The following is a 45256-nucleotide window of genomic DNA, read 5'->3' as shown; positions in this document are numbered from 1 at the left end:
AAATTGCAAAGAAAATAATTTGGGGATTTTGATACATATCACGAATGGGATTTGCTGCGCACAGCCCATAGAGCTCCGCTCTGAAAATGGAAAAAGGACAAAAAGAAAGTTGAGTAAACTCAATTCTTTTTATCCTTTTTTTCATTTATTCGTGACCCTGAAGGGATTCAAACCCCCAACCGCTGGAGCCGAAATCCAGTGCTCTATTCAGTTGAGCTACAGAGCCAATTTAATTTATGATAATTTGTCTTTTACAATAGTAGAAATTGTTTTCCCATCGGCTTTACCTGCCAATTGACCACTAACCATGCCCATCACTTTGCCCATATCCTTCATGCCTTCAGCACCTGTCTTAGCAATAACATCTTCAACCACTTTTGCAATCGCCTCTTCACTCATAGCTTCTGGTAAAAATTGCGCTATAACTTCGGCTTCTGCTAGTTCTGGAGATGCTAAATCTTCACGACCTTGCTCTAAAAATATAGCAGCACTATCTTTACGTTGCTTTACTTGCTTTTGAAGAATTTTAAGCTCCTGCTCTTCTGTTAACTCTTCCTTAGAACCTGTTTCTGTTTGAGCTAATAATATAGCAGATTTCACAGCTCTTAAAGCTGTTAAGGCTGTTTGATCTTTAGACCTCATAGCGTCTTTAAGCGCCGTCATTATTTTAGTTGTTAAGCTCATGATTCTCTAATTTATTAGCTGCGAAGATAAAAATAAAATATAAGTTAATCCACATATGTGTCCTATTACTACACGCTTTTTTAGACTATTTTTTATAATAAAAAACCCGAAAGTTAAAACTTTCGGGTTTTCCAATTAAAAAAAGGCACTCTTACTATCAATCAAAACATTGATTAATCTACATTATCATGCAGAAAGGAATTATTACTTCTTAATTGAATATCGTCGTTATCATCAACACCTAAGCTTGTTCTAGACACATTAGAATCAGAAGAGTGCTGTGCATCTTCTAAATCTAAACCTTGACGCTTATATGCTGGTGTTTTTTCAATTTCGTCAATTTTTGAGGCGTTAAATTTATAATTAAAGCTTTTCATTTTACGTCTTCTCTCATCAGCTCTTTCCTTTAAAATATCTGAAATAGAACTATTCATTGGATCTAAATCTTCATCCGTTTCCTGAGGTACTATTTCTTTAACTACCTTTTTCTCGAATTCAATTTCAGCATCATACTCTTTTTCGATTTCTGGCTTCTTCTTCGGATTATTCATAGCCGAATCAATTTCCTCATAATCGTCCAAAGCGTAACGCTTAACTCCAGTACGGGTATTTTCACTAACAGGAATAATCTCTACAGGCTCCTTAACCTCTAGGTCTTTTATTTCACTATCTAATTGGTGCACTATAGGCTTCTTAAACTCTGAAGCTTTAGGCTCTGGATTTTGAATTCTAGGTTCTTGTTCTCGATATGATTCTTGCTTCGTATTTAACGTGCGCTCCTCAACCTTATCCTCTATAGACTCTTCAGTTAAAGGCATATCGAATGTTAAAGTAATCTGTTGTTTATTATGAACAGGCTCTTCCTGCACAACGTCATTTTTCTCTGATGATGGTGTGATTACAAAATCATCTTCTGTATCAAAATCTGCGACAACCTCGTCATAAACAACATTAATATTTTTTATCACTTCCGTTGTAGGAACAATCCCTAAGTCGGCCATTGTTAACGGCTTTTTAGGTTTTTCTATGGGCTCCTCTTTCGGTTGAGCTTGTTGTTCTTGTTTCGGCTGTTGAGCTTGTTGTTGCACTTGTTTCGATGCGTGTCCTTTTTCAAATTGAGCTAAAGGATCTACATTTTCATCTAAGTCTAGGGTATGCTTAACTACTGGAGCAGGTTCTGGTTTAGCCTCAACTACTGGTTTTGATGGTATATTCTGAACTGGCTGAACAGGTTTCTTTGCCTCATCTTCTAGAGTATGGATTACGCGCTTTGTTTCTGTATTAGAAATCTCATCTTGTTGTTCCACATTAAATCCAGTAGCAATAATAGTTACAGCAATAGATTCGTCTAAACTATCATCTTCACCAACCCCCATAATAATATTCGCACCGTGACCCGCTTCGGCTTGAATATGGTCGTTGATTTCACCTATCTCATCAATAGTTATTTCTTGGTTTCCTGAAACGATAAGCAACAATACGTTTTTGGCACCTGTAATTTTATTGTCGTTTAATAACGGAGAATCTAAAGCTTTACGGATAGCATCTTGAGCACGATTTTGTCCGGAAGCGGTAGAAGACCCCATTATTGCCGTACCACTATTACTTAATACTGTTTTAGCATCACGTAAATCAATATTTTGTGTGTAGTGATGAGTTATTACTTCGGCGATTCCTCTAGAGGCAGTCGCTAAAACCTCATCAGCTTTAGAAAAACCAGCTTTAAAACCAAGGTTTCCGTAGACTTCACGAAGTTTATTATTATTAATCACAATTAAAGAATCGACTTGAGCTCTCAAGTTTTCAATTCCTTTTTGCGCCTGTTCGTTCCTCATTTTTCCTTCGAACTGGAAAGGCATAGTAACAATTCCTACCGTTAAAATATCTAAATCTTTAGCCATTTTAGCGATAATTGGCGCCGCACCAGTACCGGTACCTCCACCCATTCCTGCAGTTATAAAAACCATTTTGGTATTGGTTCCTAACATGCGCTGGATCTCGTCTATACTCTCTACTGCCGACTGCTCTCCAACTTCTGGATTCGCTCCCGCACCTAAACCTTCTGTTAGGTGAACACCTAATTGTATTTTATTTGGTACGCCACTATTTTGAAGGGCCTGTGCATCTGTATTACAAATTACAAAGTCTACCCCTTTTATACCTTGTAAGAACATGTGGTTAATAGCGTTACTACCGCCACCACCAACACCAATAACTTTTATAACATTCGATTGGTTTTTTGGTAAATCAAATGCGATGCTTTCGAATTCTTTGTTGCTCATAAATTCTGTTTTACTGGATCAATTAATCTATTTATATACGCCATTTACGACGTAATTGTATTATTATTTTTGTTATTCTGCGTTGTCCAAAAAATCCTTTACTCTTTCTGTTAAGGAGTCTAAAAACGAACGCTTTGGCTTTTTTGGCGGTTCTATTTCTTCTTGTTCCGCTTCATCTTTAGCCGCTTCTTCTTCTATTTTTTCTTGAATTTCTTCTTCAATCTTCTCCTCTACTTTTCTTCGCTCTTGACGCTTTAACCCGTCCATAACCAGTCCGACAGCTGTTGCAAATAACGGACTGGTGATTGCGTCATCGCTATCCCCTGCCAAATGCTCGTTAGGGTAGCCAATACGCGTATCCATACCCGTAATATATTCTACTAATTGCTTAAGGTGTTTAAGTTGACTCCCTCCACCTGTTAGTACAATACCTGCAATTAATTTCTTTTTCTGCTCTTCGTGACCGTAATTCTTAATTTCTACATAGACTTGTTCTACGATTTCCACTACACGAGCGTGAATAATTTTAGATAAGTTTTTAAGCGTAATTTCTTTAGGCTCACGACCTCTTAGTCCTGGAATAGAAACAATTTCATTATCCTTATTTTCTCCTGGCCATGCCGATCCAAACTTTATTTTTAATAACTCGGCTTGCTTTTCTATAATCGAGCAGCCTTCTTTAATATCCTCGGTAATCACACCTCCTCCAAAAGGAATTACTGCGGTATGACGGATTATACCATCTTTAAAAACGGCTAGATCGGTAGTCCCTCCACCAATATCAAGTAAGGCTACTCCAGCCTCTTTCTCTTCTTGACTTAATACAGCATGTGCAGAAGCTAAAGGCTCTAAGGTAATGCCTTCAAGCTCCAAACCTGCGCTTTTAATACAGCGACCCACGTTTCTAATAGAAGACACTTGCCCAACGACCACATGAAATGTCGCTTCCAAACGACCACCATACATTCCGATTGGTTCTTTAATTTCTGCCTGACCGTCAATTTTAAATTCTTGAGGTAAAACATGAATAATCTCTTCACCCGGAAGCATAACCAATTTGTGAACTTGGTTAATTAATCGATCGATATCCTCCTCATCGATTACGGTTTCTGAATCCTCTCTTGTGATATAATCACTATGCTGAAGACTGCGAATATGCTGTCCCGCGATACCCACTGTGACGCTTTCAATTTTAACAGATGCCGCTGCCTCAGCCTCTTGAATGGCTAATTGTATCGATTGAATTGTTTGGGTAATATTATTTACCACACCACGATGCACCCCTAAGCTTTTAGATTTACCTATTCCTAAAATCTCAACTTTTCCATACTCATTCTTACGACCAATCATAGCCACAATTTTTGTGGTTCCTATGTCTAATCCAACTGCTATATTATGCTCCATAACTTATACTTTGGTACATACAACTTGGTTATCAAATTGCAAATTTACTTTGCTATATTTATTTACCGCTTTATCTTTAATTATTTTTTTATAAAACGCTCTTAAATTATTTACTTTTTTATCGAGGTGATTCAATGTTCCTAATTGCACAACGAAATCCGATTGTCTTAATTTTAATTCAATAGTTTTATCGCTCTTTTGATGGATTTGTATCACATTTTTTTTTAGGAACTCATCATTATAAACTTTATTCGCAATTATAAAAACATTTTCCAACTCATTTTTATTGATTGCTCCCGTTACTAAAGGCACACGCTCTGTATAATTGTTTGATAGAGGCATAACACCTCCATGACTATCAATATAAAAAGACTGCCCAGTGCTCACTCTTGCAATCGGTTTTTTTTGTTTAATTTTTGCTGTAAACTCACCGTTTACACTCACATAAACTTCGGCGGAATCAATCATAGGATTAGCCAACAAGCGCTTCTCCAAACCATTCAAATCTAAAGCTTCTTTTGTGATATTTAAACCCCCTAACTGATTTTGTATTAACAACTTACTAACATCATCATGCGTAATAAATAAGTTTTGTTCTCCTACAAATTCAATCTTAGGCTCGGTAATTTTTCTCGCACCATTTCTTACCGAAGAAAAAGCATATAAGAACACTACTATCACTAATAGAAACACAATTTTTATGTTATTCCAATTAATTCTCACGGCTCAATGCATTTTTAATTTTTGATACTTCGGCTCCTATATCTCCTGCTCCTATGGTTAACACCACGCGCGATTTACGCGCTTTAATTTTTTCTACTAAACTCGCTTTACTTACGAGCTGCTTATTAGAATGACTAACCATATCTAATAACCATTGCGAATTCACACCATCTATTGGCAATTCTCGTGCTGGGTAAATATCTAATAACAATAACTCATCAAACTGCGACAAACTCTCTGCAAACTCCTTTCCAAAATCGCGAGTTCTTGAAAATAAATGAGGTTGAAATACCGCCATCACTTTATCGTTAGGGTACATTTCCCTAACCGCCTGATGCACCGCATTAATTTCGGCTGGGTGATGTGCATAATCATCTACAAACACACAGTCTTCCGACTGTATGTGATAGGTAAATCGGCGTTTCACACCTTTATAAGTCGCTAGAGCCTCTACTAGGTCATGCACAGGAAGACCAAATTCGATAGCCATCGCCATGGCAACAACTGCATTCGCCAAGTTGTGACGTCCAGGTAAATTAAATCTTACCTTCTCCACTAGGGTTTCTGGTGTTTTAAAATCAAAGACATAAGCGCCATTTTCAACCCTAACCTGTTGTGCTGAATAATCCGCATCGTCTTCGACACCATAAGTTATTCCTTTTAAAGGCAATCCGTTTTTTACTAACAGCTTACCCTCCGGCTTAAGTTTTCCTACAAAAGCTTCAAATGATTTTATTAACTCGGTAGCATCACCATAAATATCCAAATGATCGGCATCCATAGATGTAATACATGCGATATTTGGCGCCAAGGTTAAAAACGAACGATCAAACTCATCGGCCTCTATAACACTTACCTCATTACCATTTTCTATTAAATTAGAATTATAGTTTTCACTAATCCCGCCTAAAAAAGCCGTTAACTTCACATCACATTGATACATGATATGCCCTAAGATACTCGTGGTAGTTGTTTTGCCATGAGTTCCTGCCACAGCCAAGCAAAAACTATGTTTAGTTATCAAGCCCAACACTTCAGAGCGCTTTAAAACATCATAGCGATTATGCTTAAAATAAGCCAATTCACGATGATCTTTAGGCACTGCCGGTGTATACACCACTAAGGTTGTAGAGGTGTTATAAAACGCCTGATCGACATTAGAAATAGAATCCTCATAATGCACTTTTATCCCCAAATCGACCAAAGTTTTAGTCAATTCAGTTTCGGTTTTATCATATCCAGCAACATGTTTCCCGCTACTTTTAAAATAGCGTGCCAATGCACTCATACCGATACCACCGATACCTATAAAATAAACGTTATGTATTCTCTCTAAATCCATAGTCTCGCCCTAAAAAGGACTTGTATTTTTTTTATTTTTTATTCTGCTTTAACAAGCTTTCAACTTCATCTACTATTTCTTTGGTTGCATTTACCAAAGCCAATTTTTTAATATTCTCACTCAGCTGTTTTTGACGTTCTGGTGAGGCTATTAATTGCGAGAATTTATTCTTAAAATCGACTTCTAAATCTTCTTGAGCGATTAATAAAGCTGCATTTTCTTTCACTATAGCCATTGCATTTTTGGTCTGATGATCTTCAGCCACATATGGTGAAGGCACAAAAACCACTGGCTTACCAACGATACACAACTCTGAAACCGATCCTGCTCCAGACCTAGAAATAATAAAATCGGCTGCCGAATATGCGTAATCCATACGATTGATATACGCGTGAATTTGCACATTTTTAGTATGTCCGTTAAGCTTATACTGCTCGTAATACAACTTACCACATTGCCATATAATTTGCAGGTTTTGTGTTTGTAAAAAATCCAATTCTTTCTTGAGCAGCTCGTTTATCGCACGCGCCCCTAAACTTCCACCGAGAACCAACAATGTTTTTTTATCTTCAACCAAATTAAAAAAGCGCATCGCTTCTGTTTTTTTAGTTGCTATATCCAACAAATCTTGTCGTACAGGGTTCCCTGTTTTTATAATTTTATTAGCCGGAAAAAAACGTTCTAAACCATCGTAAGCGACACAAATTTTTTGCACTTTTTTAGCCAACAGTTTATTGGTAATTCCAGGATAAGAATTTTGCTCTTGAATAATACTCGGAATACCCTTAGAAGACGCTACATGTAATAGCGGCCCACTAGCAAATCCTCCAGTACCGATAGCTATATCTGGCTTAAATTGATTTACAATTTTTCGCGCTTTATACAAGCTATTGATTAGCTTGAAAGGAAAAAGCATATTCTTTAAGGTTAGTTTGCGTTCGATACCTGTAATCCATAAGCCTTTAATATCATACCCCGCATTAGGCACTTTTTCCATCTCCATTCTATCTTCTGCACCAACAAACAAAAATTGAGCGTCTGGATAGCGTAACTTTATCTCGTTAGCAATAGCAATAGCCGGATAGATATGTCCACCTGTACCACCCCCAGATAATATAATTTTATATGTATTTGTTTTTTGACTCACTTAATTATGATAACGTCTTGTTTATATCTAAATAGCTTCCGAAAGAATTTCTAACGGATTATCTTCTCTAACTTCTTGTTCTTTTATCTCTTCTCTTTTAGCACTTACACTCAAAATGATTCCTATAGCAAGGCATGTCATCCAAATCGATGTCCCTCCACTACTAATTAATGGAAGTGTCTGCCCGGTAACCGGAAACAATTCTACTGCAACCGCCATATTAATCATGGCTTGAAACACTATAGGCAAGCCCACGCCAAGCACTAACAGCTTACCAAAAATGGTATCTGCTTTTTGGGCTACAATTACAATTCTAAACAGCAACCACATATACATTATAATCAAGAAAAAACCACCTATCAACCCATACTCCTCAACGATAATCGCGAAAATAAAATCGGATGACGATTGTGGTAAAAAGTTTTTCTGCATACTTTTCCCTGGCCCTAGGCCCTTAATTCCTCCTGAAGCAATGGCTATTTTTGCTTTTTCAATTTGGTAATCGGCTTCCGTATCCTCTCCATTTGAGAAATTCTCTACACGACTCATCCAAGTATCTACACGGTTAGGCATAGCATCAGGAAAGGCTTTAGCCACCAAAACAAACATTACTAATCCTACAACACCTAGCCCCAACATTGCTATGAGATAACGAATAGGGTACCCTCCCAAAAACACCAACATAGCCACCATAACAAACAAAATTGCTGTTGTCGAAAAATTGGATGGCAAAATTAAGGCTAATAGTAGAAATACCGGCAACCAAAGTGGTAAAATTGATTCTTTAAATGAAATTACTTTGTCTTTCATTTTAGACATGTAACGCGCAACGTATACCATAAGCACTACAGATGCGAAAGTAGACGTTTGAAACGACATCCCCACAAAGGGAATACGAATCCACCGACTAGCATTTGCGCCTTCAATAGTGGTACCTTGCATGATAGTAACAACCAGCAACACAAAAGCCAAAGGCATCATAACCATAGATAGCCCTCTAAAATAACGATAGGGCACTTTATGCATTAGATACATTAAAGAAAACCCTAAAAACAAATGCATAAAATGCTTCACCAAGAAACTAAACGTATTGGTGTTACCACCAACATACGCTAAATTACTCGCCGCACTATATACAGGAAGAAATGAAAATATAGCCAATAGTGCCGCTATCGCCCATATTAACCGATCTCCCTTAAGGTTCGAAAAAAACCTTTTTAAGTTTATATTACTAGTGTTTTCTTTCACTGATTACCCCTTTGGTTTTATTATAATTTTCTTACTGCATCTTTAAACTGACGCCCTCTATCTTCATAACTTTCAAACAAATCGAAACTCGCACAGGCAGGAGACAATAACACACTATCACCTGGTTCTGCTAATTTATACGCCATCTTAACCGCTTCACTCATAGACTGGGTTTCGGTAATAACATCAACCATATTACCAAAGTTCTCAAGTAACTTAGCATTATCCACACCCAAGCAAATAATAGCTTTCACTTTTTCGTTTATAAACTGAAACAACTCTTTATATTCATTTCCTTTATCGGTACCTCCAACAATCCAAACCGTTGGCGTTTCCATACTTTCAAGAGCGTAATACGTCGCATTAACGTTTGTCGCTTTAGAATCGTTTATATACTGTACTTTATTAATTTTTAAAACGTGCTCTAAGCGGTGCTCTACACCCTGAAAGTTCTCTAAACTTTCGCGAATGGTTTGCTTTCTAATTTTTAATAAATGCGCTACAGTAGAAGCAGCCATAGCATTTTTTAAGTTGTGTTTCCCCTCTAATGTTAATTTATTTGATGGCATAATTATTTTATCGTTATCTATTGTTATTACTATATTTTCGTTTTCCAAGTACGCACCGTTTTCTATTCTTTTCGTTAGAGAAAATGGCAATAATTGCGATTCAATGGTATTGTTTGCTAACCAATTTACTATAACCTCATCGTCGGCATCATAAATTAAATAATCCGTTTTTGTTTGATTTAATACAATTCTAAATTTAGAATCGATGTACTTTTCAAACTGGTATTCATAGCGATCCAAGTGATCGGGTGTAATATTGGTTAATACTGCTATTTCGGGTTTAAAATCTACAATTCCATCCAACTGAAAACTGCTAATTTCCAGAACGTAATTTTCGTAATCATACTCTAAAACTTGTTTAGCAAAGCTATCTCCTATATTACCAGCTAAGCCTACATTAAGAGCTTGTTTTAAAATATGATGTGTTAAAACAGCCGTGGTTGTTTTTCCATTACTTCCAGTTACCCCTACTAGCGTTGCATTAGTAAACTTTGACGCAAATTCGATTTCTGAAACAACAGGAACACCTTCTTTTTTTAACAATTTCACCAAAGGCACACTATCTGGAATCCCAGGACTTTTCATCACAAGGTCTGCTTGTAAGATTCTAACTTCGGAGTGCTTTTCCTCTTCCCAATCGACACCTTTATTTATAAGAACGTTTTTATACTTTTCTTTAATTTTTCCTTTATCAGAAACAAACACATCATAACCCTTAGCTTGGGCTAGCAATGCGGTTCCTACACCACTCTCTCCTCCTCCTAGTATGACTATTTTAGTTTTCTGACTCATTGCTCCCGTGGTGATAACTGCTTATCTTAATTTTAAAGTCACTATTGATAGTACCGCCAAGAAAATCCCTACAATCCAAAATCGGGTAACAATTTTACTTTCGTGATAGCCTTTTTTCTGATAGTGATGATGCAAAGGCGACATTAAAAAAATGCGTCGTCCTTCTCCATATTTTTTCTTCGTGTATTTAAACCAGGTAACCTGTAGGATTACAGACAGTGATTCGGCAAAAAAGATTCCACACAATACAGGAATCAACAACTCTTTTCTTACAGCGATGGCAATAACCGCAATAATCCCACCTATGGTTAAACTCCCCGTATCCCCCATAAACACTTGTGCCGGGTAGGTGTTATACCATAAAAACCCAATTAAAGCACCAGCAAATGCGGCTATAAACACTACGAGCTCACCGAGTCGTGGAATAAACATGACATTTAAATAATCTGAAAAGAAGATGTTACCAGACACGAATGCAAAGACAGCCAAAGCAAAGACTATAATGGCCGAGCTTCCAGCCGCGAGTCCGTCAATACCATCGGTTAAATTAGCCCCATTAGACACTGCTGTGACAATAAAAATTACGATAGGTATAAAAATCAACCAAGCATACTTCACATAATCATCACCAAAAAAGCGCATAATTTCAGCATAATCGAATTCATTATTTTTAACAAAAGGTATCGTCGTTTTCACAGAACCTGTTTCCTCTTTAAACTCACTGCGAGTGGTGCTCTGCACAACCTCTGTCTCCACCTGAACTTGAGTTACTAGCGTTTTTTCTTTAATAGTAACTCCCGGATGGAAATACATTACTGAACCGACAAAAATCCCTAGACCAACCTGCCCAAGCACTTTAAACTTTCCACTTAACCCCTCTTTATCTTTTTTAAATACCTTAATATAATCATCTGTAAAACCAACCAATCCCATCCAAATCGTTGTGATAATCAACATAATGACATAGATATTATCCAATTTCGCAAATAACAAGACAGGGATTAGTGTAGCCAAAATAATGATGATCCCACCCATTGTTGGGGTACCTGCTTTCTCTACCTGACCTTCTAATCCTAAATCACGCACCGACTCACCCACTTGCATACGCTGTAGGATTCTGATTATTTTTTTTCCGAAAATTGTAGAAATCAATAATGATACGATAATAGCCAAAGCAGCTCTAAAGGTGATGTACTGAAACACCCCCACCCCAGGAATATCATAATGTTTTTCTAAAAAATCGAATAAGTAATACAACATATTATTTCTGTAATTGCTTTAATAATTTCTCTACTATTTTATAATCGTCAAAATCGGAACGCACCCCTTTTATTTCCTGATACGTTTCGTGTCCTTTTCCTGCTATTAGAATAATATCTCCAGGATTTGCTAGTTGACAAGCGGTTTTAATCGCTTGCTCTCGCTCTGTAATAGAGAGTGTTTTCTTAAAATTTTGAGGCTCTACACCACTTTCTATATCTTTTATAATCGCCTCAGGCTCCTCACCCCTTGGGTTATCACTGGTAAACACCACTTTTGTACTTAACGCAGAAGCTATATGTCCCATTTTAGGTCGTTTCGTAGCATCTCTATCACCACCACAACCTACTACAGTAATTAGTTCTTCATTTTTAGTACGAATGCTATTTATAGTTTCCAATACGTTTTTTAAAGCATCAGGTGTATGTGCATAATCCACAATAGCCGTAATGTTACCTTCAGAAATTAAATATTGGAATCTTCCGCTTACACTTTTCAACTCACTAATCAACCTCAAGACCTCTACCTTTTCAAGACCTAACAACTCGGCAGTAGCAAAAATCGCCAACACATTGTAGGCATTAAAATCCCCTACTAAACGAGTCCACACTTCACTACCATTAATTTTTAACAGCAATCCACTAAAAGAATTCTCTAAAATTTGTGCCGTATAATCGGCATAACTTTTAAGCGCATAGGTATACTTCTTGGCCTTTGTATTTTGAAGCATCACCGGACCATTTTTATCATCGGTGTTTACTACAGCAAAAGCCTGTTTTGGCATCTGGTCGAAAAACCTTTTTTTAACATCGCGATATTCTGCAAACGTCTCATGGTAATCCAAATGATCGTGAGACAAGTTTGTAAAAACGCCTCCTTCAAACTGAAGACCGTCGGTTCTATTTTGATGAATACCATGCGAACTCACTTCCATAAAGCAAAATTCGACACCCTCATTATTCATTTCCTTTAAATACCGATTTATTGTCAATGAATCTGGCGTAGTATGCGTCGCTTTATACGCTTTATTATCTACTTTCACTACGACGGTTGACAGCAAGCCAACTTTATACCCTGCATTTTTAAACAGTTGATACAATAGCGTAGCGATAGTTGTTTTACCATTGGTACCCGTTACTCCTACTAACTTTAAATTTTGCGATGGATTATCGTAAAAATTAGAAGCCATTATTGCAAGCGCTTTACTAGAGCTCACCACTTCTATATAAGTCACTGACGCCCCTATATGCGTCGGCAAAACTTCACAAACTACAACGGCTGCACCTTTTTCGATAGCACCTTCTATATAATCATGGCCGTCCACAGCACTTCCTTTAACCGCTATAAACACATCATTTTTTTCAATATTCTGAGAATTGAAATGCAGAGCTTTCACAGAAACTTCCGTACTACCCACCACCGATTCGATGGCCACCTTATACAATATGTCTTTTAATAATTTCACTATACCGCTAATACTATGGTTTGATTTTTCTTTACTTTTTGTCCTTTCGGAATCGATTGTGATGTTACCACACCAACTCCTTCAATTTTTACTTTTAGTCCTAAATTTTCACATAATGCTATCGCATCCATTGCTGGTAAACCAACAACATTTGGCATTATAGTTTTATAGGTATTTGCTATCTTATAATAGTCCTGAAACTCCTCTTCTACGGAAGCATTATTAACTTCAAGCGACTCGATTTCATCTATAATAGGCGTATCTGTAAAAATCTTTCGTGCTATCTTTTTAAATACTGGACCTGACACATCCGCTCCGTAGTATCCTTTTTTAGTACTTGGTTTATGTATCACAACAATACAGGAGTACTTAGGGTTCTCTGCCGGAAAATACCCAGCAAAAGAAGATACATATCTCGGGTTCTCTTTCCAGCCTTTCATCCAATACTCTGTTTGTGCCGTACCCGTTTTTCCTGCCATAGAAAAGTATTTAGAATATAATTTTCTTCCTGTTCCCTTCTCTACTGTGTTTTTAAGCATCGCCTGAACAGCTCCTAAAGTCGCATCAGAACAAATTTTCTCACGTCGGACCTCTTTTTCGAATACTTTTATTTCCTTATCTAATTCTTTGACTTGCTTAATAAAACGTGGCTTTACCATCTCACCATCATTAGCCACTGCATTGTAAAACGTTAACATTTGCAAAGGTGTTAACCTTAAATTATAACCATAAGCCATAGACGGCAATGCGTTTCGGCTCCAATCTTTATCTCCTGGCTCGTAAATTACCGGATCTCCCTCCCCAATAATAGAGACATCTAATTTGGTGTTTAGACCCCATTGCTTTAGTCTATTTATAAACTTCATTGGGTTTTTCGCATAAGCATCATCTAAAATGGAAGCGATTGCAATATTAGAAGACACCTCAAAAGCTCTACCCACAGATATTTTACCATAGCCACCATGTCTAGAATCACGCACACGTTTACCATAAAATGTTTTCACACCATTACCTGTATCAATAACAGTAGACGTATCGACCACCTTATCTTCTAAAGCCGCCATATACGTTGCCAACTTAAACGTTGACCCCGGTTCGTGAGACTCCCACACCGCATAGTTTCTTTTTTCGTAATACGTTCCTGACGGACTTTTAGCCAAATTAGATATCGCTCTAATCTCACCAGTCTTTACTTCCATAACCACCACACAACCGTGTTCGGCATCATATAATTCCAACTGCTCTAAAAGCGCATGATGCGCAATATCTTGCACATTAACATCTATTGTGGTATACACATCGTACCCATCCTTTGGCTCAACTTGATTATAATCAACAATAGGTTTCCATTGACCTTTACCAATATTTTGTTTTAATCTATGCCCGTCTACTCCTCGTAAATACAACTCACCAAAAGCACCATCTATTCCTGCACGCGTAATATTTCCATCATCATCTTCCCGCTCATAACCTATAGTTCGCATAGAAATCCCACCCATAGGATGCTCTCTCTTTGTGGTTTGCTCTACAATTAATCCTCCTTTATAAGCACCGAGATTTAACATAGGAAAATCTCGTAACCTTATATAGTCTGAATACCCAATATCCCTAGCCAATAAATAGTATCTATTTTTATTAGCACGAGCTTTTTTAATTTCCTTTTGATAGTAACTAGAACTTTTTCCTGAGTACGCCGCAAGAGAATCACTCAATGGCTTTAAAAATTTTTGAAAGGTTTTAGTTGAAGGCGTTATCGCATCGATTCGAATATCATACTTCGGAATAGAGGTCGCCAATAAATTGCCTTTAACAGAATACACATTCCCTCTATTAGCAGGGATAACAACATCTTTTACAGTACGCTTTTCAGCCAAGGCCCTGTATTCGTCACCAACAACAAACTGAATAGTTAGCAACTTAAAAACCACAGCAAGCCCAAAGATGAACATACATCCAGCTATAAAATACAATCGGTTTAATATGTTCTTTTCGTTTACTGCCACGACCGAACGTTAATTTTGTGGTTTTACTTTTATTTTTTGAGGCGGTACCTCGGAGGTTCTTAACCCTTTTTCTCTCATTTTAACTTCAATGGACGATTCTTTTTTTAATTCCATTAAACGCCCTCTTCCATCAATAAATGCCGATCGCAATTCTTTAGCTTCATTTTTCAATCGCGCTATTTTATATACTTTCTTATCGGCACTATGCGAACTTGCAATCATTACTATAGCTAAAACTGAAACAAACAGAATCATTCTCCAGTTTTTAACAGAGTCTCCGCTCACTAAAAACGTCCCTCTTAATAAACCATAAATATTTTTTTTCATTACAATTAATTCGTCTTTTACTTACAGTATGTACTACAAATTTGCTTTGTAACTATATTTTCTCAGCAATTCGAAGTTTTGCACTTCGCGCTCTATTATTACGTTTTATCTCTTCTTTTGAAGGCACAATCAATCCGCCAACTTTCTTTAAAGGCACTTCATAATTACCAAACATATCACGCTCTGGCTCACCTTCAAACAACCCATTTCTTATAAATCGCTTCACCAATCTATCCTCTAAAGAATGGTACGATATAAAACTTAAGCGCCCATTAGGCTTTAAAATCTCTGGGGTTTGCAACAAAAATTCTTTTAACGCTTCAATCTCCTGATTCACCTCAATTCTAATCGCCTGATATATTTGCGCCAACACTTTATTTTCATGTCTTGGCGGCAAGAACTTTTTTAAGACCTCTTTTAATTGCTCACTTGTTTTAATAGACTCTTGTTCTCTGTGCTCAACAATTAAACTCGCCATCGCAGGAGCGGCACGCAATTCGCCATACTGAGCTAACACTCGCCTCAAGTCGTCTTCATCATAATCATTAACAACATGGTAAGCAGACAACTCACTTTTTTGATTCATTCGCATATCTAAATCAGCCTCAAAACGTGTTGAAAACCCACGCTCTGCAACATCAAACTGATGCGAAGAAACTCCGAAATCGGCCAAAACCCCATCCACCTCTTTCGCTCCATAAAACCTTAAAAAACGTTTTATAAACCTGAAATTCTCATGAATAAGCGTAAATCTAGGATCGTCTATTTTATTTTCAAGCGCATCAGCATCCTGATCGAAAGCAAACAACTTTCCGTTTGGACCTAAGCGACTTAATATTTCCTTGCTATGACCTCCGCCACCAAAAGTAACATCGACATAAACACCATCTTCTTTGATGTTTAAACCGTCTACCGTTTCTTTTAATAATACTGGATTATGATATTCCATCTATCTCATCATCTTGTCCCATAACCTCTTCAGCTAAAGCTGCAAAATCTAAAGCTGCATCGTCTATGGCTTGTTCGTATTTATCTTTATCCCATATTTCAACAATATTAATTGCCGAAGAGACCACAATATTTTTAGTAATTCCCGCAAAACCGATAAGGTCTTTTGGAATCAATAATCTTCCGTTTGCATCCACCTCAACCATTTTTACACCAGCCGTAAATCGACGAATAAAATCATTATTCTTTTTATTAAATCGATTCAGCCCGTTCATCTTCTGCATTAACAACTCCCATTCCGCCATAGGATACAATTCTAAACACGGCTGAAAAACAGCTCGCTTTAACACAAACCCATTTTGCAACACTGGAGAGAGCTGCTTTTTAAGCGCAGAAGGAAGCATGACACGTCCTTTTGTGTCTGCTTTACATTCGTATGTGCCTATTAATGAGTTCAAAGCGATTTTAAAAATAAGTTTGGTTTAAGATTCAAATATATTGAAAAATATACCACTTTTTACCACAATTTACCACTTTGTTAATAACTAATTGCGTAAAATATGGTTTTAAACCCCCTAAGAGCTAAGACGATACCGTTCAGGAACTGTGTTTCAAGGCTTTAAAATTTAAAAGCCAATACGCTAAAGTTTTCTTAACATCTGTATATAAACTGTTTACTTAACAATCACAGTATTATGTTTTTATTTTGAATGAATTAACTATATTTGCTATAACTGATTTGACTACACTTAATGACTCATACTATAAAAAAAGAAGGAAAATATAACTATATTGAAGCAGGTGAAGGCACTCCAATTATTGTACTACATGGCCTTATGGGAGGCTTAAGTAACTTTACAGCAGTACTTAATCACTTTAGTAAAAAAGGCTACCAAGTAATTATTCCGGAATTACCGATTTACAGTAAACCGCTTCTAAAAACGAATGTAAAATCGTTTGCAAAGTTCGTACACGAATTTATTGAGTACAAAGGATTTGACAAGGTTATTTTACTAGGAAACTCATTAGGTGGCCACATCGGCTTATACCTAACAAAACTTCACCCTGAATTAGTTAAAGCCTTGGTAATTACCGGTAGCTCTGGTTTATACGAAAGTGCTATGGGCGGCGGTTACACCAAACGTAGCGACTACGAAGTAATGAAGAAAAAAGCACAAGAGGTGTTTTATGACCCTGCAGTTGCCACAAAAGAAATTGTAGACGAAGTTTACGAAACTGTAAACGACCGTGGCAAGCTAATTAAAACTGTAGCTATTGCTAAAAGTGCTATTAGACATAATATGGCAAAAGATTTACCTAAAATGACTACACCAACATGTATTATTTGGGGTAAAAACGATACGGTTACACCTCCAAATGTAGGAGTTGAATTCAATGAACTTTTACCCGATTCAGATTTATTTTGGATTGACAAATGCGGTCACGCAGCGATGATGGAGCACCCTGAGGAATTCAATGCCGTTTTAGATGCTTGGTTACAAAAAAGAGGCTTCTAAAGCCCCGCTTTTAACACCATAAAACAATACACTACCGTAAGCCATTATTTATCCTAAGGCTTACTCAAAAAATTAAATGTAATGAAAATTAAATCTGCCGAATTTATAATGAGTAATTCTGATGTGGCTAAATGCCCTAAGAATTTAATGCCCGAATACGCATTTATTGGCAGAAGTAACGTAGGAAAATCGTCGTTAATAAACATGCTTACGAGCAGAAAAAGTTTAGCTAAAACGTCGGGAAGACCGGGAAAAACCCAGCTAATAAATCACTTCTTAATTAACAAAGAGTGGTACTTGGTAGATTTACCTGGATACGGATACGCTAAGGTGTCCAAAACAACAAAAAAAGTATTTCAGAAATTTATTACTCAATATTTTAATCTTCGCGAGCAATTAGTTTGCGCATTTGTCTTGGTTGATATAAGACACGAGCCTCAACCTATAGATTTAGAGTTCATGCAATATCTTGGCGAGAACGGGATTCCGTTTTGCATTATTTTCACCAAAGCCGATAAGTTAAAACCTCATGCTATTGACATGCATGTAGAAAATTACAGAACGGTACTTTTAGAAACTTGGGAAGAAATGCCTAAACATTTTATTACCTCATCATCTAAGGACATTGGAAAAGAAGACGTATTAGAATACATAGACAGCTTAAACCAAAACATGGTCGACGCACCACTATAACTTACCTAGGCTTTTACATCTAAAGCATCACGTAAAGCATTACCAACAAGCATAAATGCCATTACCAGAAACATAATGCACAGCCCTGGTATTATGGCCAAATAAGGCTTCCCTAGAATAATATAATTATAGTGATCCTTTATCATCGCTCCCCAGCTTGCCATTGGCGGTTGCGCACCAATACCTAAAAAACTCAATCCGCTTTCTACTAATATCGCCGCAGCAAAATTGGCCGCACTAATAACAATTATTGGTGCCAAAATATTAGGTAATATATGCTTTGTAATGATTCGGAAATTACTAAACCCTAAGGCTTTTGCAGCAGTAACATATTGGTTTTCCTTAACGCTAATAATTTGACCGCGAACCACACGAGCAACCTCTACCCACATTGTTAATCCGACCGCTATAAATACCTGCCAAAACCCTTTGCCTAAAGCCAAGGTAATAGCGATAACCAAAAGCAAGGTTGGTATAGACCAAGTCACATTAATAATCCACATTATAAACGCATCTATTTTACCTCCAAAATAACCAGAAATACTCCCCATAAAAACCCCAATTACTAAGGAGATAAATACAGCGACAAATCCTATTGAAAAAGAAATTCTAGCACCAACAAGAACACGACTTAACAAATCGCGGCCGTATTTATCGGTACCCAACAAAAATCGTTGCTCCCGTATAAGCGAATGAGGATCCATAGTAGGGTCCACTTGCACTTCTTTCTCCAAACCTATTAATCCATCTGAGGCATACTCCATATAATGTATGGTGTTCCCAGTCATGCTATAGCTCGTAATTGGAATCTCGGTAGTTGTGTTTTTCTCTCCAAAAAAAAGAGCATCGACAAAATTTTGATGATGTTCGATTTGAGATGGCAACACTAACATTGTAGTAGAAAAACCAGGTGCTTTAGAAGCTATTGAAACATGCATTTGATTCGCATTCTGTGAATTATCAGGTGCAAATGCATAGGCAAACACGGCAATAATACCAACCGCGATAATAAAACACAAACTAAAAACGCCCCAAAAGTTTTTTTTAAACTTTTGGAGCGCTAATTGACTCAATGAGTTTGATGGTGTACTCATTATGTGATTACTCTTTTATATTGGCTACTTTATTAATTTCATAAGACATTTTTAGATCATTAAGCACATTTAGTGCTTCCTCTACATAAACATCTTTACTTAAATTAGTATGCCAGCGTTCTCTTTTCTCTTTTAATATGGTGTCTTTTTCAAACAATTCCCTTTCGTATGGTAAGGACTCAAAAGTTAAATCTGTTTTATATTTAGAAATAGCCTCGAACTCTTTAACCACCTTTTCTTTTCTTTCCAACTCCTTTTTATAGTCTTTATAATTTAGAGAGAAATCATTATTATCCATTTGCTTTTTAATCCACTTTGCATTTTGCTCGATTAATTTTAGCTGCTTGTTTTTAGCCATTCTCGCATTACTACTAGAAATAGTACCGTCGTAATCGAAGTAGCTATTCCACTTCTCATAATACACCGGACTAATCTTATCCCAAGGCAATGGATGGTCGTGATCGCGCTCTCCTATATCTACAAAGCTATAACGATCTGGGATTATAATATCACTCCTAACACCTTCTAATTGCGTAGACCCTCCATTTACACGATAGAACTTTTGGCGCGTAATTTTAATAGCCCCTAGGTCGCCGTGTGTATTTTGCCTCACCATTCTATTTAAATCTAGAATATTCTGAACCGTCCCCTTACCATAGGTTTGTTTACTCCCTATTATAATTGCACGCTTATAATCTTGCATAGCCGCCGCTAATATTTCTGATGCTGATGCCGACAACTCATTTACCATAATCACTAATGGACCATCCCAAACAATCGACTTATCAGTATCTTCTAACACTTCTTTAGGTGCATTGGTTGATTTTATTTGTACAATCGGGCCGTCTTTAATAAAAAGTCCTGCAATATCCACTACTGTTTTAAGAGATCCTCCGCCATTATTTCTTAGATCTAAAACAAGACCTTCTATATTTTCGTTTTTCAGCCTTTCGATTTCCTGTCTGACATCAGAAGCTGCATTTCTCTCATTATAATCTTCGAAATCAATATAAAATTTAGGCAGGTTGATAATCCCGAATTTCTTATCCTCTTTAATTACTGTCGATGATTTCGCATAGGTTTCTTCAAGCTCGATTAAATCACGTGTTAACTCCACTTCTTTAAACGTGCCATCAACCTTTTTCATCGTCAATATCACCTTAGATCCTTTTGGTCCTTTTATTAATTTAATAGCATCATCAATTCGCATTCCGACAATACTAACAGATTCCTTTTCTCCCTTTTGACGTACTTTTACAATAAGATCACCAACTTCAATTTCTTGACCTCTCCACGCTGGTCCTCCTGATATAAGTTCGACTACTTTTATATAGTCCATTTTTTTCTGAAGTCGCGCACCAATACCTTCAAGCTTTCCAGACATTTGTTGATCGAATCTATCTTTATCCTGCGGAGCAAAATAAGTCGTATGAGGATCAAACTCTTCTACAATGGTATTGATATACATTGAAAACCAATCTTTACGCTGCATATCGTCTATAAAATCGGTGTAATATGCATCTAAACTCTTTAAAGTTTCTTGACGTGCTTCAGCTTCAAGTTCTTTAAGTGACTTTACAACTTTTTTCTCGGCATCATCAGAAACAATAGTATCGTTTTTTTGTGCTGTTACTAAATCGTCATAACTTGAAATCGTACTAAATTTTAAAATCTGTCTCCAACGTTCTGTAAGTTCTTTATTATTTCTTACATACTCGTGATTTTCATAATCTGTATTAAAAACCTCTTTGGCATTATAGTCAAAAGGCTTAGACAATACCGTTTTATAAATATCTTTAGTTTCTTCCATACGTTGCATTAAACGCTCGTTGGTTAAATTAAAGAAAGCGATATCATGGTTCTTTAACTGATCGTCAATCTGATTTTCGAATTTTGAAAATTCATCGATATCCGATTTTAAAAAGAATCTTTTTAAAGGATCAATTCTTTTTAAATAGGTTTTATACACATCTTTAGAGAACTCATCATTGAGTTCCTTTGGCTGAAAATGCAATTGCTCTAAAGCCAATGTTACAATTTGAATTAGAAGTTTATCCTTATCGGGATCATTATCAACTTTTGCCGTAAAGCTACAAGAGCCAAAAGCTAAAAGTAAAACGAGCATTAATATATTATATCTACTTTTCATATGAGTACACTTAATTTACGAAATCAAATAATAAACTGTTTATCAATTTATATCCTAAAACGTTTCAACCTGCAGAAGATTGATTCCACTAAAGTAAAGAAAAAACTGTGCCAACAAATTGATTTGACACTAATTTTTTGTTAAAGCCTTCAATTTACGACTTTCCTTGAGAAATTATGTATTTTTGCACGTAAAACTACCCTATTATGTCTAACAGACCACTCATTTTAGTAACCAATGATGATGGCATTACTGCACCTGGCGTTATTGCGTTGGTAAACATTATGAAACCTCTTGGAGACGTTGTTGTTGTTGCTCCCGATAGTCCGCAAAGCGGAATGGGTCATGCTATAACATTGGATTCGACTTTACATATTGAAAAAATAAACATTGCCGGCCAAGACTACGAAGCTTACAGCTGTTCTGGAACACCGGCAGACTGTGTGAAAATCGCTGTTAATGAGATTTTATATCGAAAGCCTGACCTTTGTGTTTCGGGTATTAATCACGGATCAAATTCGTCGATTAACGTTATTTATTCTGGAACGATGAGTGCCGCTATCGAAGCGGGAATTGAAGGCATACCTGCAATTGGATTCTCTTTATTAGACACCTCTTGGAATGCCGATTTTAAAGCCTCGGAGACGTATATTAGATCAATTGCTAAAAACGTATTAGATAACGGGTTAACCGAAGGCGTTGTTTTAAATGTAAACATTCCTAAGATAGCAAAAGAAGACATTAAGGGGGTTAAAATTTGCAGACAAGCTAAAGCCAATTGGAAAGAGGTCTTTGACAAAAGAAAAACACCTCAAGGTAAAGATTATTATTGGTTAACAGGCACCTTTGTTAATTATGACAAAGGCGAAGACACCGATGAATGGGCTTTAAAAAACAACTACATCTCTTTGGTGCCCGTCCATTTTGACTTAACTGCACATCATAGCATTCAAAAATTAAACACCTGGAGTTTTAATGAATAAAAAGAATATTTTAATTGGGTTTATAATTGGTATCATAACAACTATTATTGGTGTGATTATTTATACTATTTTTATAGGTATGCAAGTTGGATTAAACAGCGAGCAAATACTAGATAAAATAACATCGGTAACAGCTTTAGGTAAACGCGCGAGTATTGGTGTTTTATTAAATCTACCCATTTTTTATTTCTTTTTAAATAAGGAAAAAGAAGATATTGCAAAAGGCGTTTTAGCTGCAATTATAGTGGTGGCTTTAAATTTTATGTTAAATAAATTTTAAACAGGTATAAATGAAATACTACATTATTTCTGGAGAGGCTTCTGGCGATTTACATGGCGCCAACCTAATGAAGGCCTTACTTGAACAAGATGTCAATGCCGACTTTAGGTTTTGGGGTGGTGATTTGATGCAACAGGTTGGTGGCACGCTTGTAAAACACTATAAAGAACTCGCGTTTATGGGATTTGTAGAGGTCTTACAAAACCTAAGAACGATTACTAAAAACTTATCATTTTGTAAAAAAGACATCGAAGCGTACAATCCTGACGTTATTATTTATATCGATTACCCAGGCTTTAATTTACGTATCGCGAAATGGGCGAAGCAGGCAGGTTATAAAAACCACTATTATATCTCACCACAGATTTGGGCTTGGAAAGAAAACAGAATACAATCTATAAAACGCGATATTGATGCGATGTATGTTATTCTACCTTTTGAAAAGGAGTTTTACGAAAAAAAGCATCAATTTCCAGTTCATTTTGTTGGCCACCCACTCATTGATGAAATTTCAGACAGACATCAGGTTACAGAATACGAGTTTAGAACTCAAAATGGTTTAAGCGACAAACCTATAATTGCATTACTACCAGGAAGTCGTAAGCAAGAAATCACAAAAATGCTTTCGGTAATGCTTAGTGTGGTAGATACTTATAAAAACTATCAATTTGTTATTGCCGGCGCACCAGGCCAAGATTTTGAATTCTATTCGCAATTTATTAAGAAATCTAACGTTCACCTGTTATCGAATAAAACCTATGATTTATTAAGCGTATCCACTGCTGCACTTGTTACTTCGGGCACCGCTACACTAGAAACAGCTTTATTTAAAGTCCCACAAGTCGTGTGCTATAAAGGGAATTGGATTTCCTATCAAATCGGTAAACGCGTGGTTAATTTAAAGTACATTTCTTTAGTCAACCTAATTTTAGATAAAGAAGCTGTTACCGAACTCATTCAAGGTGATTTTAATTCTAAACGATTAAAAAAAGAACTCGATATCATTTTGGACAGTTATGAACGCACAAAATTTTTTATGAATTATTACGAATTAGAAAAAAAACTAGGTGGCAAGGGAGCGAGTGCGCAAACAGCTGGGCTAATATTTAACTCATTAAACGTTGTAAACTAATGCGAAAAGTATTTTTACTTTTAATTTTCACCATCGCTCTTTCGGCTTGTAAATCTACGAGCACTAGTACGGTGGTCACAAAAAAGACAAGAACAAACACTCCAATAACAAAACGAGCTCCTGTTGACAAAGAAACAAGCAGGCTTACGGAGGCTATTATAAAAAACGCTAAAAAGTACAAAGGCACTAGATATAAATACGGAGGAACAACAAGAAAAGGCATGGATTGTTCCGGACTTATCTATACCGCTTTTAAGGAAGAGGACATTTCAATGCCTCGTACTACAACTACATTAGCGACACATGGGGATTGGATAGACTTAAAAGAAGTACAAGAAGGTGATCTTTTATTCTTTGCCACTTCTAAAAGTAGTCGCAAGGTTAATCATGTTGGAATTGTTACCACCTCGCGATTAGGGAAAGTCGAATTTATCCACTCATCTACAAGCCGAGGTGTCATGATTTCTGACTTATCAGAAAAATACTGGTATTTCGCCTTTGTACAAGCACGTCGAGTATTGTAAGAAATTAACTATATTTAGGAGTGAAACTCCTGAATTTCAATATCATAAAACTAACCCTATATTTCATAATCGGAATAGTGTTAGCTTTTTACTATGCTGTCCCAACTTCATTATCGCTACTTATAAGCCTTAGCTGTATTATTTTACTATCGGTAATCTATTACATTGACCGAAAGAAACATAAAAAGACTATTGGCTTTGGAGTAACCGTTTGCTTAACCGCGATATCATTAGGTCTTTTAGTCACTAATTTACATCATGAAAAGCGACATACCACTCACTATTCCCACTTTCAAAGAGAAGGCGAACCGATTACTTTTAGGATTAAAACCCTTTTAAAACCATCTCTATATAGTGATAAATATACTGTGGACCTTTTAAAGATTGGAAACACAACTGTTACAGGAAAAGCCTTACTAAACATCTCCAAATCGGATAGCACATCACAACTTGATGTAGACCATCTATATGTCACAAAAGCGGCATTAAGTCCAATTAAAAGTGCGTCTAACCCGCATCAGTTTGATTATAAATCCTATTTAGAAAAGCAATATATTTATAATCAAATCTTTACAAATCCATCAGAATTACTATTAATACAATCCAAAAGCCATACGGTTTACGGTTATGCCGATAGGCTTAGAAAACACATTAACCAATCGCTTGAAACCCATTCCTTTTCTACTGATGAGCTCGCTATTATAAACGCTTTACTTTTGGGGCAACGTCAAGATGTTAGTAAGGATATCGTTACGCATTACGTTAATGCTGGAGCCATTCACATTCTTGCTGTTTCTGGACTACATGTCGGTATCATTTTATACCTGCTTACTTTAGTCTTTAAACCAATGCACAGAATTAAAAACGGCAAACACATCTCAGGGTTAATTATCATAATATTGTTATGGTGTTTTGCTGTAGTGGCAGGCTTATCTAGCTCGGTAACACGGGCGGTAACCATGTTTAGCATTGTCGCTTTTGCTATGCATTTAAAACGTCCCACAAATATATATAACACCTTAGCCTTCTCTATTTTGGTATTAACACTATTTAAACCTTTAATTATTTTTGATGTTGGGTTTCAATTGAGTTATTTGGCTGTATTGGCTATTGTAAGCATTCAACCATTACTAGCCAATTTATGGAGCCCTAAGTACAAAGTAACTCAAAGACTATGGGATGTTTTTACTGTAACATTAGCCGCCCAATTTGGTGTACTTCCAATTAGTTTATTTTATTTTCATCAAATTCCAAGCTTGTTTTTTATCGCTAACCTGATCGTTATTCCATTTTTAGGCGGTATTCTGTCGTTAGGAATAATCGTTATCATACTAGCTTCACTACACGCTTTACCTACATTCCTTGCCGATTTATACGGAGGCATCATTACATTAATGAACACGCTGATGGCATGGATTTCAGATCAAAACACTTTTTTAATAGAAGGCATCTCTTTTAATAAGTATCAGATGTTTTTAGCTTATATCGTTATCGTCCTTTTTGTGAGTTATATAAAAAACGGCAGTTACAAATGGTTGCGAATAACATTAGTTACCATTGTTCTTTTTTATGGTGTCTTGATCTATTCAGAATTCAGAATAGCATCCTCCAATTTCACTGTTTTTCACAAATCGCGATACACTATCTTAGGAAAAAAAGTCAATAAGAACCTCTATATCTCTTCAAATTTAGAAGAACCTAGCACGTTTAGCAGCTTAAATTCATTTATAACAGAAAATCGGATAAGCCTTACGAAACACGACACACTATCGTCCATTTACTACTACAACAACAACTATTTACTTGTAATCGATAGTTTAGGAATCTATAAGATTCCTCAATTTAATCCAAAATATATTCTACTGTCAAACTCTCCTAAAATTAACCTAAATCGTGTTATTAACATCTTACAGCCAAAAGTAGTGATTGCAGACGGTAGCAACTATAAGTCCTATGTTGCACGATGGAAAGCGACTTGTCAACAGCAGAAAATATCATTTCATAGTACTTATGAAAATAATGCATATACACTTGACTAATTCTAAACAAAAGTAACATAACAAAACACTCATGTTGAAACAAAGTACACTTTAGAAATTAAAACTTCAAAATAAAACTGAATACCTGTTAGATAACACACAAAACATAATATAAATATAATTTTTAAATGATACTGATTAAATAAAAAAACAACAGTTTTCACCTAAGGATAAAATGTAGTTCAATGAAACACTACGTTAAACATAAATGAATGTTAAAATTACATTTCAATAGCCGATAAACAGCAGTAAAATCAGTCAAACCACAAATAATTTAATCTTAAATTAACATATACAAAAATAGACCAAAAGGATACAATATAACCCTACCATTTGTTAGGCTAATTTCAAAATAGTGTTTATTTTTGTCCTCATAAAATTAAAAAATAAAACTAAAAAAAATGAAAAAATTAATACTACCCGTTTTACTATTAGCTAGTGCAGGGCTTTTTGCTCAGGACACGGATAATGTAAGCACTAATGAATTTAACAAATGGTCCATCGAAGTCTCTGGTGGCGTGCACAAACCTGCAAGACCAATGGCTTCAGGTTACTTTACTAACACACCAGACTTCGGTCAAGTTGGTCTTGGAGCACGTTATATGGTAAATGAAAAATTTGGACTACGTTTAGGCTTAGGCTACAATAACATAGAAGAAGATGAAAATAGTCTTCCATTTGAATCTAGTTATTTTAGAACATCTTTAGAAGGTGTGGTAAACGTTGGAAACATTTTAAACTTCAACAGTTGGACAAATACTTTCGGTCTTTTAGTACACGGAGGTGGAGGATATTCATTTATGAAATATGACAGTCCAGTAGAAATAGATGATAAAGATCAAATGTTACATATGGTAGCAGGAATCACCCCAATGATTAAGCTAGGTAACCGCGTAGCTCTTTTTGGTGATGTATCTGCTATAGGTAATATCAGACAATCTAGAACCTTTGATGGTACAGCTGTATCACATACAAAAGGCGTAGATGGTTTTCTTGTCAATGCTTCTGTTGGTTTAAACATTTACTTAGGTAAAGCTGATACACACGCCGACTGGTATTCTGAAGAAAACAGATTAACTGAAGAGTTCATGAAAATAGAAGACCGTGTAAATAAAATCGAAAATGACCTTATTGATACAGATCAAGATGGTGTTCCTGATTACTTAGACAGAGAACCAAATACAATGACTGGTGTAGCTGTTGACTCTAAAGGACGAGCGGTTGACGTTAACAATAATGGTATTCCAGATGAAATTGAACACTCTTTAGATCAACGTTATTTACAAAAAGGAGAGAATGCACAAGGAACAAATGCTAAAGATAATAGCATAGCTGATTTATTGAATAAGGGTTACGTAAATGTATATTTCAAATTTAATAGTGATAAACCTGAAACATATTCGTTACAAGCAATTAATTATTTAAAACAATATATGAAAGAAAATTCGAGCGTAAATGCTGAATTAATTGGATATGCTGACGAACTAGGAAACCCTGAATATAATGCTAAACTTTCAGAAAAAAGAGCTAAGAAAGTTTATGATATTTTAGTAGCATCAGGAATTGAAGCTAGTAGATTATCTTATATTGGAGGCGGAGAAGACACTTCTGTTGAAAAATCTTCTGCTCCGGCTAGACAATTGGTGCGTAGAGTTACTTTTAAATTAAAATAATTATAAAAATGGTGAAGATAATTATGAAGAAAGCCTTCACCATTTTTATATAGATTGATATATCCCTTAATTACCGAATTAAAAATTTATTGCAATGTGCGTAAAGCACAGCTTACCAACAATCTAGCATGCAATTGCTAAGTTGTTTTAATAAAGATCTCAAACGTGTTCTTTATTATTACCAGGTAAGTGTATTGCTTAAATAAATTTCTAATTTAGTTTTTCTGGGATATTTCTTTTTTCTAGAAATATCACCACATAAACCCGATATGCACATCTACGTTTTTAAACGTCTCTAACATCTTTCTAGAGCCTAAAAACGAAAACCAAAAAGTCTAACACGGCAAGATTTCTAAGCGCTTACTCAATCTACTAGCACAGATATAAGTTGAAACCCAGTTTAACTTGTTTTCTTTAAAACAGCATACAACCGCTTTCTATTTACAAGCTATTATAGCGCACGAAAGTTGACGTAAATAGAAATACACCACGCCTACATTAAAAGCCAATAGAGCATCTGCACAACAATAATAACTACAGGCTTTTTCCCTCTCAAATAGTCATTCCTTATTTAGCTGTATTAAACACCACTAAAAACAGCCTTATAATTCTATAACATACAAAAGCTCCCTTTCTGTATGATTTACAAAAAGGGAGCTTTTAAATAATTTGTCAGATGACAACTATATATTAGTATTATTAGTTTGTAAACTCTGGTTTAAACGCTTTAAAGTATGCATTAAACGCATCTTGAGAGGTCATTTCTACATGTTCATTGTTCTTAAACATCTTTAGATATAACTCTAAATCGCGAGGTGCTTTATACCCAATAATTGGAGCTAGAAAGTCCGCTTTTTCATCTAAAAATAAAATGGTAGGGTACGATCGGATTTGGAAGAAACTCGCTAATTGGTGTGCTGAGTTTCTTGATTTCGCTCGTGCGGGATTGTATTTAGGATTCGTGAATGTTTTACCTTTAAAAGCAACGACATCGTTACCTTCTGCATTAAACTTAACCGCATAGTAGTGTTTATTTACATAGTCTATAACATCCGGATTAGAAAACGTATTACGATCTAACATTTTACACGGACCACACCAAGCGGTATACATGTCCATCATTATTTTTTTCGGCGTTTTCTGTTGGAGTTCGACTGCTTTTTCTAAAGTAATCCAATTAATTTCTTGAGCTACTGCCGATATTGAAAAGGCAAGAATAGCTATTAGTCCAAAAGTTATTTTTTTCATCATATTTGATTTGTTGCGAACACTAATCCAAACTTACAAAAAATGCTCCTAAAGAGGAGCATTTTAGATATTTTTAACGGTTATACCTAACGTACCCCGTGCATTAATTTTTTAAGTAGTGGGTTTAACAATGTAATTACTAAACCTGCAACCACAGGGATAATGGTAAAAATTAAAAAGAATGTAGATAAGCTATACTCCTCTTGAATCTCAGTTACCATACCTCCTAATGAAGCTGCAATTTTATTTCCAATTGCGATTGCTAAGTACCACATTCCAAACATTAGGGCAATCATTCTTGCCGGAACTAGCTTACTTACATAAGATAGTCCAACAGGAGATAAACAAAGCTCCCCTATAGTATGGAAAAGATATGCTAAAATCAGCCAAATCATACTTACACGAACAACACCTGCTTCTGCCCCTTGAGGAATAAAGCTAGATCCATAAGCTAAAACAGCAAAACCAATCCCCATTACAAACAGACCTAAGCCGTACTTTTGAGCAGCTGATGGGTTATATTTACTTTCCCACCATCTAGAAAAGAATGAAGCGAATGCAATAATAAAGAAGGAGTTTAAAATACTAAACCAAGATACTGTAATCTCCACTTCATTTTCTTTTACTTGTGCAACTTCACCAACAACAATTTGAGACTTCAGTCCTTTAGATGCATAATCTGAAGCTAATTTACTCTGCTTCTCTTCATCTAAGTATTGATATTTCCCTAACTCTAAATGTGCTCCAACTGGCTGTCCTATTGCTAACTCATTATTAGAAGATATACTTAATATTTGTGTTTCAGTTGTTTCACCTCCCTTTAATGGGCGAGCTTCTGTAATAGGCTCATAAACAACCTGTGTTTTTCCATCAACAACCTGTTCTACAGCTACAGCCTGATATTGCACATCGTAGGATTTAGTTGAAAAATCTTGTGCAAGCATCCAAATAACTATACCCCATACAAGTGCGAAACATAGTGCTAAAACAACATTACTTCCTGGAATTTTACTGAAAGATTGTTTCTTTAATAAGTACAATACCCAAGTAATAATCATTAAAGGAATCACAGTTAATAATGTATTAACTATATTGAAAATTAACGCTGCATTACCCGTTAAAACTCTATCAGTATAATCTCTAGCGAAAATAACCATTGATGTTGCTGCTTGTTCAAAAGGAATAAAAAACAACACTGTAAAGAAGGCAAATATAATTACTGCAATCATTCTATCTCTAACAACTTTTTCATATCGAACAATACGTCCAATAACAAGAAAAAGAAATAAAGCCATTCCTATTAATGTAATTACTAATGGACCTGACAAGGTATCTTTAGAAAAGATAAATTCTTCAGGTAAAAGGTTTAATCCACCAATCTTTGAAACTGGATCATTAATTAAGTAAAGTAATCCAATTATAGAAGTTACAACGATTAGAGCCTTGTCTAAGGTTGTGAATTTGTTTTCTTTATAATCTTTTACTTCCGCAGCTTTCTCTTCTTTAGTTTGGCGTTTTGGTGCAGCACCAATTTTACCAAAAAGAGGTTTAGCTAATAAGAATTGTAAAGTTCCGAATAACATAAAAACTCCTGCTAGTCCGAATCCCCATGACCATCCTACACGTTCTGCTAAATAACCACATAGCATCATTCCGAAGAAAGCACCTGCATTTACACCCATATAGAAAATGGTATAAGCACCATCCTTTTTCTCTGGCAAATAAGTATACATTTCAGAAATAATCGATGTAATATTTGGCTTAAAGAAACCAGTTCCAATTACTAATAAGGCAAGCCCCATATATAATGAAAACTCTGTTTCAAATGCCATAGACGCATGTCCTAAGGTCATAATAACACAACCAATTAGTACTGCCCAACGATATCCGGTAAATTTATCAGCTATTACACCACCAAGTATAGGTGTTAAATAAAGTAAACCAGCATAGGTTCCGAAAAGAGCTCCAGCATTTTCTGCTGTCCATTCCCAACCAGGGTTACTTCCTATAACAGCCATTGTTAAGAAGTTGATTAATAATACACGCATTCCGTAAAAGGAGAACCTTTCCCACATCTCTGTAAAAAAGAGCACAAATAATCCGGCAGGATGACCTAATACTTTACTTTTAAAAAACTCGTCGTGTTGCGACGTATCTACTGTTGCCATAGTTATAAATCGTATTTATTTTATAGTTAGTATTACTTCTAGAATTAGTTAATACCGTGCATCATTTTCTTTAATTTAGGATTCAATAGTAATAAAATCACTGCTGCTCCCATTGGAATTGCTGCAATAATTAAGAAGAAAGTAGACATAGAATATGTTTCAGATATTTCATCAATATAAGATCCTGTCATTCCTGCAATAAAGTTTGCTATTGCTGAAGCTGTAAACCACAATCCGAACAATAATCCTGCTAAACGCTTTGGTGATAATTTAGAAACATAAGATAGTCCTACTGGCGATAAACAAAGTTCTCCTGTTGTATGAAAGAAATATGCCAGAATCAACCAGATCATACTTACCGATGCCGAAGTTGCTCCTTGAGGAATACTATTAGCTCCTAAAGATAGTACAACGAAACCTACTCCTACTAAAGCTAATCCCATAGCAAATTTAACTGGTCCTGAAGGATTCCATACTTTCTCCCATAACTTACTAAAAGACGAAGCTAAAGTAATAATGAAGAAGGAATTTAAAATCTGGAACCAAGAAACAGTTACCTCTGTTTGCTCAAGACTAAATTCTCTATATACTTTCCAAATCCCTAATATCCAAATAAGCACAAAAGAAATCGCTGTAAAGATAATAGTTAAGGGATACGCCTTATAAATTTTCTTTCCTAAACCATAAAGCACCCAAGTAACAATTATTATCGGGAAAATGGTTAAAATAGCATCTACCCATTTAAATATGGTTCCCGTGCTACCTTCTAAAATTCTTTGCGTATAGTCTTTAGCAAAAACAGTCATAGAACCTCCTGCTTGCTCAAAAGCAAAAAAGAAAAAGATACTCGCAACCATTAATACTCCAACTACAACTAATCTATCTCTTACAACGTTAGGAGCTAACACTTCTTCGTCAGACTCTTCTGCTATTTTTTTTAATTCTTCTTTTGTATGTTTTTCTGGCTTCGCACCTATATCTCCAAAGATTTTTGTTCCAAAGTAAAACTGTAGCATTCCGAAAAGCATGAATACTCCTGCTAATCCGAATCCATAATGCCATCCTACTTTTTCACCTATATATCCACAAAGTAACATTCCTAAGAATGCTCCTGCGTTAATACCCATGTAGAAAATAGTATAACCTGCATCTTTTTTAGAGCTTGAATCTGGATATAAATTACCTACCATAGAAGAAATATTCGGTTTGAATAAACCATTTCCTAAAATCATTAGCACTAAACCAGCATAAAAGAAATAAGGATGAATTCCTTCAAAAGCCATAGATAAATGCCCTAATGTCATAACCAAAGCACCTAATAAAATTGCTTTTCTAAATCCAGTAAATTTATCAGCAATAATACCTCCCAATAGCGGGGTTAAATAAACTAAACCAGTATACCAAGCATATAACTGCATGGCATCGGCGTTGTCCCATTCCCAACCTCCTGCAGCTATTTCTGTAATTAAGAATACCGTTAATAACGCACGCATTCCATAATAACTGAAACGCTCCCACATTTCTGTAAAGAATAATATGAACAGCCCTGCTGGGTGCCCCATTACCATTTTATCATCAATACCTTTTTTCGCGAGATGCGCAATTAACGCTGGATCTTGTTCTTGGCTCATAAGTTCTGTTTTTATAGATTTTCTTTAATATAATTAGTCATTTTGGTATACAAATGTAAACGTGTGTTACCACCATAAATACCGTGGTTTTTGTCTGGATAAATCATCCATTCAAATTGTTTATTAGCCTGAACTAATGCTTCAACCATTCTCATAGTATTTTGCACGTGAACGTTATCATCGGCAGTACCATGAATTAATAAATAATCTCCTTTTAATTTATCGACATGATTAATTGGTGAATTATCGTCGTATCCACTTGCATTCTCTTGTGGCGTTGTCATATAACGTTCTGTATAAATAGAATCGTAAAACCTCCAACTGGTTACAGGTGCAACAGCAATAGCCATTTTAAACACATCGTTTCCTTTTAATAAAGCATTACTACTCATAAAACCACCATAGCTCCATCCCCAAATCCCTATACGACTTTGATCGATATATTTTAAAGCGCCAAGTTTTTTCGCGGCTTCTATCTGGTCTTCTACTTCAAATTTCCCTAACTCTTTTTGAGTGACTTTTTTAAATTCAGAACCTTTAAAACCAGTACCTCTTCCGTCAACACACACTACAACATAGCCTTGTTGTGCTAGATGTTGGTGCCAATAATCGTTTGCACTGTTCCATTTATTCGCTACTTGTTGTGACCCTGGACCTGAATATTGAAACATAAATAATGGATAGCTTTTAGACGGATCAAAATCTTTTGGTTTAATCGTCCACATATTTAGGTCATTACCATTTACAGCAATGGTACTAAATTCTTTTGCAGAGACTTTATATTCCGCTAAGTCTTCAAGCACCTTCTTATTATCTTTTATTTGCTTAAGTACTTTTCCTGTTTTAGCACTGTTAAGCGTATAAATAGGTGGTGTAGATGCATTTGAAAACGTATTGATAAAATACGTGAAGTCTGCGCTAAAATCGGCGTAATTAGTTCCTGTATTAGCCGATAAACGTTGCTTTTTAGTTCCATTTAAGCGTATTGAATAGATATCGCGGTTAATAGGTCCATTCTCTACCGATTGGTAATAAATTGTATTTGACTTAGCGTCGAATCCATAATAATTAGTGATTTCCCAATTCCCCTTAGTAATTTGGTTAATGAGTTTTCCTTTTTTATCATGGTGGTAAATATGATTATAACCGTCCTTTTCACTAGTCCATATAAAACTATCATCTTTTAAAAAGGTCAAATTATCGGTAACATCAATATAGGCCTTATCTTTTTCAGCAATAGCGATAAAGGCCGTATTTTTTTTAGCATCAATCATCCATAGATCCAATTCATTTTGGTGACGATTCATATACTGAGCACTTAGTACATTTGCATCGTTAGTCCATTTTATTCTTGGAATATAAAAATCATAATATTCTTTATCCAATGTCACTTCTCGCGTATTTTTACGCTCTAGGTCGTGAATGTGAAGCGATACAATAGCGTTAGCTTCACCGGCTTTTGGATATTTAAAAACGGTTTGTGTTTGGTACAATTTATCACCATATACATCCATTGAGAATTCTGGTACCAAAGTTTCATCAAAACGAATAAACGCGATTTTATTACTGTCTGCATTCCACTCAAAAGCGCGTACAAAAGCAAATTCCTCTTCGTAAACCCAGTCGGTTATACCATTAATTATTTCATTTTTAACACCATCAAAAGTGATTTGTGTTGTTGTTCCCGTCTCTAAATTTTTAACAAAAATGTTATTATCACGGGCGTAAGCCACCTTTTTGCCATCTGGAGAAAAAGTAGGCTCTTGAATCTTTTCAGCAGCCACCTCAGTGACTACTCCTGTTTGTGTATTAAATACGTAGTAGTTCCCTAAGGTAGAACGTCTAAAGATAGACTCTTCATTGGTTGCTAATAGCACTTGGTTTTCATTAGCACTAAACGTATAATCTGAGAAATAACGCAACTCTTCAATGTCGCCTGAACTGACCAAAGTTTTCGTTTTTTCTAGGGTATTATAATCGTAAATATCTATTGTTGTGGTCCCTGTGGTTCTATCGAAGTTTAAAACTGAATATTGTTTTCCGTTTTTTAAGGAGTGGAGCGCATCCATTCCTTGTGTTCTAAACGTTCCATTCCAAATTTCCTCTAGGGAAATTTCTTTGTTCTGCGCTGATAATAAAGAGGTTGCTAAAAAACAAGTAAGAGCAATAATTTTATAAAATCTCATTTAGCCTAAGTTAAATTAAAATAATGCCAAGTTTACTAAAAATTACGCAAAAAATAACTAATATTAACAGTTAATTACTCCATTTGAAGCAATTGTCTTCGTTTTATACCCGTACATAATTACTACAAAACAAAAAGTTAACAAAAGCGCAAAACAATTTTCATTTATAATGAGAATAGTATCTTTGTCTCTCAAAATTATAGGACATGCAAAAATCAGTTTCTGGATTTTCAAAACTTACCAAAACCGAAAAAATAGAATGGATAGTAAACCACTATCTATCAGGCTCCAAAGCATCAAAGGACACCCTTTTACAATATGTAAATTCAGATGAAAAACTACAACAGTTACACGACGAATTTATAGAGAACACCATTTCCAACTACTATTTACCGTTAGGTATCGCTCCAAACTTTAAAATAAACGATACGCTATACGCGATCCCTATGGCGATAGAAGAGAGCTCGGTAGTTGCTGCAGCAAGTAAAGCCGCAAAATTTTGGATGTCACGTGGTGGATTTAAAGCCAAAGTCATAGCGACAACAAAAATTGGTCAAGTACATTTTATGTTTCCAGGTGATAAACAGAAGTTGCAAGCCTTTTTTAACGCCGTGAAACCACAGTTATTAGAAGACACTAAAGACATCACCAAAAACATGGAGGCTCGTGGTGGTGGTATATTAGATATTATTTTAAAGGACAAAACCTCTGAAATTGATGGGTATTACCAATTGCATGCGACTTTTGAAACCCTAGATGCCATGGGCGCAAACTTTATTAACTCATGCCTCGAACAGTTTGCAAAGACGTTTAAAGCGGAAGCTAAGAACCATTTGGAAGCCCCCGTAGAGATTGTGATGAGTATTTTATCTAATTATGTTCCTGATTGTCTTGTTAGAGCAGAAGTATCCTGCCCGATTGAAGATTTAAAAGATAAAAATATTGCAGACCCTGAACTGTTTGCTAAGAAATTTCTGCAAGCAGTTTCTATTGCCGAAGTGGAACCCTACCGTGCTGTAACTCACAATAAAGGTATTATGAATGGGATTGATGCCGTCGTATTAGCAACAGGAAATGATTTTAGAGCTATCGAAGCTGGTGTGCACGCCTATGCAGCTCGCAACGGCAAATACTCTAGTTTAACACATGCTAAAATTGAAAATGGCGTGTTTACATTTTGGACAGAACTCCCGTTAGCTTTAGGGACTGTTGGCGGATTAACTAATTTACACCCTTTAGTAAAAGTGGCTTTAGAGATATTAGGAAAACCTTCGGCCAAAACATTAATGGAAATTGTAGCTGTTGCCGGATTAGCACAAAATTTCGCTGCTTTAAAATCACTCACTACAACGGGTATCCAAGAAGGTCATATGAAAATGCACCTGATGAACATCTTAAATCAATTTCATGCTACCGATAAAGAAAAGGAAACCATAATACATCATTTTAAAACACATACAGTAACGCACAGTGCAGTAGTAGAAGCCATAACAGCCCTAAGACAATAAAATGACACAGTCTTTCTATAGTAATGGTAAACTTTTAATCACCAGTGAATATGTAGTTTTAGATGGTGCACTTGCCTTAGCATTACCAACAACCCTAGGACAGCATTTGGATGTAGAAACAATTTCTGAACCAGAAATACAATGGATAAGTTTAGATGAAAACAATGCCATTTGGTTCGAGGATACGTTTAATTTAGAATTATTAACTTCTACTTCTAAAACCTCCAAAAACCCGGTATCTCAACGATTAAGTAGTCTTCTTAAAATTGCAAAGCGAAACAACCCTGAATTCTTAAGCACAAACGTAGAGGAACGCGGATTTAAAGTGACTACGAGATTAGATTTCGCACGTGATTGGGGTTTAGGCTCTTCCTCTACTCTTATTAACAACATGGCACTTTGGGCGAATGTAGACCCTATGACTCTTCTATCGCACACATTTGGTGGTAGTGGATACGATATTGCCTGCGCGCGCCACAACACTCCTATTTTATATCAAGTGGGTGACCCTGCAAAGGTGCAGGAAGTCGGTTTCGATCCTTCGTTTAAAAACGAGTTGTTTTTTATTCACAGAAACAAAAAACAAAACAGTCGTGAGTCGATAAGCACCTATAAACAGAATAAAACCAACAGTAAAGCCATTATTAAACAGATTGATAGTATTACCTCGCAATTACTAAATGCAGGAAACAGGACGGAATTTGACGGCTTAATAGGCCAACACGAACGTCTTATTGGAGTAGTCACCAATCAAACACCTATAAAAGAAGATTTATTTCCGGATTATAAGTATGCGATTAAAAGCTTAGGGGGCTGGGGAGGTGATTTCATTTTAGCTACCGGACCAAAACCGTATGTTCACGATTATTTTAATTCTAAAAGCTACACTACCATACTCTCGTATTCCGAGCTTATTTTAAACAGCTAATCCTATATCTAAATACACGGTATAAAAAAAGGTCTGACATTAAAAATGTCAGACCTTTTTTTTATAAACTTAAATACTAGCTTACTGAATAGTATTGGCTCTATTATCTTCTATTTCGGCAGCGTCTTTTAATGCGCTTAATAATCTTGTGTTCACTGCATTTAATTTTTGCTCTCCAACTTGATTTGCATACGACTGGTAGTTATCTAATTTAACAGCTGGTGTCTTTTTAGTCACTTGAATCATATACACTCCTTTTTCACCTGCAATTGCTTTTGAAGTCGCACCTTCTTTTAATCCGAAAGCCGCTCCCACAACCATTGGCTCCTTACCAGCACCTGCTAGAGTCGGGTTTTTCATATTTACAGCAGAGGCCGTTTTTACTGACTGCCCTTCAGAACTAGCAAACGTTTCTAAGCTTGAAGTATCAGCTCTGTTTTTTATTAATTCTGCTTTTTTCTCTTTTCTAATTGCTGGAATTGCTGTTATTGAAGCATCTTCAACATTCATTAATCCCGCTTCATTTTTAGCCGTAACTTGTACAACTACGTATCCTGATGACACTGGGAAACGTTTAATATCTCCTACAGATCTTGTTTTCTCAAAGGCCCAACGTACAATTTCTCTTTGGTTTCCAACACCCGGAATGTTTTCGTCTAAAACTCTAACACCAGTTACAGGAAACACTGGTAAATTACTTTCTTTAGCGTAAGCTTGAAACTCTTTATCTTCTGTATTTACTACAAAGTTAGAAGCTTCTCTAAATACTTTATCTTCAGTTTCTACAGATGGCTCGATATTTCTAACCACTGTCGCTAACTTATACGCATTTAATTCGTTTTTCTGGTCTAAGATCTCAACAACGTGAAAACCGAAATCAGTTTTAACAACAGCTAAATCTCCTTTTTTGTTTTCAAAAGTATAATCTCTAAACTCTGGAGTCATAGTATTATATGTATACCAATCTAAAACACCTTCTGCTTCGTTACTTACTTTATCGATAGAGAAATCTAATAAATCAACAAACTTAGAACGGTCGGTCTTAATTACTGCTAATAAACTATCAGCTGTTTTCTTTGCTTCAACCTCAGTTTGAACTGTTTCTGGCGCTGCAGCACGAGAACCTACAAATGGAATTAGAATATGTCTTGCTTTTACCGAATCCGGTAATTTAGTCTGTGCAATTAACTTAGTGATTTTAAATGCTTTACCATCTTTATACGGACCATAAACATCACCAACTTTTAATTTAGAGACGCTGTCTTTTAATGTTCCAACAATTGAAGACTCTAAAACATATGCATCGTTGAACTTTACATCAGAGTTTTCGTTTACAAAAACACCTGCTTTAGCTCCGCTCATGTTTGCAAAACCTACAACCGTATCATTTTTCTTAGTCTCAGCATTGTAAGAAACGCTTCCTTTAATTAATGAGATTAGTTCGTCTTGAATTAAATTCTCATCTTCTAAGGAAGCCACTTCATCAAATTTTACATACTGTAAATTTCTAGAAGCTTCCACTTCATATTCTTTACCATGTTTTTGAACGTAGCTTTTAATATCTGATTTAGACACTTGGATTGTACTATCAGCAATAGACGTGTAAGGAACTTGAACAAATTTCACATCTACTTTATCACCTTCTAACTTATGTTCTAATGCGCCTTCTGCTAAAGTTGCAGTAGTTCCTGCTTTTACCAAGTTAAAGTAAGTTTGCTGCAATGCTCCAGCTGATACGTTATCCTCGTAAGCGATCCATTGTGCATAAGCTTCAGGAGACGTCTCTTTAAGGTTTGCGATATAAGCATTTAGTTTTGCTTCATCATAAACACCTTCTTCATTTAAAAATTGTGGACTAGACTGTAAATTTGCTCTTAACAAATCTCTCATTTGCTGTCTTCCTACATTTAAACCTAATTTTTCGAATTGTGTTTCCATCACTGCTTGACGTACTTCAGCTTCGTAAACCTGGTTCATTATTTGAGTGGTAGTCGCATTTGGATTTTGTTGCGCCTCTACTCTTGCCATAAATTCTTGACGAGAGATGTCTTTTCCATTTATAGTCGCAACTACATTTGGAGATTTAGAAAATAATGCATTTTGATTATCAAACAAACTTGATAATACAAAAGCGAATAAGGCTAATGCGATTACTAATATTAAAACAACTGTTTTTTGTCTTATTTTATTTAAAATTGCCATCGGTTTAATAGATTATATGAAATATAGTGGGCGAAAATACCATTTTCTATTTAATAATAAAAGGAGAATTTATCATTAATTAATTTAATTTTAACAAAGCGTATCTTTTTACTGAAAACAGTGATATACTAAGACTTACTATTACTCGTCACTTTTAACTTTTAGGTGCACTAAATCCACTTTAGTGTTTGAAACTTCTATAATTTTAAATTGAAAATTATCTATGGTAACAATATCGTTTTGATGCGGAATTTCCTCTGTATAGTCCAAAATTAATCCTCCTAAGGTTTCATAATTCTCTCCTTCCGGAAGATCTAGCTTAAACTGTTCGTTCAAGTAATCGACTTCCAATCGTGCAGAAAAGACGTAGTTATAATCGTCTATCTTCTCTTCGGTTAATACGGCGGTATCGTGTTCATCTTCTATCTCCCCTAATAACTCCTCTACAATATCCTCGACAGTAAGAATACCAGATGTACCACCATACTCATCTAAAACCACAGCCATACTTTTTCGTTTCTTAATAAGTATGTTTAATATATCGTTAATTAACATGGTTTCTGGAACAAATTTCACAGAAAGCAACATGGCCTTTATTGTTTTTGGTTTCTTAAAAAGTTCGAAAGCGTGAACATAACCAACAATATCGTCGATAGTTTCTTTATAAACTAAAATTTTAGAACATCCTGTTTGAACAAATAAATTATTTAAACTTTCTACCGTATCATTTATTTCTACCGCAATAATTTCCGTCCTTGGAACCATCACCTCACGCGCTTTAACATCGGCAAACTCTAGAGCATTTTGAAAAATCTGAATTTCACTATCAACTTCATCATCCTCTTCTACAGACTCCATTTGCTCACTTATGTAATTCCCCAATTCGACTTTTGTAAAAGCCAATTGCACTTGATCGCCTTCCGTTTTAAAAAACTTACGCAATACAAAGTCTGAAATCCATAATACGAAATCTGAAATCCAAGAAAACAGAGCATAAAACACATAAGCAGGGAATGCGAGTATTTTAATAAGCGTGTTAGCGTATATCTGAAAAAATACTTTAGGCAGAAACTCTGCAGTAAATAAAATTACTAATGTTGAGACTACCGTTTGTGTTAACAAACTTAAATCGGTAAGCAAATAGATAGCGAATGCATTGGTTGTATCTGTTAACATAGATTGAAACCAATCGACTAACAAGTCACCCATAAAAAAACCGTAAATTACCAAAGCAATATTATTACCAATAAGCATGGTAGCAATAAACTTAGAAGGTTTTGCGGTGAGTCGTTTTAGGATAGTCGCTAAAAAACCACTTTGCTTTTTTTCGATTTCAATATGAATTTTATTTGCCGAAACATAGGCAATCTCCATCCCTGAGAAAAAAGCTGAAAGCAATAAGGATATAATTATTATTGAAATAATAATAGTGGTGGACATCTATTTTTTTTGGTCTTTATTATCGAACTTCTTATTGAATTTCTGTCTAAAGAAAAACATAAAAATCGCCAACGCCCCTAATAGTAAAGAAGAATAGGCTCTTGTTTCTTCAACTCCTCCCCAGTTTTCATAGGCGTCATATAAAAATAAAACAGCGAATACTAAATAAGCGTATTGAAAGATTTTAAACAATTTCATTATAATAAATTTTAAAGTAAAGGTAAGAAAAATAAGTGGTTAAAAACACCTATTCTAGAACAGCAAATTGTCCGCTAATCTCTAGAACTTCGGCTTTTGTAAAGTCTTTATCGGAATCGAATCCGTTACCGTGGGTAATGTAGTCTGCCGATTTATAGGTTACGGGCAAGTTAGTAAAGACCCACTCTTTACTTTGATCGTAATACAATTGCTCTGCAAACAAGGTATCGTTTTGCGCTGTTGCAACAATGACATTGCCTTGTAAATCTATGAGGTCGGTACCTTCATAACGAATGGCATAGTCGGATATAATAGTGCTTTTTTGGTTTTTGGTATCGTAAACATAAAGTGTTAAACCATCTGGAAACTCTGAGTAACCAAATTTACGGTTTCCAAAGTCATACATTTTCGGACTCAAAAGATTGGCTACAACACGTCCGGAATCGGTGCGTTTTGCATTCATATTCTCGGCAATACCTAGCGGCTCATTTTCCGAGATTCCAATCTTTTTAATCGCCTTGAAATTATCTTTACACGAAAAAAACAGAGTCACAGCTAATGCTATGACTCCGTATTTAATTGTATGTAAAAAGCTTAGCTTCATTATATATTAGGCACTTTTACAGTTCTCTGAATCCAACATCCAATCTGAATAGATTTCCCAGCCATACTTTCGTTAAAGATTTCAGTTTTCGACGGTGCTAAACCTTCGTATCTTGACGCTGTAGACGTACTTCCTGCTTTTCTTGCTTCGTCTGCTGCTAACCAAAACACTGCTCTTTGAGAGAAGTTATCCGTTCCACAGTTTTTAGCACTACTAGAATACATTGCTGCAATTTGTAAGTGCGGACTCTTATCTGATGGGTTCGCATTTACCGCATTCATATAATACGTTCTTGCTTGACCGTAGTTTCCAACCGCTTTAAACTTAGAAGCAATCTTTTTGTATAATTTAGCTTTTTTAAAGTTATCAGTTTCTAATCCGATAGCTTGCTCATAATAAGCACGAGCTTCACTAGACTTTCCTTCTTTATCTTTTAATATCCCTAAGTAATATGCAGAGTTTGCAGACGGACTTAAGTTGTGGTATGCATTTACTAATTTAAAGAATAACGGATCACTAGTACAGTCTTTAGCCGACATTCTTCCTGCTGCTCTTTGTAACCACGTTGCATTTTCTTTATTAGCTTCGAAGTTTCTTTCGTATAAAGGAATTAAATTTTCACAGTTCGCTCTATTTCCTAACTCAGAATCTACACTACCAGAGATTTGATCGAACGCAGATAATACAGACGTATAATATCTTTTGTACTGTCCTTCTCTTTTTGTTAAAGCTGTACCAGCTTCTTCTTTGGTAACAATTTTATTTAAACCTACTGATGCTTTTTCGATTTCTACATCAATCTTTTCAACAACATCATCATATTTGTCAAATAACTCTTGAGCTGTTTTTTTATCCGCATCGTATAAATCTACCATTAACTTAAAGTAAACATATAAACTTTTAGGGTTTTCAAAGGTGTCTTTATCAGATGTAAAAGCAGAATCAAAACAGTTATATAATTGCTCTTCGTTTAATCCTAACTCAGCTCTATTGTCATATTTTAATTGACATTTTTTAGCATCGTACTCTCCTTTAGGAGTGATTTTAGCGAAATTTAAAGCTCTTTCGTCCCACATTTTAATAAGGTCGTTAATAAAAGCAACTTTTTCTGCTCCAGTAGCATTTTCTATTTTGTGGTCAAGAATTTTCTCTCCGTATACATAAATTGCCTTGTTGTATTTAGGACATTCTTTTCTTAACTCCATAAACGGTTGGTATGCCGCCTCAAAGTTTTTAGATTTTGTGTATTCGGCCATTATAGAAAGCTTGTTTCTACACTCCTCTTCATTTTGACCAAAACTAACGTTCAGCCCTAAAAACAATACTGCAATTAATAATGTGATCTTCGTTTTCATAGTTCTATTTTAATTCTTTGTTAGTTATACTTCCTTTTTTCAAACCATCTATCATTTAATGATAAACTCATATTGAAATTCACAAAATTCTCTTGAATCAGATTCGCATCGGTAGTACCGCGTTTTCCTACTTCAAAACCTAAATTGGCATTAGAGAATAAGTTTCCAACTGGTAACCCTACTCCAAAAGATATGCCAAACTCTTTTATTGATTGATCACTAACATTCAAACCAGTGTTTTCAAATCGCATTCCTGCTCTATAAACCGCTCTACTCCAGTAGCTTGAAAAAGAATTATATTCAGGAATAAAAAATCCTCCAAGAGACACTCTCGAAGCATCTTCGAATTGGATAGTTTCTACACCATTAGAGTTCTTATAAGAATATAACGGATTTGAGAACTCACTCGTCTTCTGAGTTTCATACTCTATACCAGCAAACCATTTTCTAGGCTCACCAATACCTGCTCCAAACGTCAATTTGGTTGGCAATTTTAATTCGGTTTCTAAAAGGCCAGATCCCAATAAATCTGCATCTAAGCTGTTAATTACATACTCTATATCATTAGCTCCAATTTTCACACTCGAAAACGTACGTTCATTCTTGGAGTTTATACTAGCTGAAGGACTAAATGTAAATGAGGACTGTAATTCTAATTTATTGCTTACCATGGTTTGATAATGCAAACCAAAATTAAAATTCAACCCACTTAATTCAGACTTATTATCCTCGCGGAAGTGAGATTGCAACAATTCGCCTTCATTATTATACCTTATGAGTAAGGTGTTATTTTCTATGCTTCCAAAGTTATAACTTGCATCGACACCGACACTTAATCCGTCAATAATTTGATATCCCGCTCCAAAAAAGGCTTTATTCAAACCACCTTTCCCACTAAAACGCGTATCTAATTGCTCGTCTGCACGAATGGTTTCTAATTTATAACCCACAGAAGAATATGGCAACAAACCAATTCCAAAACCAAATTTACCTACAGGTACTGAGAAAGCTAAGTAATCGAATGTTGTCGTATTTACCTTAGACTCCCCTGAGTCACTCTTTAAACTAGTAGATGTATGACTTCCGCCAACTGTAAATTTTACTGGTCTTGTTTCCCCGTTGTATGGTGTCATTTTTAAATTAGCACCAGCATAACTAGCTGGGTTTCGCAAATTAATATGCACACTGTCTTTATAAACACTGAGCCCCCCCATACTTTTGTTCTCGACAGTACCTTTAAATTTGAGACTTCCAATACCATAAATTGAATATGGAGATTGCGTGCCTTCTTGGGCGTAACTTTGAATTGCAAATAGCGCAATAAAAACTAATACAAGTTTTTTAATCATTAGTTTGTGTTAAATTGTAAAATAAAATTCAATCCCTCTAAAAGGAAATTTGAGTTCGCAAATATGCTACTTTTTAATTGTTTAGACAACATTTTAGCGTCTCCTCCTGTTAAAATAACTGTTAAATCGTTATTTTTTTTTCGATAAGCCTCTATAAATCC

The 45256-nt window shown here is 35.6% G+C and carries 37 protein-coding genes and 1 tRNA gene (1 of these 38 running past the window's edge); 10 read left to right on the top strand and 28 right to left on the bottom strand.

All coding sequences use genetic code 11. The annotated features are described in order from the left end of the window. Nucleotides 1-152: 152 nt before the first annotated feature. The 15 genes from BLV64_RS09600 to mraZ all read right to left on the bottom strand — a co-directional run bounded on the left by BLV64_RS09600 (nt 153) and on the right by mraZ (nt 16652). Nucleotides 153-226 (bottom strand) — tRNA-Arg (locus BLV64_RS09600). Nucleotides 227-234: 8 nt separating this feature from the next. Beyond that, nucleotides 235-684, bottom strand: a complete 450-nt coding sequence (locus tag BLV64_RS09595; RefSeq protein ID WP_092134560.1) for a GatB/YqeY domain-containing protein — start codon at nt 682-684, stop codon at nt 235-237. A gap of 173 nt (nt 685-857) precedes the next feature. Further along, nucleotides 858-2966 (bottom strand): cell division protein FtsZ, encoded by a 2109-nt coding sequence (ftsZ, locus tag BLV64_RS09590; protein ID WP_092134557.1) that lies wholly within the window; start codon nt 2964-2966, stop codon nt 858-860. A gap of 72 nt (nt 2967-3038) precedes the next feature. After that, a complete protein-coding gene (gene ftsA / locus BLV64_RS09585; RefSeq protein ID WP_092134554.1) occupies nt 3039-4370 on the bottom strand; it encodes a cell division protein FtsA in 1332 nt (443 codons plus the stop codon). Nucleotides 4371-4373: 3 nt separating this feature from the next. After that, nucleotides 4374-5093 (bottom strand): cell division protein FtsQ/DivIB, encoded by a 720-nt coding sequence (locus BLV64_RS09580; RefSeq protein WP_092134552.1) that lies wholly within the window; start codon nt 5091-5093, stop codon nt 4374-4376. Further along, nucleotides 5083-6435, bottom strand: a complete 1353-nt coding sequence (gene murC / locus BLV64_RS09575) for a UDP-N-acetylmuramate--L-alanine ligase (protein ID WP_092134549.1) — start codon at nt 6433-6435, stop codon at nt 5083-5085. The genes BLV64_RS09580 and murC overlap by 11 nt, the downstream gene beginning before the upstream one ends. Nucleotides 6436-6466: 31 nt before the next feature. Next, nucleotides 6467-7582: an undecaprenyldiphospho-muramoylpentapeptide beta-N-acetylglucosaminyltransferase gene (gene murG / locus BLV64_RS09570; protein ID WP_092134546.1), complete on the bottom strand. Its 1116-nt coding sequence runs from the start codon at nt 7580-7582 to the stop codon at nt 6467-6469. A 27-nt stretch (nt 7583-7609) separates the two neighbouring features. Continuing rightward, on the bottom strand, nt 7610-8830 hold the full coding sequence (locus tag BLV64_RS09565) for an FtsW/RodA/SpoVE family cell cycle protein (RefSeq protein WP_245705893.1): 1221 nt from the start codon (nt 8828-8830) through the stop codon (nt 7610-7612). Nucleotides 8831-8850: 20 nt separating this feature from the next. Then, nucleotides 8851-10191, bottom strand: coding sequence for a UDP-N-acetylmuramoyl-L-alanine--D-glutamate ligase (gene murD, locus BLV64_RS09560; RefSeq protein WP_092134543.1), 1341 nt, complete (start codon nt 10189-10191; stop codon nt 8851-8853). A 21-nt stretch (nt 10192-10212) separates the two neighbouring features. Next, nucleotides 10213-11451 (bottom strand): phospho-N-acetylmuramoyl-pentapeptide-transferase, encoded by a 1239-nt coding sequence (mraY, locus tag BLV64_RS09555; protein ID WP_092134540.1) that lies wholly within the window; start codon nt 11449-11451, stop codon nt 10213-10215. A 1-nt stretch (nt 11452) separates the two neighbouring features. Continuing rightward, nucleotides 11453-12916: a UDP-N-acetylmuramoyl-L-alanyl-D-glutamate--2,6-diaminopimelate ligase gene (locus BLV64_RS09550; RefSeq protein WP_092134537.1), complete on the bottom strand. Its 1464-nt coding sequence runs from the start codon at nt 12914-12916 to the stop codon at nt 11453-11455. Then, complete coding sequence (locus BLV64_RS09545) at nt 12916-14865, bottom strand: penicillin-binding protein (RefSeq protein ID WP_092134534.1); 1950 nt, start codon at nt 14863-14865, stop codon at nt 12916-12918. The genes BLV64_RS09550 and BLV64_RS09545 overlap by 1 nt, the downstream gene beginning before the upstream one ends. Before the next feature lie 63 nt (nt 14866-14928). After that, nucleotides 14929-15246, bottom strand: coding sequence for an FtsL-like putative cell division protein (locus BLV64_RS09540; protein ID WP_092134531.1), 318 nt, complete (start codon nt 15244-15246; stop codon nt 14929-14931). 52 nt (nt 15247-15298) lie between these two features. After that, the gene (rsmH, locus tag BLV64_RS09535) at nt 15299-16195 is read right to left on the bottom strand and encodes a 16S rRNA (cytosine(1402)-N(4))-methyltransferase RsmH (protein ID WP_092134528.1); all 897 of its coding nucleotides are present in this window, start codon (nt 16193-16195) and stop codon (nt 15299-15301) included. Further along, nucleotides 16182-16652 (bottom strand): division/cell wall cluster transcriptional repressor MraZ, encoded by a 471-nt coding sequence (gene mraZ / locus BLV64_RS09530; RefSeq protein WP_092134525.1) that lies wholly within the window; start codon nt 16650-16652, stop codon nt 16182-16184. The genes rsmH and mraZ overlap by 14 nt, the downstream gene beginning before the upstream one ends. Before the next feature lie 294 nt (nt 16653-16946). On the opposite strand from mraZ, the gene BLV64_RS09525 reads away from it, so the two are divergent. Both BLV64_RS09525 and yihA read left to right on the top strand, forming a co-directional pair. Beyond that, nucleotides 16947-17711, top strand: a complete 765-nt coding sequence (locus BLV64_RS09525) for an alpha/beta fold hydrolase (protein WP_092134522.1) — start codon at nt 16947-16949, stop codon at nt 17709-17711. Nucleotides 17712-17792: 81 nt separating this feature from the next. Then, nucleotides 17793-18404, top strand: a complete 612-nt coding sequence (gene yihA / locus BLV64_RS09520) for a ribosome biogenesis GTP-binding protein YihA/YsxC (protein ID WP_092134519.1) — start codon at nt 17793-17795, stop codon at nt 18402-18404. Between the two features lie 5 nt (nt 18405-18409). Here the strand turns inward: yihA and BLV64_RS09515 are convergent, their stop codons facing one another. Further along, nucleotides 18410-19498, bottom strand: coding sequence for an ABC transporter permease (locus tag BLV64_RS09515; protein ID WP_092134516.1), 1089 nt, complete (start codon nt 19496-19498; stop codon nt 18410-18412). Nucleotides 19499-19505: 7 nt separating this feature from the next. Then, nucleotides 19506-21647 carry a carboxy terminal-processing peptidase gene (locus tag BLV64_RS09510; protein WP_092134513.1) on the bottom strand — a complete coding sequence of 714 codons (2142 nt, stop codon included), beginning with the start codon at nt 21645-21647 and terminating at the stop codon, nt 19506-19508. Between the two features lie 206 nt (nt 21648-21853). On the opposite strand from BLV64_RS09510, the gene surE reads away from it, so the two are divergent. From surE to BLV64_RS09480, 6 genes are all read left to right on the top strand, one after another. Then, nucleotides 21854-22630 (top strand): 5'/3'-nucleotidase SurE, encoded by a 777-nt coding sequence (gene surE / locus BLV64_RS09505; protein WP_092134510.1) that lies wholly within the window; start codon nt 21854-21856, stop codon nt 22628-22630. Beyond that, nucleotides 22623-22910, top strand: a complete 288-nt coding sequence (locus BLV64_RS09500; protein WP_092134506.1) for a hypothetical protein — start codon at nt 22623-22625, stop codon at nt 22908-22910. The genes surE and BLV64_RS09500 overlap by 8 nt, the downstream gene beginning before the upstream one ends. A gap of 10 nt (nt 22911-22920) precedes the next feature. Further along, the gene (lpxB, locus tag BLV64_RS09495; protein ID WP_092134503.1) at nt 22921-24042 is read left to right on the top strand and encodes a lipid-A-disaccharide synthase; all 1122 of its coding nucleotides are present in this window, start codon (nt 22921-22923) and stop codon (nt 24040-24042) included. After that, nucleotides 24042-24566 (top strand): C40 family peptidase, encoded by a 525-nt coding sequence (locus BLV64_RS09490; protein ID WP_092134500.1) that lies wholly within the window; start codon nt 24042-24044, stop codon nt 24564-24566. The genes lpxB and BLV64_RS09490 overlap by 1 nt, the downstream gene beginning before the upstream one ends. A gap of 77 nt (nt 24567-24643) precedes the next feature. Then, a complete protein-coding gene (locus tag BLV64_RS09485) occupies nt 24644-26605 on the top strand; it encodes a ComEC/Rec2 family competence protein (RefSeq protein ID WP_245705892.1) in 1962 nt (653 codons plus the stop codon). 401 nt (nt 26606-27006) lie between these two features. Next, on the top strand, nt 27007-28278 hold the full coding sequence (locus tag BLV64_RS09480) for an OmpA family protein (protein ID WP_092134495.1): 1272 nt from the start codon (nt 27007-27009) through the stop codon (nt 28276-28278). A 699-nt stretch (nt 28279-28977) separates the two neighbouring features. Here BLV64_RS09480 and BLV64_RS09475 read toward each other — a convergent pair. The 4 genes from BLV64_RS09475 to BLV64_RS09460 all read right to left on the bottom strand — a co-directional run bounded on the left by BLV64_RS09475 (nt 28978) and on the right by BLV64_RS09460 (nt 35511). Continuing rightward, complete coding sequence (locus BLV64_RS09475) at nt 28978-29526, bottom strand: thioredoxin family protein (RefSeq protein ID WP_177165316.1); 549 nt, start codon at nt 29524-29526, stop codon at nt 28978-28980. An 86-nt stretch (nt 29527-29612) separates the two neighbouring features. After that, the gene (locus BLV64_RS09470) at nt 29613-31694 is read right to left on the bottom strand and encodes a peptide MFS transporter (protein ID WP_092134490.1); all 2082 of its coding nucleotides are present in this window, start codon (nt 31692-31694) and stop codon (nt 29613-29615) included. 44 nt (nt 31695-31738) lie between these two features. Beyond that, complete coding sequence (locus tag BLV64_RS09465; protein WP_092134487.1) at nt 31739-33325, bottom strand: peptide MFS transporter; 1587 nt, start codon at nt 33323-33325, stop codon at nt 31739-31741. An 11-nt stretch (nt 33326-33336) separates the two neighbouring features. Then, nucleotides 33337-35511 carry a S9 family peptidase gene (locus tag BLV64_RS09460; RefSeq protein ID WP_092134484.1) on the bottom strand — a complete coding sequence of 725 codons (2175 nt, stop codon included), beginning with the start codon at nt 35509-35511 and terminating at the stop codon, nt 33337-33339. Between the two features lie 206 nt (nt 35512-35717). On the opposite strand from BLV64_RS09460, the gene BLV64_RS09455 reads away from it, so the two are divergent. Both BLV64_RS09455 and BLV64_RS09450 read left to right on the top strand, forming a co-directional pair. Beyond that, nucleotides 35718-37019, top strand: a complete 1302-nt coding sequence (locus tag BLV64_RS09455) for a hydroxymethylglutaryl-CoA reductase, degradative (RefSeq protein ID WP_092134482.1) — start codon at nt 35718-35720, stop codon at nt 37017-37019. Between the two features lies 1 nt (nt 37020). Beyond that, nucleotides 37021-37947 carry a GYDIA family GHMP kinase gene (locus BLV64_RS09450; RefSeq protein WP_092134479.1) on the top strand — a complete coding sequence of 309 codons (927 nt, stop codon included), beginning with the start codon at nt 37021-37023 and terminating at the stop codon, nt 37945-37947. Nucleotides 37948-38028: 81 nt separating this feature from the next. Here the strand turns inward: BLV64_RS09450 and BLV64_RS09445 are convergent, their stop codons facing one another. The 7 genes from BLV64_RS09445 to BLV64_RS09415 all read right to left on the bottom strand — a co-directional run. Further along, nucleotides 38029-40149, bottom strand: coding sequence for a peptidylprolyl isomerase (locus BLV64_RS09445; protein WP_092134476.1), 2121 nt, complete (start codon nt 40147-40149; stop codon nt 38029-38031). Between the two features lie 141 nt (nt 40150-40290). Beyond that, nucleotides 40291-41589: a hemolysin family protein gene (locus BLV64_RS09440; protein WP_092134473.1), complete on the bottom strand. Its 1299-nt coding sequence runs from the start codon at nt 41587-41589 to the stop codon at nt 40291-40293. Beyond that, entirely contained in the window at nt 41590-41787 is a 198-nt protein-coding gene (locus BLV64_RS09435) for a hypothetical protein (RefSeq protein WP_092134471.1), read from the bottom strand. It abuts the gene before it with no gap. Nucleotides 41788-41836: 49 nt separating this feature from the next. Beyond that, nucleotides 41837-42391: an LPS export ABC transporter periplasmic protein LptC gene (gene lptC, locus BLV64_RS09430; protein WP_092134468.1), complete on the bottom strand. Its 555-nt coding sequence runs from the start codon at nt 42389-42391 to the stop codon at nt 41837-41839. Continuing rightward, nucleotides 42391-43746 (bottom strand): hypothetical protein, encoded by a 1356-nt coding sequence (locus BLV64_RS09425; RefSeq protein ID WP_092134466.1) that lies wholly within the window; start codon nt 43744-43746, stop codon nt 42391-42393. The genes lptC and BLV64_RS09425 overlap by 1 nt, the downstream gene beginning before the upstream one ends. Nucleotides 43747-43766: 20 nt before the next feature. Then, entirely contained in the window at nt 43767-45095 is a 1329-nt protein-coding gene (locus BLV64_RS09420) for a BamG family beta-barrel-assembly machinery protein (RefSeq protein ID WP_092134463.1), read from the bottom strand. After that, nucleotides 45095-45256, bottom strand: partial view of a type III pantothenate kinase gene (locus BLV64_RS09415; protein WP_092134461.1) — the end only. Its footprint extends 567 nt past the window's final position; only the last 162 of its 729 coding nucleotides appear in the window; its start codon lies beyond the right edge, outside the window; the stop codon is at nt 45095-45097. Before BLV64_RS09415 ends, BLV64_RS09420 begins: the two co-directional genes overlap by 1 nt.

Origin of the sequence: Bizionia paragorgiae (assembly GCF_900107625.1) — a bacterium.
GTDB lineage: Bacteria > Bacteroidota > Bacteroidia > Flavobacteriales > Flavobacteriaceae > Bizionia > Bizionia paragorgiae.
Note: the sequence above shows the minus strand (reverse complement) of the source record. Positions and strands in the feature narration are given on the sequence as shown.

Excerpts from the sequence above, each read along its gene's own strand:
- BLV64_RS09595 (WP_092134560.1), bottom strand. The coding sequence starts at position 684 with ATGAGCTTAACAACTAAAATAATGACGGCGCTTAAAGACGCTATGAGG.
- ftsZ (WP_092134557.1), bottom strand. The coding sequence starts at position 2,966 with ATGAGCAACAAAGAATTCGAAAGCATCGCATTTGATTTACCAAAAAAC.
- ftsA (WP_092134554.1), bottom strand. The coding sequence starts at position 4,370 with ATGGAGCATAATATAGCAGTTGGATTAGACATAGGAACCACAAAAATT.
- murC (WP_092134549.1), bottom strand. The coding sequence starts at position 6,435 with ATGGATTTAGAGAGAATACATAACGTTTATTTTATAGGTATCGGTGGT.
- murD (WP_092134543.1), bottom strand. The coding sequence starts at position 10,191 with ATGAGTCAGAAAACTAAAATAGTCATACTAGGAGGAGGAGAGAGTGGT.
- mraY (WP_092134540.1), bottom strand. The coding sequence starts at position 11,451 with ATGTTGTATTACTTATTCGATTTTTTAGAAAAACATTATGATATTCCT.
- BLV64_RS09545 (WP_092134534.1), bottom strand. The coding sequence starts at position 14,865 with ATGTTCATCTTTGGGCTTGCTGTGGTTTTTAAGTTGCTAACTATTCAG.
- BLV64_RS09540 (WP_092134531.1), bottom strand. The coding sequence starts at position 15,246 with ATGAAAAAAAATATTTATGGTTTATTAAGAGGGACGTTTTTAGTGAGC.
- rsmH (WP_092134528.1), bottom strand. The coding sequence starts at position 16,195 with ATGGAATATCATAATCCAGTATTATTAAAAGAAACGGTAGACGGTTTA.
- BLV64_RS09525 (WP_092134522.1), top strand. The coding sequence starts at position 16,947 with ATGACTCATACTATAAAAAAAGAAGGAAAATATAACTATATTGAAGCA.
- yihA (WP_092134519.1), top strand. The coding sequence starts at position 17,793 with ATGAAAATTAAATCTGCCGAATTTATAATGAGTAATTCTGATGTGGCT.
- BLV64_RS09515 (WP_092134516.1), bottom strand. The coding sequence starts at position 19,498 with ATGAGTACACCATCAAACTCATTGAGTCAATTAGCGCTCCAAAAGTTT.
- BLV64_RS09510 (WP_092134513.1), bottom strand. The coding sequence starts at position 21,647 with ATGAAAAGTAGATATAATATATTAATGCTCGTTTTACTTTTAGCTTTT.
- surE (WP_092134510.1), top strand. The coding sequence starts at position 21,854 with ATGTCTAACAGACCACTCATTTTAGTAACCAATGATGATGGCATTACT.
- BLV64_RS09500 (WP_092134506.1), top strand. The coding sequence starts at position 22,623 with ATGAATAAAAAGAATATTTTAATTGGGTTTATAATTGGTATCATAACA.
- lpxB (WP_092134503.1), top strand. The coding sequence starts at position 22,921 with ATGAAATACTACATTATTTCTGGAGAGGCTTCTGGCGATTTACATGGC.
- BLV64_RS09490 (WP_092134500.1), top strand. The coding sequence starts at position 24,042 with ATGCGAAAAGTATTTTTACTTTTAATTTTCACCATCGCTCTTTCGGCT.
- BLV64_RS09480 (WP_092134495.1), top strand. The coding sequence starts at position 27,007 with ATGAAAAAATTAATACTACCCGTTTTACTATTAGCTAGTGCAGGGCTT.
- BLV64_RS09475 (WP_177165316.1), bottom strand. The coding sequence starts at position 29,526 with ATGAAAAAAATAACTTTTGGACTAATAGCTATTCTTGCCTTTTCAATA.
- BLV64_RS09470 (WP_092134490.1), bottom strand. The coding sequence starts at position 31,694 with ATGGCAACAGTAGATACGTCGCAACACGACGAGTTTTTTAAAAGTAAA.
- BLV64_RS09465 (WP_092134487.1), bottom strand. The coding sequence starts at position 33,325 with ATGAGCCAAGAACAAGATCCAGCGTTAATTGCGCATCTCGCGAAAAAA.
- BLV64_RS09460 (WP_092134484.1), bottom strand. The coding sequence starts at position 35,511 with ATGAGATTTTATAAAATTATTGCTCTTACTTGTTTTTTAGCAACCTCT.
- BLV64_RS09455 (WP_092134482.1), top strand. The coding sequence starts at position 35,718 with ATGCAAAAATCAGTTTCTGGATTTTCAAAACTTACCAAAACCGAAAAA.
- BLV64_RS09450 (WP_092134479.1), top strand. The coding sequence starts at position 37,021 with ATGACACAGTCTTTCTATAGTAATGGTAAACTTTTAATCACCAGTGAA.
- BLV64_RS09445 (WP_092134476.1), bottom strand. The coding sequence starts at position 40,149 with ATGGCAATTTTAAATAAAATAAGACAAAAAACAGTTGTTTTAATATTA.
- BLV64_RS09440 (WP_092134473.1), bottom strand. The coding sequence starts at position 41,589 with ATGTCCACCACTATTATTATTTCAATAATAATTATATCCTTATTGCTT.
- BLV64_RS09435 (WP_092134471.1), bottom strand. The coding sequence starts at position 41,787 with ATGAAATTGTTTAAAATCTTTCAATACGCTTATTTAGTATTCGCTGTT.
- lptC (WP_092134468.1), bottom strand. The coding sequence starts at position 42,391 with ATGAAGCTAAGCTTTTTACATACAATTAAATACGGAGTCATAGCATTA.
- BLV64_RS09425 (WP_092134466.1), bottom strand. The coding sequence starts at position 43,746 with ATGAAAACGAAGATCACATTATTAATTGCAGTATTGTTTTTAGGGCTG.
- BLV64_RS09420 (WP_092134463.1), bottom strand. The coding sequence starts at position 45,095 with ATGATTAAAAAACTTGTATTAGTTTTTATTGCGCTATTTGCAATTCAA.